Annotated in this window: 50 protein-coding genes (2 of these 50 only partly in view); 16 read left to right on the forward strand and 34 right to left on the reverse strand. The window is 54.2% G+C overall.

The genetic code is table 11. The features are described from left to right. Together M0D42_RS01720 and M0D42_RS01725 are read right to left on the reverse strand one after the other, a co-directional pair. A protein-coding gene (locus M0D42_RS01720; protein WP_265019890.1) for an ATP-binding cassette domain-containing protein crosses the window boundary here: on the reverse strand, positions 1-1,381 show its 5' portion. It extends 695 nt beyond the left edge of the window; 1,381 of the gene's 2,076 nt are visible here — the first part of the coding sequence; its start codon is at positions 1,379-1,381; the stop codon falls past the left edge of the window. A 19-nt stretch (positions 1,382-1,400) separates the two neighbouring features. After that, on the reverse strand, positions 1,401-3,848 hold the full coding sequence (locus tag M0D42_RS01725) for a DUF6923 family protein (RefSeq protein ID WP_265019891.1): 2,448 nt from the start codon (positions 3,846-3,848) through the stop codon (positions 1,401-1,403). 434 nt (positions 3,849-4,282) lie between these two features. Here M0D42_RS01725 and M0D42_RS01730 point away from each other — a divergent pair, with 434 nt between their 5' ends. After that, positions 4,283-7,078, forward strand: a complete 2,796-nt coding sequence (locus M0D42_RS01730; RefSeq protein ID WP_265019892.1) for a bifunctional aconitate hydratase 2/2-methylisocitrate dehydratase — start codon at positions 4,283-4,285, stop codon at positions 7,076-7,078. A 69-nt stretch (positions 7,079-7,147) separates the two neighbouring features. Here the strand turns inward: M0D42_RS01730 and lpdA are convergent, their stop codons facing one another. The 4 genes from lpdA to M0D42_RS01750 are packed head-to-tail and all read right to left on the reverse strand — an operon-like array spanning position 7,148 to position 12,031. Beyond that, the gene (gene lpdA, locus M0D42_RS01735) at positions 7,148-8,506 is read right to left on the reverse strand and encodes a dihydrolipoyl dehydrogenase (RefSeq protein ID WP_265019893.1); all 1,359 of its coding nucleotides are present in this window, start codon (positions 8,504-8,506) and stop codon (positions 7,148-7,150) included. Then, positions 8,507-9,775 carry a dihydrolipoamide acetyltransferase family protein gene (locus tag M0D42_RS01740; protein WP_265019894.1) on the reverse strand — a complete coding sequence of 423 codons (1,269 nt, stop codon included), beginning with the start codon at positions 9,773-9,775 and terminating at the stop codon, positions 8,507-8,509. It lies immediately after the preceding gene. A 3-nt stretch (positions 9,776-9,778) separates the two neighbouring features. Further along, on the reverse strand, positions 9,779-10,792 hold the full coding sequence (locus tag M0D42_RS01745) for an alpha-ketoacid dehydrogenase subunit beta (protein ID WP_265019895.1): 1,014 nt from the start codon (positions 10,790-10,792) through the stop codon (positions 9,779-9,781). A gap of 3 nt (positions 10,793-10,795) precedes the next feature. Next, a complete protein-coding gene (locus M0D42_RS01750) occupies positions 10,796-12,031 on the reverse strand; it encodes a 3-methyl-2-oxobutanoate dehydrogenase (2-methylpropanoyl-transferring) subunit alpha (RefSeq protein WP_265019896.1) in 1,236 nt (411 codons plus the stop codon). 251 nt (positions 12,032-12,282) lie between these two features. Between M0D42_RS01750 and M0D42_RS01755 the strand changes: the two genes are divergently transcribed. Further along, a complete protein-coding gene (locus M0D42_RS01755; RefSeq protein WP_330221193.1) occupies positions 12,283-12,738 on the forward strand; it encodes an Lrp/AsnC family transcriptional regulator in 456 nt (151 codons plus the stop codon). 89 nt (positions 12,739-12,827) lie between these two features. On the opposite strand, the gene xylA is transcribed toward M0D42_RS01755, so the two are convergent. The 4 genes from xylA to xylF all read right to left on the reverse strand — a co-directional run bounded on the left by xylA (position 12,828) and on the right by xylF (position 17,415). After that, positions 12,828-14,129, reverse strand: a complete 1,302-nt coding sequence (gene xylA / locus M0D42_RS01760; RefSeq protein WP_265019898.1) for a xylose isomerase — start codon at positions 14,127-14,129, stop codon at positions 12,828-12,830. Positions 14,130-14,218: 89 nt separating this feature from the next. Further along, positions 14,219-15,004 carry an ATP-binding cassette domain-containing protein gene (locus M0D42_RS01765; protein ID WP_265019899.1) on the reverse strand — a complete coding sequence of 262 codons (786 nt, stop codon included), beginning with the start codon at positions 15,002-15,004 and terminating at the stop codon, positions 14,219-14,221. Next, the gene (locus tag M0D42_RS01770; RefSeq protein WP_265019900.1) at positions 15,004-16,302 is read right to left on the reverse strand and encodes a sugar ABC transporter permease; all 1,299 of its coding nucleotides are present in this window, start codon (positions 16,300-16,302) and stop codon (positions 15,004-15,006) included. Before M0D42_RS01770 ends, M0D42_RS01765 begins: the two co-directional genes overlap by 1 nt. Before the next feature lie 84 nt (positions 16,303-16,386). Then, positions 16,387-17,415, reverse strand: coding sequence for a D-xylose ABC transporter substrate-binding protein (gene xylF / locus M0D42_RS01775; RefSeq protein WP_265019901.1), 1,029 nt, complete (start codon positions 17,413-17,415; stop codon positions 16,387-16,389). A gap of 170 nt (positions 17,416-17,585) precedes the next feature. Here xylF and M0D42_RS01780 point away from each other — a divergent pair, with 170 nt between their 5' ends. Then, positions 17,586-18,794, forward strand: a complete 1,209-nt coding sequence (locus M0D42_RS01780) for an ROK family transcriptional regulator (RefSeq protein ID WP_265019902.1) — start codon at positions 17,586-17,588, stop codon at positions 18,792-18,794. Continuing rightward, a complete protein-coding gene (locus M0D42_RS01785; protein WP_265019903.1) occupies positions 18,784-20,331 on the forward strand; it encodes a CRTAC1 family protein in 1,548 nt (515 codons plus the stop codon). The genes M0D42_RS01780 and M0D42_RS01785 overlap by 11 nt, the downstream gene beginning before the upstream one ends. Here M0D42_RS01785 and M0D42_RS01790 read toward each other — a convergent pair. From M0D42_RS01790 to M0D42_RS01840, 11 genes are all read right to left on the reverse strand, one after another. Then, positions 20,328-21,632, reverse strand: coding sequence for a cytochrome-c peroxidase (locus tag M0D42_RS01790; RefSeq protein WP_265019904.1), 1,305 nt, complete (start codon positions 21,630-21,632; stop codon positions 20,328-20,330). The two genes, M0D42_RS01785 and M0D42_RS01790, sit on opposite strands and share 4 nt — an antisense overlap. Next, positions 21,629-22,615, reverse strand: a complete 987-nt coding sequence (locus M0D42_RS01795; protein ID WP_265019905.1) for an aldose epimerase family protein — start codon at positions 22,613-22,615, stop codon at positions 21,629-21,631. The genes M0D42_RS01790 and M0D42_RS01795 overlap by 4 nt, the downstream gene beginning before the upstream one ends. A 16-nt stretch (positions 22,616-22,631) precedes the next feature. Next, positions 22,632-24,092 (reverse strand): xylulokinase, encoded by a 1,461-nt coding sequence (xylB, locus tag M0D42_RS01800; RefSeq protein ID WP_265019906.1) that lies wholly within the window; start codon positions 24,090-24,092, stop codon positions 22,632-22,634. 72 nt (positions 24,093-24,164) lie between these two features. After that, on the reverse strand, positions 24,165-25,367 hold the full coding sequence (uxuA, locus tag M0D42_RS01805; RefSeq protein WP_265021077.1) for a mannonate dehydratase: 1,203 nt from the start codon (positions 25,365-25,367) through the stop codon (positions 24,165-24,167). Between the two features lie 6 nt (positions 25,368-25,373). Next, positions 25,374-26,462, reverse strand: a complete 1,089-nt coding sequence (locus M0D42_RS01810) for an ABC transporter ATP-binding protein (RefSeq protein WP_265019907.1) — start codon at positions 26,460-26,462, stop codon at positions 25,374-25,376. 10 nt (positions 26,463-26,472) lie between these two features. Then, complete coding sequence (locus M0D42_RS01815) at positions 26,473-27,525, reverse strand: carbohydrate ABC transporter permease (protein WP_265019908.1); 1,053 nt, start codon at positions 27,523-27,525, stop codon at positions 26,473-26,475. Then, on the reverse strand, positions 27,518-28,486 hold the full coding sequence (locus M0D42_RS01820; protein WP_265019909.1) for a carbohydrate ABC transporter permease: 969 nt from the start codon (positions 28,484-28,486) through the stop codon (positions 27,518-27,520). The genes M0D42_RS01815 and M0D42_RS01820 overlap by 8 nt, the downstream gene beginning before the upstream one ends. A gap of 73 nt (positions 28,487-28,559) precedes the next feature. Continuing rightward, positions 28,560-29,834, reverse strand: a complete 1,275-nt coding sequence (locus M0D42_RS01825; RefSeq protein WP_265019910.1) for an ABC transporter substrate-binding protein — start codon at positions 29,832-29,834, stop codon at positions 28,560-28,562. 48 nt (positions 29,835-29,882) lie between these two features. Then, a complete protein-coding gene (locus tag M0D42_RS01830) occupies positions 29,883-30,962 on the reverse strand; it encodes a Gfo/Idh/MocA family protein (protein WP_265019911.1) in 1,080 nt (359 codons plus the stop codon). Between the two features lie 28 nt (positions 30,963-30,990). After that, the gene (locus M0D42_RS01835) at positions 30,991-32,061 is read right to left on the reverse strand and encodes a Gfo/Idh/MocA family protein (RefSeq protein WP_265019912.1); all 1,071 of its coding nucleotides are present in this window, start codon (positions 32,059-32,061) and stop codon (positions 30,991-30,993) included. 402 nt (positions 32,062-32,463) lie between these two features. Further along, positions 32,464-33,477, reverse strand: a complete 1,014-nt coding sequence (locus tag M0D42_RS01840) for a Gfo/Idh/MocA family protein (RefSeq protein ID WP_265019913.1) — start codon at positions 33,475-33,477, stop codon at positions 32,464-32,466. Positions 33,478-33,702: 225 nt separating this feature from the next. On the opposite strand from M0D42_RS01840, the gene M0D42_RS01845 reads away from it, so the two are divergent. The 7 genes from M0D42_RS01845 (at position 33,703) to ilvD (ending at position 43,377) form a co-directional block, all read left to right on the forward strand. Then, a complete protein-coding gene (locus tag M0D42_RS01845) occupies positions 33,703-34,431 on the forward strand; it encodes a GntR family transcriptional regulator (RefSeq protein WP_265019914.1) in 729 nt (242 codons plus the stop codon). 47 nt (positions 34,432-34,478) lie between these two features. After that, entirely contained in the window at positions 34,479-35,855 is a 1,377-nt protein-coding gene (gene uxaC, locus M0D42_RS01850) for a glucuronate isomerase (protein ID WP_265019915.1), read from the forward strand. Positions 35,856-35,858: 3 nt separating this feature from the next. After that, positions 35,859-37,178 carry a mannitol dehydrogenase family protein gene (locus tag M0D42_RS01855; RefSeq protein ID WP_265019916.1) on the forward strand — a complete coding sequence of 440 codons (1,320 nt, stop codon included), beginning with the start codon at positions 35,859-35,861 and terminating at the stop codon, positions 37,176-37,178. Between the two features lie 287 nt (positions 37,179-37,465). Further along, on the forward strand, positions 37,466-38,905 hold the full coding sequence (zwf, locus tag M0D42_RS01860) for a glucose-6-phosphate dehydrogenase (protein WP_265019917.1): 1,440 nt from the start codon (positions 37,466-37,468) through the stop codon (positions 38,903-38,905). A 25-nt stretch (positions 38,906-38,930) separates the two neighbouring features. Further along, a complete protein-coding gene (edd, locus tag M0D42_RS01865; RefSeq protein WP_265019918.1) occupies positions 38,931-40,739 on the forward strand; it encodes a phosphogluconate dehydratase in 1,809 nt (602 codons plus the stop codon). A 4-nt stretch (positions 40,740-40,743) separates the two neighbouring features. Continuing rightward, the gene (eda, locus tag M0D42_RS01870) at positions 40,744-41,391 is read left to right on the forward strand and encodes a bifunctional 4-hydroxy-2-oxoglutarate aldolase/2-dehydro-3-deoxy-phosphogluconate aldolase (RefSeq protein ID WP_265019919.1); all 648 of its coding nucleotides are present in this window, start codon (positions 40,744-40,746) and stop codon (positions 41,389-41,391) included. A gap of 132 nt (positions 41,392-41,523) precedes the next feature. Further along, entirely contained in the window at positions 41,524-43,377 is a 1,854-nt protein-coding gene (ilvD, locus tag M0D42_RS01875) for a dihydroxy-acid dehydratase (RefSeq protein WP_265019920.1), read from the forward strand. A 79-nt stretch (positions 43,378-43,456) separates the two neighbouring features. On the opposite strand, the gene M0D42_RS01880 is transcribed toward ilvD, so the two are convergent. Further along, positions 43,457-43,681 carry a DUF1127 domain-containing protein gene (locus M0D42_RS01880; RefSeq protein ID WP_265019921.1) on the reverse strand — a complete coding sequence of 75 codons (225 nt, stop codon included), beginning with the start codon at positions 43,679-43,681 and terminating at the stop codon, positions 43,457-43,459. 90 nt (positions 43,682-43,771) lie between these two features. Between M0D42_RS01880 and M0D42_RS01885 the strand changes: the two genes are divergently transcribed. Beyond that, positions 43,772-44,392, forward strand: coding sequence for a hypothetical protein (locus M0D42_RS01885; RefSeq protein ID WP_265019922.1), 621 nt, complete (start codon positions 43,772-43,774; stop codon positions 44,390-44,392). 276 nt (positions 44,393-44,668) lie between these two features. Beyond that, the gene (gene rpe, locus M0D42_RS01890) at positions 44,669-45,349 is read left to right on the forward strand and encodes a ribulose-phosphate 3-epimerase (RefSeq protein WP_265019923.1); all 681 of its coding nucleotides are present in this window, start codon (positions 44,669-44,671) and stop codon (positions 45,347-45,349) included. Here the strand turns inward: rpe and M0D42_RS01895 are convergent. Beyond that, the gene (locus tag M0D42_RS01895; RefSeq protein WP_265019924.1) at positions 45,346-45,948 is read right to left on the reverse strand and encodes a TetR/AcrR family transcriptional regulator; all 603 of its coding nucleotides are present in this window, start codon (positions 45,946-45,948) and stop codon (positions 45,346-45,348) included. The two genes, rpe and M0D42_RS01895, sit on opposite strands and share 4 nt — an antisense overlap. A gap of 91 nt (positions 45,949-46,039) precedes the next feature. Between M0D42_RS01895 and M0D42_RS01900 the strand changes: the two genes are divergently transcribed. Further along, positions 46,040-46,570, forward strand: a complete 531-nt coding sequence (locus tag M0D42_RS01900; protein ID WP_265019925.1) for a DUF1772 domain-containing protein — start codon at positions 46,040-46,042, stop codon at positions 46,568-46,570. Here the strand turns inward: M0D42_RS01900 and M0D42_RS01905 are convergent. Beyond that, positions 46,559-47,182, reverse strand: a complete 624-nt coding sequence (locus tag M0D42_RS01905) for a LysE family translocator (RefSeq protein ID WP_265019926.1) — start codon at positions 47,180-47,182, stop codon at positions 46,559-46,561. The two genes, M0D42_RS01900 and M0D42_RS01905, sit on opposite strands and share 12 nt — an antisense overlap. 90 nt (positions 47,183-47,272) lie before the next feature. Further along, positions 47,273-48,259, reverse strand: a complete 987-nt coding sequence (locus M0D42_RS01910) for a 2-hydroxyacid dehydrogenase (protein WP_265019927.1) — start codon at positions 48,257-48,259, stop codon at positions 47,273-47,275. Between the two features lie 100 nt (positions 48,260-48,359). Between M0D42_RS01910 and M0D42_RS01915 the strand changes: the two genes are divergently transcribed. Then, the gene (locus M0D42_RS01915; RefSeq protein WP_419195954.1) at positions 48,360-48,881 is read left to right on the forward strand and encodes an SH3 domain-containing protein; all 522 of its coding nucleotides are present in this window, start codon (positions 48,360-48,362) and stop codon (positions 48,879-48,881) included. Positions 48,882-48,901: 20 nt separating this feature from the next. Here M0D42_RS01915 and M0D42_RS01920 read toward each other — a convergent pair whose 3' ends face one another. From M0D42_RS01920 to panC, 3 genes are read right to left on the reverse strand one after another with little or no spacing between them, the layout of a single operon-like run. After that, on the reverse strand, positions 48,902-49,621 hold the full coding sequence (locus tag M0D42_RS01920; RefSeq protein ID WP_265019928.1) for a hypothetical protein: 720 nt from the start codon (positions 49,619-49,621) through the stop codon (positions 48,902-48,904). Between the two features lie 59 nt (positions 49,622-49,680). Continuing rightward, positions 49,681-50,490 carry a 3-methyl-2-oxobutanoate hydroxymethyltransferase gene (gene panB, locus M0D42_RS01925; protein ID WP_265019929.1) on the reverse strand — a complete coding sequence of 270 codons (810 nt, stop codon included), beginning with the start codon at positions 50,488-50,490 and terminating at the stop codon, positions 49,681-49,683. Continuing rightward, on the reverse strand, positions 50,487-51,326 hold the full coding sequence (panC, locus tag M0D42_RS01930) for a pantoate--beta-alanine ligase (RefSeq protein ID WP_265019930.1): 840 nt from the start codon (positions 51,324-51,326) through the stop codon (positions 50,487-50,489). Before panC ends, panB begins: the two co-directional genes overlap by 4 nt. Before the next feature lie 421 nt (positions 51,327-51,747). Here panC and M0D42_RS01935 point away from each other — a divergent pair, with 421 nt between their 5' ends. Next, a complete protein-coding gene (locus M0D42_RS01935; RefSeq protein ID WP_265019931.1) occupies positions 51,748-52,818 on the forward strand; it encodes a hypothetical protein in 1,071 nt (356 codons plus the stop codon). A gap of 4 nt (positions 52,819-52,822) precedes the next feature. Here M0D42_RS01935 and M0D42_RS01940 read toward each other — a convergent pair whose 3' ends face one another. From M0D42_RS01940 to M0D42_RS01965, 6 genes are all read right to left on the reverse strand, one after another. Continuing rightward, positions 52,823-53,479 (reverse strand): class I SAM-dependent methyltransferase, encoded by a 657-nt coding sequence (locus M0D42_RS01940; protein ID WP_265019932.1) that lies wholly within the window; start codon positions 53,477-53,479, stop codon positions 52,823-52,825. Further along, entirely contained in the window at positions 53,479-54,426 is a 948-nt protein-coding gene (locus M0D42_RS01945) for an aldo/keto reductase (RefSeq protein WP_265019933.1), read from the reverse strand. Before M0D42_RS01945 ends, M0D42_RS01940 begins: the two co-directional genes overlap by 1 nt. Positions 54,427-54,546: 120 nt before the next feature. Then, positions 54,547-55,002, reverse strand: coding sequence for a PaaI family thioesterase (locus M0D42_RS01950; protein WP_265019934.1), 456 nt, complete (start codon positions 55,000-55,002; stop codon positions 54,547-54,549). A gap of 227 nt (positions 55,003-55,229) precedes the next feature. Next, positions 55,230-56,300, reverse strand: a complete 1,071-nt coding sequence (locus M0D42_RS01955; RefSeq protein WP_265019935.1) for a BMP family ABC transporter substrate-binding protein — start codon at positions 56,298-56,300, stop codon at positions 55,230-55,232. A gap of 45 nt (positions 56,301-56,345) precedes the next feature. Next, positions 56,346-57,266: an ABC transporter permease gene (locus tag M0D42_RS01960; RefSeq protein WP_265019936.1), complete on the reverse strand. Its 921-nt coding sequence runs from the start codon at positions 57,264-57,266 to the stop codon at positions 56,346-56,348. Continuing rightward, positions 57,266-57,671 carry the final stretch of an ABC transporter permease gene (locus tag M0D42_RS01965; protein ID WP_265019937.1) on the reverse strand. It continues 677 nt past the right edge of the window, so 406 of the gene's 1,083 nt are visible here — the last part of the coding sequence; its start codon lies off the right edge, out of view; its stop codon occupies positions 57,266-57,268. Before M0D42_RS01965 ends, M0D42_RS01960 begins: the two co-directional genes overlap by 1 nt.

Genomic DNA, 57,671 nt, shown 5'->3' on the forward strand with positions numbered 1-57,671 from the left:
CGCGCGCAAGCGCAATGCGCTGTCTTTGGCCCGACGATAACAAATACATGTCATGCGATAGATCGGTTTCATAAGATTTAGGCAAGGCTGCAATAAGGCCATGTACACCGGCCAACTTGGCAGCTGTTAGAATTTTAGCATCGCCTTGTTCAGTCGCAAATCCACAGATGTTTTGTGCAATTGTCCCAGAAATGAGGGCCGCCTGCTGGGGCAAGTAACCAACAGATTGGTTTAACGCTGCTGGGGGAAGCCCTTTCAATTCGTTATCGTCAAAGAATACCGACCCGATCGGCGGTGGAGCTTCACCTGACATTGCGTTCATGAGTGAGGTTTTTCCAGATCCGGAAGGCCCGACAATTGCAAGGCATTCGCCTTTGGCCAATTGCAATGTGACGCGATCCAATCGTGGCGGTGCCCCGCCACCTCTTGGGATGATGATGCCTTCGATACGCAGGTGTCCATCAAGATCAGGCATGTCTATCGAGGTCGCTATGGTCTCCGTTGACTGCGCGCAGAGGCTTTTGTAATCGCGATAGTTCTGGCGCAGGATTGGGATGTGATTGAGCAAAGCTTCAATCGTTGCAAAGCCCTTTGCCAGGATGATGGATGCGGCGATCATGCCTCCGGGGCTCAATTTATTCAGCGTGACGAGATAGGCACCCAAAGCAAGGGCAAGGATTTGCCCTGAGCTGCGTACCAAAGCAACCGCGCCTGTCCCAAAACCTATTGTTCTCTGACAGGCTTCCAAATGTGTATGGCGCGCTTCTAGCAACGAAAAGAAGCGCTGCCGGAGGTTCTGGAGGGTATTTTGCATACCCAGCTGTCTTTGGACCTGATCGGCGCGCGCCAGCGTCTGTTTCTCCAATGTCCTAACTTTCGATGCAGCATCTTGTTCAGAGGAAGCAAATGAAGCTGCTATCATTTCGATGCCTTTGCTCGTAACCACGAGCAGCATCAGGAGCATCAAAAAGCTAGGGTGAATAAACAGCAACGCTGCACAAATCAATGGAATCCATGGAATATTCAAAGCGACAAGAGCCGCTGATCCACCGATAAAGCCTGCGAAATTTGAAACCTTGTCAATAAGACCCTGAGCATCCCCTTCATTCGGGCGCAGGGCAATATCCGCGCCATAGCGTTCGGACCATCGCGACAGACGACCTAGGCTTATATCGCGCGCGGCTTCGGTGACGGCTTGAAGTGCCAAAGCGGCAATAGCGAGCGCCGCGAGCAGCACAAGGGTAGCAATATTGCCGCTGGGAAGTACGCGGTCCAAGACCTGCATCATAAAGAGCGGGCTGATCAGGACCGACAGGTTGGTGATTAAACTGAACACCAGCAACGGTGCGATCAACCCTCGTAGTTGAGCAAATGCATTCATCAGTCAGACCAAACCGGCGTTAGAGAATGAAGTTGCTTTCGTCGAGATCATCGACATCAACTGATTTGAGGATCAGTTTATCGCCCGTCACCCCGCCGCTGAGCGCACTCAGATCAATTTCAGTGGCCCAGCCTTTGTCTTTCATAACGCCCTGAAGATCGCTGAACTCGACACCATAGGCCGATAGGTCAATTTGGTCGTGATCCACTTCAAAATCGTGGATCATATCCGACCCGTTGCCACCTGCGACAATGAAAGTATCGGCGTCATTGTCTCCACGCCATTGGCCGCCCCACATATGATCATTGCCTGTGCCACCTTCGATGGTGTCTGATCCTGTGCCGCCAACCAATTTATCTCCACCCGCTCCGCCCAGGAGCACATCGTTGCCTGTGCCCCCTGCCAGGTAATCTCGCCCATCGCCGCCAGAAAGCATATCGTTTCCGGCCTCACCCTGGATTTTGTCTTCACCTTCTCCGCCGTGGGCGACGTCATTTCCGGTTCCAGCATTGATGATGTCGCGTCCTTCGTCTCCAGAGAGGGTATCCTGCCCAGAGCCGCCATGCAGCGTGTCATCACCGGCGTTGCCATACATTTCATCGTCGCCTGCACCGCCGCGCAGGTCATCATTGCCTCCGACTTCGGGCGCGAGTTCCGGATTGCGCAAAAGAACAGGGGCCTCTGCGTCGACTTCAGCGAAGGAGTCTGCGGATCGCGGGTCTACTGTGCCATCGTTTGATCCTGTGGATTGCGCCTCTGCCATGAATTCGGAATAGGCCTGACCGCTGTCCCAGTCGACATTCACTTTGAAAATAGCCCCTTGGCTATCGGTTGACGCTTCAAGATCGTGATCACCCCGGTTCAGCCCATAATAAAGGTTGCCATCACCGTCCAAGAACACGGCGCCATAGGCCCCCTTCGCCATACCGCTTTGCATTGTGTCGCCATAAAGCGTGCCTGTGATTGGCACTTCATCAAATTTGGGGGCCCCACCATTTTCGACTTCACTCAGATCAATCTTAACGACTTTACCTGCCGCACCGTTCTTAGCCGGCGAAATAACAGCGTAAAAATTGCCGTCTTCAGAGTTGTAGGCGATGTCATACGTGCGATCTTTAAAGAGATCATTTTCAAGATCGAAATGCGTGATCTGTGGGTCGCCATTGGCATCTCGATTATCAACATCAACCACACTGATGCGATTTAGGCTGGATTGAAACGTCCATAGGTTGCCGTTGTCGTCAAAGTCGCCAACGTAGTCGCCGTAAAACCCATCGCCGACACGATAGGCTGCACCTGAGGCGTCAATCATGACGATGTCAGTGGACTTTACGGCATTGCCAAGCGCATCCACGCCATTTGATTTCGCGATTCCATAAATCAGATCATCTTCGACATTGAAGCCAACTGCGTTGATCTTGAAACCCGGAGAGGGGCCCACATCCACGTATTCCTTTGTCGTGGTATCAAAGCTTTTGAGCTGCCCATCTATGACTTGATATAGCGTGGCTTGGCCCGGAGCGAACGCATCAACCGTGACGTTTTCTCCCGCAAGTTCGATACCCTTCTCGTAAGAAACCACCGGGCCGCTAAAGTCGTACTCTTGCCCGCCCGGAGCCGTTTCAATGGTGCGGAAGCTGAGCGATCCTTCATTACCAGTGCTTTGGACGTCAACTTCGAAGGTTTCATAGATACCGGAAGAGGCTTCGACGACATCCACAACTTCGCCGTTCCAAAGAACTTCGACCTTGGCGCTCGAATGTCCTGCAGAGAGGTTTGCAGCCAGTTCAAATGAGATGGTGTAGGTTTCGCCCGGTTTAGTGTTTGCGGACTGGGAAATAATAGATTGACCATCCACATCGGTCATGGTCCAAGCACCGCTCTCCTCATATTGCTTGAATGACGTCATACCCTCAGAGCCATTCAGGATGTTACCGCTTTGCAAATCTCCATAGACTACGTCGTCGCCGTCGCCTGCATTCACGGTATCGTTGCCAAGACCGCCTTCCGCAAAATCGTTGCCCTCTTCCAGATTAACCAGATCGTCGCCGCTGCCCGCAAAGGCCTTATCGCTGCCTGTTCCGGCGTTGATCGTGTCATCCCCACCCCCAGAGTATAACGTGTCGTGTCCGCCATTCCCCAGAAGTACGTCGTCGCCTTTTCCGGTGCGTATTTCATCGTCAAAGGAACGGACCGAACCTAGATCGCTGATAACCACGGCTTCAGGGTCATAGATCCATTTGCCATCCACAAAGCTCCATTCATCGCCGACCATGTCACCGGCCGCGAGATCGTTGCCTTCCCCTGTGCTGATCGTGTCATCCCCGGCGTGACCATTGGCCTTGTCGACCGCGTCAAGTTGCTCTTGCAGCGTTTTGCCGTCGTCATTTTGATAACCGTCAACAATTTGATCGTCTTCTTTTGAACCGATGAATTGACTGACATCAGGGTTTTTGGACTGCGGCATAGCGGGCTCCTCATGGCAACGATGACTGAGATAAAAGCCATATCCAGAAGGAGTTAATGCTCTGATATGATATGCAGAAATCAGTGCTTCTGGTTAATGTTTACTTACCTCCAGTGCACGTGCAGGTTCCCGCAAGAGCCTGTCTCTTTCTTCTCGGTTTGGCTAAACGAAGTGAAGCTGGTTTTCAGGTTTCACCTCTCCCGCAAAGCCCATTTGCGATATTCACTCAGACTTCGGATGCTGATTTATTCGCTTCCAGCTAGAAAGGCGTTATAAAGCGCTACTTCCAAGGTTCACCAATATGGTTCTTGGATTCGACTTGCATGCCAATAATGTTTGGTATACCACCGCATACAGCTAGCTTGTCCCAGCGCGCAAAAGCATTCTGCGACCCTGAGTTCAAGCGTTTTGGAAACTGATACCCCGGGATCGTCATGAGCTTGTACACTGATTACCTCTCCGAGATTGAAACGCGCAAAGGCGAAGGCCTGAGCCCAAAGCCGATCGATGACGGCGCGCTGACTGCTGAGATCATTGAGCAGATCAAAGACACTGGCAACGAACATCGCGAAGCGTCTCTGAACTTCTTTATCTATAACACACTGCCAGGAACCACGGGTGCAGCAGGTGTGAAAGCGGCTTTCCTGAAGGACATCATTTTGGGCAACGCCGGTGTGGAAGAAATCACACCGACTTACGCGTTTGAGCTGCTGTCCCACATGAAGGGCGGTCCTTCTATCGACGTCCTTCTGGATCTGGCTCTCGGCGACAACGACGCGATTGCCAAAGAGGCAGCGGAAGTTTTGAAGACCCAAGTCTATCTGTACGATGCTGATATGGCACGCCTGAAAGAGGCATTGGACGCTGGCAGCGCCATCGCGAAAGACGTTTTGGAAAGCTACGCGAAAGCGGAGTTCTTCACCAAGCTGCCGAAGGTCGAAGAAGAGATCAAAATCGTGACTTATGTCGCGGGCGAAGGGGATATCTCGACCGATTTGCTATCTCCGGGCAACCAAGCGCACTCACGTGCGGACCGCGAGCTGCACGGCAAATGCATGATGTCAGAGCAAGCGCAAAAAGAAATTGAGGCGCTGAAACTGAAACATCCGGATGCTCGCGTTATGCTGGTGGCAGAAAAAGGCACCATGGGTGTTGGCTCTTCCCGTATGTCCGGCATCAACAACGTGGCGCTGTGGACGGGTAAGCAGGCTTCCAAATACGTTCCATTTGTGAACTACGCTCCAATCGTTGCGGGCACCAATGGCATCTCTCCGATCTTCCTGACAACCGTAGGTGTGACCGGCGGCATCGGCATCGACCTGAAAAACTGGGTCAAGAAAACCGACGAAGACGGCAACCCGATTCTGAACAACGATGGCAATCCAGTCCTGGAAGAGAAATACTCCGTTAAGACTGGCACGGTTCTGAAGATCAACACAAAAGAGAAGAAGCTTTATAACGAAGACGGCGACAAGGAACTTGTCGGTCTGGAAAGCTCCTTCACTCCGCAAAAGCTTGAGTTCATCAAAGCTGGTGGGTCCTACGCGATTGTCTTCGGTAAGAAACTGCAGACATTTGCAGCAGAAGCTCTGGGCGTTGAGCTGAAGTCTGCTTTCGCGCCGTCCAAGGAAATTCACAACGAAGGTCAGGGTCTGACTGCTGTTGAGAAAATCTTCAACCGTAACGCGCTGGGCGTAAAAACCGACAAAGCACTGCACGCAGGTTCTGACGTGCGTGTACGTGTGGACATCGTTGGTTCCCAAGACACCACCGGCCTGATGACCATGCAGGAACTGGAAGCCATGGCGGCGACTGTTGTGTCTCCTGCCGTTGATGGTGCTTACCAGTCTGGCTGTCACACAGCCTCTGTTTGGGACCTGAAAGCGCAAGCCAACACCCCGCGCCTGATGAAGTTTATGAACGACTTCGGTCTGGTCACTGGCCGTGACCCGAAAGGCGTCTATCACCCGATGACCGACGTTATTCACAAGGTGCTGAACGACATCACCGTGGATGACCGCGCGATCATCATCGGTGGCGACAGCCACACTCGTATGTCCAAAGGGGTGGCCTTCGGTGCTGACTCCGGTACCGTGGCGCTGGCACTGGCAACCGGTGAGGCGTCTATGCCGATCCCAGAGTCTGTGAAAGTGACCTTCAGGGGCCAGATGGCGGACCACATGGACTTCCGTGATGTTGTGCACGCCACACAGCTGCAGATGCTTGAGCAAAATGCAGGTGAAAACGTCTTCCAAGGTCGCGTGATCGAAGTGCACATTGGCACTCTGCTGGCAGACCAAGCCTTTACCTTCACTGACTGGACCGCAGAAATGAAGGCGAAAGCCTCTGTCTGTATCTCCAACGATGAAACCCTGATCGGCTCTCTGGAACTGGCGAAGAGCCGCATCCAGATCATGATCGACAAAGGCATGGAGCATGAAAACGGCACGCTGGCATCCCTGATTGCCATTGCTGACAAGCGCATCTCGGAAATCAAATCCGGTGAAGTGCCAGCCCTGACACCAGATGCGGATGCGAAATACTTCGCTGAGGTTGTGGTTGATCTGGACCAGATCGTAGAACCAATGATCGCTGACCCAGACGTGAACAACGCGGACGTGTCCAAGCGGTACACCCACGACACCATCCGTCCGATCTCCTTCTACAAGGCAGAGAAGAAAGTGGATCTGGGCTTTGTTGGCTCCTGCATGGTTCACAAAGGCGACATCAAGATCGTGGCACAAATGCTGCGCAACCTTGAAGCAGCCAACGGCAAAGTTGAGTTTGAAGCACCACTCGTGGTCACTGCTCCGACCTACAACATCATCGATGAGTTGAAGGAAGAGGGCGATTGGGAAGTTCTGCAGAAGTACTCTGGCTTTGAGTTCGACGATGCAGCGCCAAAGCAGGTTGCACGTACCGAGTACGACAACATCCTCTATCTGGAACGTCCTGGCTGTAACCTCTGCATGGGTAACCAAGAAAAGGCAGCCAAAGGCGACACCGTTCTGGCAACCTCCACACGCCTCTTCCAGGGTCGTGTTGTGGCTGACTTGCCTGAGAAAAAAGGCGAATCCCTGCTGGCGTCCACACCAGTTGTTGTTCTCGCGGCAATTCTGGGCCGAACCCCAACTCTGGAAGAGTACAAGGTTGCTGTTGAAGGCATCGACCTGACCAAATTTGCACCTCCAGTGCAGAAGCCGTTTGATACGAAGTCCGTACACTTCTAAGAAGACGTGCTTTAGAAATAGAAAAGGCCGCGACAGTGTCGCGGGCTTTTTTCGTTTATTCTTATTTATTTAGATGTGCAGCACGTGCCCAAGTGCTTTCAGGCAAGCCTCTTGCAGACCCTCTGACTGGGTCGGATGCGCGTGAATGGTCGCCCCGATGTCCTCTAGGCAGGCCCCCATCTCGATCGCGAGGGAGAAGGCCGCCGAAAGCTCCGACATCTGCGCGCCAACCGCTTGAATGCCCATCACCGCGTGATCGCTTTCACGCCAGACGACGCGGATAAAACCATCTTCACGTTCGCAGGTCATCGCCCGGCCATTGGCCATGAAGGGGAATTCGCTGGATTTGGTGCCTTCGATCTCTCCGGGCAGCGCGCCGCAGGTGACGATCTCAGGATCAGTAAAGCAAACCGCCGGTATGGCCTGCTTGTCCCACTCCACCGCATGGCCCGCGATATGTTCTGCGACCATCTCACCCTGCGCCATAGCGCGGTGAGCCAGCATCGGCTCACCCGTCACATCGCCAATCGCGTAGATGCCGCGCATAGAGGTCTGGCAGGTCTTGTCGATGCGAATGAAAGGACCGTCCAATGTCAGAGCCAGTTCTTCGACGCCAATGCCTTGGGTGCGCGGACGGCGGCCGACTGTGACCAGTACTTTTTCGGCCGCAACCGCACCTTGATCGGTCATCAATGTACCGCCTTCAAAGCCTTCTGCTTTGGTTGCGGCCATGACCGTGACGCCAAGCGCATCAAGCCGCTTCTTCACAGGTGTTGTGAGCGGTTTGTCGTAAGTTGGCAGAATGCGATCTTCTGCTTCAACCACGGTGACCTTGCTGCCGAGCTTGGCAAAAGCTGTGCCGAGTTCCAGCCCGATGTAACCGCCACCAACAACCGCCAGAGTTTTTGGCACTTCGGTCAGAGCCAGGGCTTCGGTGGAGGAAAGAATATCGCCGCCAAATGGCAGGAACGGTAGTTCCACCGGTGCCGACCCCGATGCAATCACAATGTGCTCTGCCCGGATTTGAATGTCTTTGCCGTCCTGCGTGACGGCAACTGTTTTGCCGTCCAAGAACCGGGCACAGCCCTCGACAAACCGAGCGCCTGCCTTCTTCATCAGACCCGCTACGCCAGAGTTCAGACGCGCGACGATACCGTCTTTCCAGTCGATGGTTTTGCCCAAATCGATGGTGGCAGGGGCAGCCGAGATACCAAGGGGACCATCGTTCGCAGCCGTAATGCGGTGGAATTCTTCGGCCGCGTGGATCAGCGCCTTGGAGGGGATACAGCCCACATTAAGGCATGTGCCACCCGGTTTGCTTTCATCCACAACGATGGTGTCGATCCCCAACTGACCCGCTCGAATGGCGCAGACATAGCCGCCCGGGCCCGCACCGATAATCAGCAATTTGCATTTCAGATCGGTCATTTAGCCCTCCACGAACAGCATGGCTGGGTTTTCCAGCAGCGTTTTCAGTTTTTGTACAAACACGGCGGCGTCCCAGCCGTCGATGACGCGGTGGTCGAAAGAGCAAGAGATGTTCATCATCTTGCGCGGTTGAAATTGCTGGCCGTCCCAAACCGGGCGCACCTGCATTTTGTTCACACCGACAATCGCCACCTCAGGGTGGTTGATGATCGGGGTTGTCGCCAATGCCCCAAGCGGACCAAGCGATGTGATTGTGATGGTGCCGCCCTGCAGCTCATCCCGTTTGATCGAGCCTTCACGCGCAGCTTCGGCCAAACGGGTCAGCTCTGCTGCATTGTCCCAAAGGCTGCCTGCTTCGGCGTGGTGGATCACCGGCACGTTCAGACCATTTGGCGTCTGCGTGGCGACGCCAACATGCACCCCACCGTGACGGTAGATCACGCCAGCCTCATCGTCATACCGCGCGTTCAGATCAGGTTGTTCGCGCACCGCTTCGACAATGGCGCGCATCAGGAAAGGCAGGATCGTGAGCTTTGGACGTTCACCCTTATGCTTGCCGTTCAACGCAGTGCGCAGGTTGTCGAGCGCCTCCATCTCCACCTCTTCGACGATGGTGATGTGTGGGATCTGGCGTTTCGAGAGCTGCATCTTTTCCGCGATCTTGCGACGCATGCCGATCACGCGGATTTCCTCAACGCCGGTGTTTGCTGAGCGTGTCACACCCCCTTGCTGAATGCCGCCCGAGGCGATCCAGTGATCCAGATCGTTCTGGCTGATGCGACCCGCCGGACCTGATCCCGGTACCTGGCGCAGATCGATGCCTTCTTCACGCGCCCGGGCGCGTACAGAAGGCGACGCCAATGGCTTTGTGCCCTTCGCGCGGTTCACAGGTTTTCCAGCAGGCGCCGTTGGCGCCAGTTTTGCAGTCTCAACCGGCGCGGAAATAGCTGGTTCAGCCTTTGGTGCGGGTTCCGGCTCTGCAACTGGGGCAGGGGCCTCAGCAGCACCTTCAACCTCATTGCCTTCACCTTCCACTTCAATGCGGATCAGGACCGCGCCCACCGCCATCAACTCTCCGATCTCGCCGCCAAGCTCGACCACTTTTCCATCCACCGAAGACGGCACTTCCACCGCGGCCTTGTCGGTCATCACAACAGCCAGAACATCGTCTTCTTTCACGATGTCACCGGGTTTGACGCTCCATTCTGTCAGTTCAGCTTCAGCGATGCCTTCCCCAATGTCGGGCAAACGGATTGCATGAATTCCCATGGCTTAATCCTCCATGACTTTTTTCAACGCCTCGCCAACGCGGGCAGGGCCGGGGAAGTATTCCCATTCTTGAGCGTGCGGATAGGGCGTGTCCCATCCTGTGACGCGGATCATTGGCGCTTCGAGGTGGTAGAAACAGCTTTCCTGCACGAGGCTCATCAGCTCAGCGCCATAGCCACAGGTGCGTGTGGCTTCATGCACGATCACGCAGCGGCCGGTTTTCTTGACGGACTCCGTAATGGTGTCGAGATCAATTGGCAGCAGAGAGCGCAGGTCGATCACTTCTGCATCGACGCCAGATTCTTCAGCCGCGGCTTCTGCCACATAGACCATTGTGCCATAGGTTAGCACGGTCACGTCGGAGCCTTCACGAGTGATCTTGGCTTTTCCAATGGGCACGATCTCGTCACCATCTGGCACGTCGCCAAGGTCATGTTTCTTCCAGGAGGTCAGCGGTTTTTCGTGATGGCCATCAAATGGGCCGTTGTAGAGCCGCTTTGGTTCCAGAAAAATCACGGGATCAGGGTCCGCGATGGATGCGAGCAACAGACCTTTGGCGTCAATCGGGTTGGACGGGATCACAACCTTCAGGCCTGACACATGAGTAAAGATCGCTTCGGGACTTTGGCTGTGGGTTTGGCCGCCAAATATACCACCGCCTGTGGGCATACGGATTACTATTGGACAGGTGAAGTCACCGTTGGAGCGATGCCGCAGTCGCGCCGCCTCGGAGACGATCTGGTCAAAGGCTGGATAAACATAGTCCGCGAACTGGATTTCGATGAGCGGTTTCAACCCGTAGGCCGCCATGCCGATCGCTGTGCCCACAATGCCGCTTTCGTTGATCGGCGCATCGAAGCAGCGGCTTTTGCCATATTTCTGTTGTAGGCCTGCTGTGCAGCGGAAGACCCCGCCGAAGAACCCCACGTCTTCACCAAATACAACCACTTTGTCGTCGGCCTCCATCGCCACATCATGTGCGTCGCGGATGGCTTCAATCATCGTCATTTTTGCCATGGCTTAATACCCCGCTTCCTGGCGCTGCCGGATCAGATGGGACGGCATGGTTTCATAAACGCCTTCAAACATGTCGCGCGGGCTTGGCGCTTTACCATCGCCTAATGTACCAACGGCTTCTGCCTGTTTCTGAACCGAGACCACGTCGTCTAGAATCTCTGCCTCTGCCTGCTTGTGGCGATCTTCGGACCATTCACCGATCTTAATGAGATGCGCCTTGAGGCGTTCGAGCGGGTCACCAAGTGGCCAGGCGGCAGCTTCGCGGCGCGACCTGTATGCAGATGGATCGTCAGAGGTTGAGTGACCGCCTGCGCGGTAGGTCACGTGTTCGATCAGAGTAGGGCCATAACCCCGACGCGCGCGTTCAGCCGCCCATTTGGCTACGGCGTGCACCGCGAGATAGTCGTTGCCGTCAACCCGAATTGAGGCGATGCCAAAGCCGTGTCCGCGAGCAGCAAAGGTGCCAACTCCACCGCGTGCAATTCCTTGGAAGGTCGAAATGGCCCATTGGTTGTTCACGATATTCAGGATGACAGGCGCCTTGTAGGTCGAAGCAAAAACCATAGCCGCGTGGAAATCGCTTTCTGCGGTGGAGCCATCGCCAATCCAGCCTGCAGCCACTTTAGTGTCACCGGCAATGGCAGAGGCCATGGCCCAGCCGACGGATTGCACAAATTGTGTGCCGAGGTTTCCGGAAATGGTGAAGAACCCGTGTTCCTTGGAGGAATATCGGATCGGCAGTTGGCGACCGTGCAGCGGATCGTCTGCGTTGGAGTAGATCTGGTTCATCATTGTCAGCATCGGGTAGTCGTTTGCCAACAGAAGCCCCGCCTGACGATAGGTTGGGAAGTTCATATCACCCGGCTGCAATGCGCGCGCGAAGGCGCAACTCACGGCTTCCTCGCCAAGATGCTGCATATAGAAACTGGTCTTGCCTTGGCGTTGGGCATTCAACATGCGCGCATCAAAGGTGCGCAGCGTCATCATGTGGCGCAAGCCAAGCCTCAGCTCGTCAGCTGAGAGTGCGCCAGCCCAGTCACCAACGGCTTCGCCTTCTTTGTTCAATACGCGCACAATAGAAAACGCCATGTCACGGATGGTATCTGGATCAACATCCACAGGCGGTCGGGTTACCTCCCCCGCACGTGGTATTTCGAAGTCGGAGAAGTCCGGTGTGTCACCGGGGCGGCAGCCCGGCTCCGGCACATTCAGCGATAGTGGTTTGTATTCCTGTGTCATTCGTTCCCCTCAAGACGATAACGGTGTGGTCGGAGCGGAGTTTCACCGACCGGCAGCACAAGGGGCGACATCAAATATCAAAGCCTGCATTTGGCCCAAAGGCCAACTGACAGTCTGCGACCCGAAAGTGCTGCAGTTTTCCTCAGTAGGTCAATTTTACTGTCTTTTTATGAATTGAAAAATTTCAAATACATCCGTAATCTTTTTAATATTAGCGGAATTCACTAAGAAGAGAGATATTTGTAGTGAGTATCACCACAGACCGAGTCGACAGAGAGATTATACGCGCTCTGGAAGAAGATGGACGAATGTCGTTGGTTCAGCTCGCCGACCGTGTTGGTTTGTCCGCGACACCTTGCAAACGCCGGTTGGCGCGATTGGAGGAAAGTGGCCTGATTGCAGGCTACTCTGCACGGATCGACCGAAAGGCAGCAGGGTTTGGGATCACCGCTTTCGTATCTGTCGAACTTGAGCGACAGGATACCGACAAGATCGCGGAGTTTCAGCGCCAGGTGGCGCATTTCGAAGAGGTTGTGACCGGGACTTTGATGACAGGTGCGCAGGATTTCCTCTTGGAGGTGGCTGTTGAAAGTCTCGAAGAGTTTGAAACCTTCCTACAGACCAAATTAATGCGACTGCCAGGATTGCGCGTTGTGCGCTCCCGCTTTGCACTGCGCCGTTTCATTAACCGGACCCGCGTACCCTAGAGACGCCCAGTGCTACCATTTCTCTAAGCCAAATATAAAAGCCACCGCAGCTTTGGCAGCTGCGGTGGCTTCTTCGTTGGGGGGAAGTATCAGACGAAACGATTGACGTAGTTTTCGAGGATCTCCTGTCGGCCTGAGCGCGGAGCAGGGCGGATATCCTCTGAAAGAACACGAGCCGTGATGCTTGCCAGATCGCTGCCAAGCATTTCCTTGGCCTCAGGGGTGTCCCACCCTGCATAGCGTTCTGACAGCGCCTCTTCCAATCCGCCATCTTCCAACATGGCTGCCGCTGCTTCAAAACCGCGTGCGCAGATGTCCATGCCGCCGACATGGGCCGCGATCAGGTCTTCGGCAGTCAGCGACTGGCGTCTCACTTTAGCGTCAAAGTTGGTGCCCCCTGTGGTGAAACCGCCTGACTTGAGTATGTGGTAGTAACAGAGGGCAACCTCAGGCGTGTTGTTGGGGAACTGATCCGTGTCCCAGCCCGATTGGTAGTCGTTGCGGTTCATATCGATGGACCCCAGCATGCCTTCGGCAGTAGCCGTTGCGATCTCATGCTCGAAACTGTGACCCGCTAAAATCGCGTGCCCCTGTTCTAGGTTCAGTTTGACCTCATTTTCCAAGCCATATTTGCGCAGGAAGCCGATGCAGGTCGCGGCATCATAGTCATATTGGTGTTTGGAAGGCTCCTGGGGTTTCGGTTCCACTAATATAGCGCCTTTGAAGCCAATCTTATGTTTGTAGTCGACAACCATATTCAGAAAGCGCCCCATATGGTCGAGTTCCTGGTTCAGATCGGTGTTGAGCAGCGTTTCATAACCCTCGCGTCCACCCCAAAGCACGTAATTCTCGCCACCCAGTTTATGGGTCGCGTCCATGCAGCTTTTGACTGTTGCTGCCGCAAAGGCAAAGACATCTGGGTCAGGATTGGTGGATGCACCTGACATCCAGCGGCGGTCGCTGAACATATTGGCGGTGCCCCACAGAAGCTTTGTCTTGCTCTGCGCCATCTTCTCGCCAACGTAATCGGTGATCTGATCCAGCGTAGACAGATTGCCTGCGAAATTACCCTGATCCGGGCGCAGGTCTAGGTCGTGCCAACAGAAGTAGGGTACATCCAGAACGCGGAAGAAATCAAAGGCCGCGTCCGCTTTCTTGTAAGCGTTCTCCATATTGTCCTGCGGATACCAATCCCGCTGAAAGGTAGACCCGCCAAATGGATCGCCACCTTCCCAAGCGAATGTGTGCCAATAGGCAACGGCGAAACGCAGATGCTCTTCAAGAGTTTTACCCATTACCTCTTTCTTGGCGTCATAGTGATGGAAGGCGAGGGGATTTTCACTGTTCGTGCCTTCAAAGGTCACGGTTTCAAAGGAGTCAAACATCGTCATTTAAGTCTCCGGACTGCCGGGTTTTAGCTTTCCCGATCACCGCCAGTGGCGATGTTTGGGCGTTTCAAATTTGGTGCTGAGAAGCAGCGTTACGCCGCTGCTTCCCCAGGTTTCTTGCCAAGAATGATCATGGACAGAAGGTCATCATCGGTGACGTCGTCGATATCGACGGTGCCCACGAGCTGACCGTTTTTCATGACGCTGGCCCGGTCACAAAGCTCCATAACCGCATGCACATCATGATCGATCAGGAAGATGCCGATGCCCTGCGCTTTCAGCTGTTGGATCAGCTCTGCAACCATCTGAGTTTCATGCGGACCAAGGGCAGCCGTTGGCTCGTCCATGATAAGAATGCGCGCGTTGAAATAGACCGCGCGAGCAATGGCGACCGACTGACGTTGACCACCAGATAGGGCAGAGACCGGCTCTTTGAATTTTTGGAAGTTCGGGTTGAGCTGGGCAAAGATCTTGCGGCACTCGGCTTCCATGGCAGAGTCATCAACCAATCCCAAAGGGGTCACCAATTCACGCCCCAGAAACAGGTTGGAAGCTGCGTCCAGATTGTCTGCCAATGCGAGCGTTTGGTAGATCGTTTCAACATTATGGGCACGCGCATCACGGGGGTTGTTGATCTCGACCGGCTTGCCGTCGATGCGTATTTCGCCGGTTTCTTTCTGATAAGCCCCTGAGAGGATTTTGATCAGGGTCGATTTACCCGCCCCGTTGTGGCCCAGAAGGCCCACAACTTCGCCTGGATAAAGATCTACGCTGACGTGATCCACAGCTTTGATACCACCGAAGGAAATCGAGATGTCCTCGAGTTCGACCAGAGGCGTGGCGCCTTGGGCGCGGAGTTCTTTTGCAGAAGCACTCATTATTTTGCCCCCAAACGTTTGCGATAGATGATGTCGATGAGCACCGCGAGCACTAGTACCGATCCCACAACGATGTTCTGGAACGGTGCGTCTACACCAACCATAGCCATGCCAGATTGCAGCGCCTGCATGATCAAAGCACCCAGAATAGCGCCGTAGATGGTCCCGATACCGCCAGACAAAGCCGTGCCGCCGATAACTGCTGCCGCGATAACACGCAGTTCATCAAGCGTGCCGAGATCATTGGAGTGGTTCGCCAACCGGGCAGAGGCCACAACAGCAGACAGGGCACAAAGGAAACCCATGAGTGCGAAGATTTTCACAGTCAGCATGCGAGTATTGATGCCTGAAAGCTCCGCCGCATCAGGGTTGCCACCGGTTGCAAAGATATAGCGACCAAAGCGGGTCCTGCGTGCGATGATTGTCATGACGACAGCCACTGCAATCAGGATAAAGACCGAGATTGGAATGCCATAGCCGACAACCAGACCTTCTGGCATGACCTCTCCGCGCGCTTCAAACATGCGTGCCAGGCGACGCGTTGGGATATTGTAGGAGTTCAGGGTCCAGACAAACCCCAGGATGGCGCCTGCAATGGCGACGGAGATCAGGATCTCGGCCCACATCGGTTTCACTGGGAAGCCGTGTCCTGCCTTCGCGCGGCGTGCATTCCAAAGCGTTAGAAGAGCTGCCGCAGTGGCGATGAAGCCAATGATCCAGCTCCAAGAGGTGCCGAGCGTGCCGTTTGTGCCACCAAACATCAGGAAGGTGCCATCCAGTGGGCCAATGGTTTGGCCTGAAGTCAGGTACCAAGCCACATTGCGCCATACGAGGAAGCCGCCAAGGGTCACAATGAAGGCCGGGATTGTCAGGTAGCCAACCATCCAGCCGTGAAAGGCGCCGATCAGCGTGCCAACCGCGAGGCCAACAATGATAGTAATCGCCCAGGTGGCCGGGTGGTTCAGCCCCATGCCCAGCATATCAGGCAAAACTTCGGTCTGAACCATCGCCATCACAGCGGAGGTTGTTGCAAGCAGCGCTCCGACGGAGAGGTCGATATGTCGAGTGACGATCACAAAGACCATACCAGTGGCCATAATCGCAACGGAAACCGTTTGGATCGTCAGGTTAAAGATATTGCGCGGCGTCAGAAAACGCCCGTCTGTCAGCACGTTAAACGCGATACAGAGAATGATGAATGCGCCAATCATACCCAGCAAACGAGTGTCCAGTTCCAGCTGTTGGAACAGGCTCCGTTTCTTTGCGCTTGGGATTGGCTGCGTCGTGGTGTCGGTCATGTCCGAAGTCCAGTAGCAAGCAGTTACAGCGCAGAGCGCCCCTCACCTCTATAGCACGAGTAGGGCGCTCTGGCCTATTTTGGTTTAGTTACAAGGCGCTGGGCCGTTGGATACACCTTGGCACAGAGCGTCCTTGGTGATCCAGCCTGCGTCTACAACAACGGAGAGGTTGTCAGCTGTCACTGGAACCGGAGCCAGGAACACAGCGGACATTGTTGTGCCACCCGGAGAGGTCCAGGACTGCGCGCCATCCACGTCTTTGTTCATGGAACCACCCGCCAGAGCGACAGCGATTTCACCTGCTGCTTTGCCCAGCTCACGTGCGTCTTTCCAGACAGACACAGTCTGATGGCCCTTCGCAACGCGGTTCAGCGCAGCGTGGTCACCGTCTTGGCCAGACACTGGCAGGCCTTCCATGCCCTGTGCAGTCAGCGCCGCAACAACACCACCTGCGGTACCGTCGTTAGAGGCAACAACCGCGTCAACGCCGTTGTCTTCTGCGGTCAGGATTTGCTCCATGTTGCGCTGCGCGTTCGCAGGCAGCCAGCCATCTGTGTAGGCTTCACCAACGATGGTGATTGCACCGCTGTCGATCGCTTCCTGCAGGATTTCCTGCTGACCGCCACGTAGGAAGTCTGCGTTTGGATCGGTCGGAGAGCCTTTGATCATAACATAGCGACCTGTCGGCTGTGCTGCGAAAACAGCGCGCGCCTGCATGCGGCCAACTTCAACGTTGTCAAATGTTAGATAGAAAGCACGGTCGTCTTCGATCAGGCGGTCATAGGCAATCACAGGGATTCCTTCGTCCGCTGCAGCTTGTACCGCTGGGCCAATCGCCTGAGCGTCTTGCGCCAGAATGATCAGGGCATCAACACCCTGAGCGATCAGGCTCTCAATGTCGGATAGTTGTTTGGATGATGATGATTGCGCGTCAGCAGAGACATAGGCTGCACCACCTGCATCCAGCGCGCCCACGATGGCTGCTTCGTCGGTTTTCCAGCGTTCTTCCTGAAAGTTTGACCAGCTCACGCCAACAGTGATGTCATCTGCAAAAGCTGCCGAGCCTGTCACCGCGATGACTGCCGCCAGCGAAATTCCTCCAAAGAATTTCATATTCTTCCTCCCATTTAAAATCGCGTCTCGAACTTTTCGTTGTTCGATTGCGCTAACAAGCTAGCATTAATTTAATTTGATCGTCAAATTAAATATCGTATAGTGGTGTTGAGCGGTTGCCGGAGCAAAGAAAATAAACCAATATCCGGCAAATTCCTGGGAGGGATGACGTGCAGAAATTAAAACATGTTGAGGAGCAGCGGGGCGCCGGGCGAGCTCAAATCCTTGAGACGATTCGCAAGGCCGGAAATATTGCGCGCATCGATATTGCGAAGGAAACGCTTGTCAGCCCAGCCACTGTCACCGCCATCACTTCCGAATTGATGGATGCAGGATTGATCGAAGAGATCACGCCTGAAGGGCCGCGCCAGAAGGCCAAACGCGGCCGTCCACGTGTCGCGCTTAAAATCCGCGGAGATGCTTATCCTGTCGCGGGCATCAAGGTCGCGCGTGAAAGTGTATCGGTGCTTATCGTCGATTTTGAAGGCAATGAGCTGGTGGCTTGGGATTCTGATCTAAAAGATCCCATGATGTCTCCTGACGTACTTGCACAAGAGATCTATGAGGCAGTGAAGGGAGCTTGCGATGCGATTGATATGCATCCGTCAGAACTTTCTGCGGTCGGGGTTGGACTGGCGGGGCTCATTGATGCGCCAAGGTCTTTTGTACATTGGTCTCCCTCGCTCAACAGTCGAAACGTCGATATCGGCGCCGCCTTTTCGCAAAAATTTGAATGCCCGGTTTTGGTTGAGAACGATGCGAACCTCGTGGCCAAAGCCGAACAGCTTTTTGGATTGGGTCGTAATGTCTCCAATTTTGTGGTGATAACGATTGAGCACGGCGTTGGTATGGGCATCGTGATTGATGACAAAATATACCGCGGCTCTCGTGGCTGCGGTGCTGAGTTTGGACACGCCAAAGTTCAGCTTGAAGGGGCATTGTGCCAATGTGGTCAGCGCGGGTGTCTTGAGGCCTATATCGGTGACTATGCACTTCTAAGAGAAGCCAATGCCGTTAACATCGGCCACCCAATAGCCGACCTCCCAAGTCTTTGGGAACTCGCGCAAACCGGTAATCCACCAGCGCAATCCATCTTTGACCGAGCGGGCAGGATGTTTGCAATGGGGTTGGCCAATGTGGTGAACATCTTTGATCCAGAAGTCATCATTCTCGCAGGACACAGGGCTGCATTTGACCATCTGAACCTTGTGGGAATCATGGAAGAACTCAAAGGGCACGTGGTCAAAGTGGATGCGCCCCTAACGGAAATCAAAGCCCACCAATGGGGCGATAAGATGTGGGCAAAGGGCGCCGCAGCCTACGCGCTTGATGGGTTTTCAGCGCTGAAGATCAGAGAGATGTCGATCAGTGCTGCGTAGTGCTACCGGAATATGCCTTGCTGCGGTTTTTCCGATAAGCGCAACCGCAGACATTCGCTTCACACCAAGGGAAGTGCCGAAACATGTCTACAGTGGCGGCTGGGAGCATTTCGTAGGCGGTGGCGTCGCTGCGTTTGACTGTAACGAAGATGGATTGCTTGATGCATTCATCGCGGGTGGGGCATCGCCTTCAACGCTTTGGGTCAATACTGCGAATAACGCAGGGGCGGCTCTTTCGTTTGAGGCCCGTGAGCAACCAATTCTGAATGTAACCGGGGTCACGGGGGCTTATCCGATTGATTTGACGGGCGATCAGATCACCGACCTTGTCATTCTAAGAGCAGGGCCCGACCTATTGCTCAAAGGCGAAGGCAATTGTTCCTTCTCCGAATATGGGAGCGAGTTGAACTTCAATTCTGACGACCATTGGACAACCGCTTTTTCAGCAACTTGGGAAACTGGAAATACGCTGCCAACCCTCGCCTTCGGGACCTATGTTGATCGCGGTAATCCAGATGGTCCTTTTCAGGCGTGTGATGATCTGCTGCTCTATCGCCCCAAAGGTGCTCAATATGATGCGCCGACAAAGCTCTCACCAGGATTTTGCTCCCTTTCTATGCTCTTCACCGACTGGAAACGCGCTGGTCGTCAAGACCTGAGAGTCAGCAATGACCGTCACTACTACGTAAAAGGCGGACAGGAGCAGATGTGGGCCATGGAGACGACACCGCGCCTTTATGGAAAAGCCGATGGTTGGAGGCCTTACCAGCTTTGGGGCATGGGTATCGCTTCACGTGATGTGAACGGTGACGGATATTCCGATGTCTATCTAACCTCGATGGGCGATCAAAAGTTCCAGCTTTTTGATCCAGCAACAGACGGCCCCAGCTATCAGAACGTACCTTTTGAAGCGGGTGCCGCAGCGCATCGCCCCTATGAGGGCGGAGATGGTCGCCCCTCGACCGGTTGGCATGCCGCCTTTGGCGATATTCAAAACGATGGATTAGACGATATTTTCGTGGCGAAAGGTAACGTGGATCAAATGCCGGATGCGGCACTGGATGATCCCAACAACTTGCTTATCCAAAATACTGTAGGTCAGTTTGTGGAACAGGGCGGAGAAGCGGGTATTGGCAGCATGCTGCGTAGTCGCGGCGCAGCCTTGGCGGATTTCAATTTGGACGGAAAGCTGGATTTGCTGGTGGTTAACCGGCGCGCTGACGTTCAAGTTTATGAAAACGTTTCTAAGGCCCAGAACTGGGCAGCGCTCGACCTGCAGGTCACCGGTTCAAACCGTGATGGAATTGGATACTTCTTAGAGGTCGAAACGAACTCCGGGCGTTGGGTGCGTGAAGTCACGATTGGCGGTGGACATGCAAGCGGAGTTTTGGGGCCACATCACTTTGGATTGGGTGCCGCTGAAAGCGCAAAAGTGCGGTTAGTACGCCCTGATCAAACGGTATCGGATTGGCAGCAACTTGACGTGAATTCCATCAGCCGCGTGATTGATGATGGCCGGAAGTTGCGGGTCGATTAACGATCAATTGGCAGTCCGCTTGGCACAGATTCAGGAACCCCCAACCCTTCAGAGCGCCAAGAAACATCCGTCAGGGTCTCAAGAAAAGCGATCAGATCGTCTACCTCTTGATCTGTAAAGGGATCGGCGTCCAGTTCGTTGGCCAAAAGTATATCAGGTTTTGAATTAGGGTTTTCGAGCTCAGCCCAGTCATTTACGGCTGAGAAGCTTGGCAGGATAACCTGCTGACGATCGAATGCCGCAAAGGATGAGGCTGCATCACCGTGGTGTCTGATCATCGCTTCAAGCGAGGGGATGGCCCCATTGTGCCCATAGGGCGCGGTCAGGGTGACGTTGCGCAGGCTTGGCGTGCGGAACTTGTGAAAATCTGCCGCTTCTCCCGTGACCCGTCCACGTCCAACATCGTTGTTGTGGTTTTCAAACCGGGCAGCTTTCCCTGGTCCGAATTGTGGAAGACCTATCGCGTGGAACCCATGATCGGTCTGGAAACGCCCACTATGACAACTCGCGCAATTGCGCTCGCTATAGAAAATCACCAGCCCGCGTCGCTCTTTGGGGGAAAGCTCTGCTGAACCTGCTAAAAATTGATCAAAGCGGCTGTCGTCCGCCCGCCATTCAACTGCAATGAAAGAGGCCAGAGCATTCGCGATGTCAGTAAAAGCGATCTGTTTGTCGGCGCCAATCGTTTTTGCAAAGCGCTCCCGATATTCGGGAAAATCTCTGACCCGTTTGGAGATCAGATCCCACGCACCGTCGGGGCCAGACAGCTGACCAAGCCTGACAGCTTGAGAGATTTCATTTTCAGAATAATGCCCTGCCATTTCATCGGCGCTGAGAACAGGAAACATCGCCTGGGCCGATAAAACGGAGTCAAACCCCGAAACCATGTCTTCTCCCAGCGGCGTGCGCATGCCTCCGGGGCGAGAGGCATCGGCCTCTAACCTGCCGTCGTGGAACATCACATCAAACTGGGTTGCGCCAAGATTGAAAAGGGCAGGGGCGTTTCTGGGGATGCGTTGTTCAGGCAGGTTGTTTGGGTCGGCTTTGCGCTCTGGGCCTAGTCCGATTCCACCCTCGCCGAGCGATAGGGCGACGCCGTCTGCGGTATTCAAATTGGGATGATGACAGGTCGCGCAGCTGATATTGCGGTTGCCGGACAGAATGGGATCGTAAAAGAGGAGCCATCCCAGCTCGACGCGGTCATAGTCATGTATCGGGAATACTGGATCAGCGCCAAATTCCATCGCGAAGGAAGGAACAGCGCTCAATGAAAGAGCCAGAATGCCCGCGCGATATCTCATTCCATTCCAACCGCTTCGATGATCAATGTTTGCTGATACGGCTTTTCTGGGGATGCCATCACCGAAGGAAATTCCTTGATATTGACTGCATTTGGATAGCCCTGCGGCTCAAAACAAAGACCCGCCGCCGCGCCATAATTTGCTCCGTCCAAACCGCCAGAAAGGTTGGGCAGCCCATGCGCTGTATAAATTTGCGCCCCATCTTGATCAGAGAATATTTTTATTCCTTTCCCGTCAGAGGCACGGATATCTGCGACCTCCCTAAGGGTCGCATTTCCTAGATCATCAAAGATAAAGTGGCAGTCTAGGCCGCTTTGTTCGAATTGGCGAAAAGTCGGAGAGTTTCTTAGGTCTAATGGGCCTCCAGAGGTATCAATCACTTTACCCGTAGAAACCCCAATGTCGTTCTGTTCCAGTAGGCTGTGAGTTGGGCATTTGATGCGATAGTCCCAAATATCGCGCGTTCCGCCAAAATTGTAATAGTTGTGCTGAGCTAGACTAATTGGCGTTACTGCATCGACGGTGGCCTTCATGTCATATCGAAGCTGGCGCTCGCTCAATGTGACGAGGACCTCGATACGAGCGTTTCCCGGGAACCCCATTTCTCCATCTGGGGAGTGATATTCAAAGCGTGCTTGCGTGTCTGAAACCTGTGACAAATCCCAGATCACAAGGCTCAGTGAGCGAGACCCGCCATGGAGCGTCGTTGCCCCCTCGTTTTTGTCAAGCTCGACCACACCGCCCTCTGTCTGATAGCGGCCGTCGCCAATCCTGTTAGAGACTCGCCCTGCAATCGTGCCAAAGAAGTATTGTGAAGTTAGGTATTCCTTTGGGTCTTCAAACCCAAGGATCATTGGCACCATCTCATCTCCAGAGCTCACACGCCAATCCCGTGTTGTCGCCCCAAAATTCAGTAACGAAAGTTGGGCATTCTGAGTTTTCAGAGTAACAAGCTTAAGGGCATCTGAGGCGTGGTTTTGCATATCTTAATCAAGGCCTTTAGGCGGGTGAGAGGGCCGATGTAACTGCTGGATACAAAGCCCTGAATTGCGCATATCGTTCTTGATAGATCGACACCAAACTGGCGTCAGGTTCAATGGTTTTTGCAATCTCAGGCTTGCTCATCAGGCTATTTATATCGCCGCCAATATCAGCGGCCATCGCCAAACGTGCGGCCCCCAGCGCTGCGCCGAACTCTCCCTTGGCCGGTAAATCCAAAGTAACATCCAGCACGTTAGCGATGGTTTGCAGCCAGAACGGGGATTTGCTGCCCCCGCCTGTTGTTGTCAAAGCGGAGATTTCGGTGCCTGTCGAGCGCAACGCATGAAGGCAATCCGCCAGCGAGAAGGCGACACCTTCCATGACCGCCGCAGTCAGATCAGATTGATCCGATGAGATGTCCATTCCAGCAAAGACACCACATGGTGTCGCTGTGTTGTGAGGTGTTCTTTCGCCTGACAAGTAGGGCAGGAACAGAGCGGAAGTTGGGCCGGAAGGTTTTTCAGGCAATGTCCCGGCCAGCGCGGCGGGTGTGGAACCTGTGACTTTCGCAAGCCAATTCAAACTATCGGTTGCCGCCAGCGTTACGCCCATCTGAAACCAAGTATCTGGCACCGCGTGGCAAAAGCTGTGCACTGCCTTGTCGGGGGCAGGAGCATAGGTATCGCTTGCCGCAAACAGCACACCAGAAGTTCCCAGTGAAACAAAGCCATCGCCCGCAGAAAGGCAGCCAAGACCACAGGCGGCAGCCGCGTTATCTCCGCCTCCACCGGCGACTATGACTGGGCCTGTCATGCCCCATTCAGACCTCAGCTGATCGCGGAGTTCGCCTGCTTGATCGCTGCCTTCAACTAATTGCGGCATCTGGGCTTCAGACAGCTGGCATGTATCCAGCAATTCGCTAGACCAGCTGCGTGTTCCCACATCCATCCAGGACGTGCCGGCACTGTCAGACATATCGCTTAGGCTTTCACCGGTGAGCCAGAATCTAAGATAGTCCTTTGGTAACAAAATCTTATGTATCGCAGCAAAGACGTCAGGCTCGTTCTCTCGGACCCATTCGATTTTGGGGGCTGTGAAGCCGGGAAAGACGATATTCCCTGTCGTATCGCGGAACATGGGCATTGCATCAAAGCGACGTGCCTGCGCGTCGGCGCGGGTGTCATTCCATAGCATACAAGGCCGCAGGACGTCGCCATTCCGATCAATCAGAGTGGCGCCGTGCATATGGCCGCTCAGGCCAATCGCCTGTACTGCAGCAACCTCTTTGGGATGCTGTGAACGCAATTCTGCCATCGCTTTTCGGCAGGCATTTATCCATTCTTCGGGATTTTGTTCGCTCCAGCCAGGTTGGAGATGGGTGACTAAACAGGGGGCAGATGCCTCCCCCACAACACAGCCATCAGCATCAACCAATAGCGCGCGTATACCCGATGTTCCAAGATCGAGGCCTAGGTACATGTCTCCCTCCCTTTATTTATTTTAGTTACTAAAATAAAAAGGAAGAAGTCAATGCTGTGTTGTGATCAAGGCTTAGTTTGAGACTGCTGCCATGACACCGCGAAGCTCTGCCAGCCCACGCATGCGACCGATCAGAGGGTATCCAGGCATGCTTTCCTGCACCTGATCGTGCAGCAAATCTTGGCCGTGATCTGGTCGCATCGGGATTTGCCAATCCGCACGACCCTCTGTTTTGCGCCGAGACTGTTCAGCCATCAGCGCCTTCACTGTGCCAACCATGTCGGTGTCACCAGCCAAGTGTTCTGCTTCATAGAAACTGGTCCGAGAGCCATCCGCAGGGGCAATCCGGCTTGTGTTGCGCAAGTGCGCAAAATGAATGCGATCCCCAAGCCGTTCGACAAAGCCGGGGCCATCAAAGTCTGGGTTCACACCCAACGACCCAGTGCAAAGCGTGATTCCATTGCTGTGGCTATCCACAGCCTGCATCACAGCCGCATAGTCCGCTTCAGACGACATAATGCGCGGCAGACCCAGAAGCGAGAAGGGGGGATCATCAGGATGGCAGCACATCCGTATCCCCAGACGTTCTGCGGTTGGGATAACTTCGCTTAAGAAATCGACGAGGTTCTGTCGCAGGACGTCTCGCGTCATCCGAGCGTAAGTTGCGAGATGATCGCGGATTTCTTCAGCGGTCCATCCGTCATTCGCGCCGGGCAGGCCCGCGACAATATTCTGCTGCAGCGCCAGCTTGGCAGCGTCATCCATCTGCGCAAATCGACGTTCTGCGTCAAAGACGATGTCAGATGAGTAATCCGCCTCGCCCCCCGGACGTTTCAGGATAAAGAGATCAAAGGCAATAAAATCGACCAGATCAAAGAGCATTGCCGATGCGCCTGTTGGCATAGGTGCGCGCAGGTTGGTGCGTGTCCAATCCAGAACCGGCATGAAGTTGTAGCAAATTGTGTAAAGACCTGCAGACGCAAGGTGTTCCAAGCTCGTGCAGTAGTTTTCAATATGGGATTTATAGTCTGAACCTTTGGTCTTGATGACCTCAGACACTGGTAGACTTTCCACCACATCCCATGTCACACCCGAAGCTGCGCCATTTGGCAGGCGCTCGATTTCAAGCTTTCGTTTTTCAATCTCTTCCAGGCTCCAGATGGTCCCGTTTTCGATATGGTGAAGGGCGCTGACAACGCCCTCCACACCAACCTGCGGCAGATCAGAAATGTTGACTGTATCCGCTGGCCCAAACCAGCGCCAAGTTTGACGCATCACGTCTTAGGCCTTTCGCAGAGAGTTTCCGGTCGCAGTGTCAAAGAGGTGAATGTGCTCTCTGTCAATCACAATACCAACTTCTGAGCCGTGACCCACGTTGGTCTGACCGCGCAGGTGCACCGTGATTGGGATATCGCCGCTTTGACCAAAGACAAAGGACTCACCGCCAAGCTGTTCTGCATCGCGCACAGAGACAGTCATGTCTGCGCCAGCCCCTTCAGCAATGGTCAGATGGTTCGGGCGGAACCCAAGGGTGATCCCTGCGCCTTCGGTGACATCAAACGCAGATGCCTCCAATGCCATGGACACGCCAGTTTTGGTTTTGAAGGCCAGAGACCCGCCATCGATCTTTTCAGCGGTACCTTCCACGAAGTTCATTTTCGGGGAGCCAATGAAACCCGCGACAAAGATGTTGTCGGGTTTGTTGTAGATATCCAGGGGTGCTCCGAATTGCTCTACTTCACCCAGACGTAGAACGGCGATCTTATCGGCCATGGTCATCGCTTCCACCTGATCGTGGGTCACGTAGATCATGGTGTTGCCAAGACGGCGGTGCAGATCGGCGATCTCGCCCCGCATATCCACGCGCAGTTCAGCATCCAGGTTCGACAGAGGTTCGTCAAAGAGGAAGATCGATGGTTCACGTACCACGGCGCGGCCAATCGCGACCCGTTGACGTTGACCGCCCGATAGATCCTTTGGCTTTCGGTCCAGCAGCATATCGATTTGCAGCATTTTGGACACCGATGCGATTTTGCTCTCGATCTCTTCTTTGCTGGTTTTGATATTCTCCAAACCAAACGACAGGTTTTGGCGCACGGTCATATGCGGGTAAAGCGCATAAGACTGGAACACCATCGCCAGGCCTCGATCCGCTGCGGCGACGTCGTTCACGACCTCGCCACCAATGGAAATCGTACCGCCGGTAATGCCTTCCAGGCCGGAAATCATCCGTAGTAGGGTGGATTTACCGCAGCCCGATGGGCCAACAAAGACACAGAATTCGCCCTGTTTGATGTCGAGATCGACACCTTTGATGACTTCGACATCGCCATAGGATTTGCGGACGTCTTTTAGAACAAGTTGTGACATGATCTATCCCTTATTTCCCGCCCGTCGACGCAATACCGGTGGCGATATATTTTTGGAGGAATGCGAAAACGCAGGCGATGGGTAGCAGAACCAGCATGGTCATGGCCAAGAGGTTGCTCCATTGCGTTTCCAAGTCCCCTTGGAAGGAGTTCAACGCCAATTGCAGCGTGAAGTTTTCGGTGCTTGAGAGCACGATGAGCGGCCAGAGGAAGTCGTTCCAGCGCCACATGATCGCGAGGATCGCAAGCACGGCAATTGCCGGGGCGGAGAGCGGAATGATGATCCGCCAGAAAATTTTCCATTCGCTGGCTTTATCCATACGGGCCGCGTCCAGAATTTCATCAGGAATGGTCAGCATGTATTGCCGCAGAAGGAACACACCGGTCGGCGTCGCGGCGCCGGGGATAATTACACCCCAAAGGCTGTCCGCCATATTGAGTTCCTTGGTGATCAAGAACAGCGGTACCAAGACCACGGTCTGCGGGATCATCAGCGTACCGATGACCAACGCAAGAACCACCATGCGGCCTTTGAACTGGTATTTAGACAGGGCAAAGGCGGCCATGGAGTTTACGACCAGCATGATGATTGTGGCCGTCGCGGTGATGAAGACCGAGTTCATGAAGAACTTCAGGAAGTTAAACTTCTCAAACAGCTCAACATAGTTATCCGTTGCGAGCGAGAAGCTCTCGATGGGTTTTCGATCTTGGATGTTCACCTTCAGACGGGTCTCTGGATCATCCGGGCGCACCATCTGCGCGACAAGGCCGATGCGGCGAATTTGCGCCAGTGTTTCACCAGCATATTCGCCATCGGTGATTTCAAACAACGCAAGTGGTTCATCATAGCCCGGAACCACGACGGTTTCCGCTTCCATTGGAAGGATCCGAGGAGGGAATCGCGCCAGTTCCGCGTCTGTCTTAAAGGATGACAGGCCTAGCCAGATCACCGGCAGGAACATCAAAAGGACGCCGAGGCCGAGGTAAATATAGCTGACCCAATCGGTCCAATCAGGCTTGCCATGGCCGCGCGTGCGGGTGAGGAAAGAAATCACTTTAGCCATCGACGTTCTTCCTGTTGATCCAGAGTTGAATGATGGTCAGCACAACCAGAACCGCTGCCAACAAGAGCGAAGCCGCTGCAGCTGGTCCAAAGAGGCGCGGTGCACCCGCAAATCCGGTTTCATAGACGTATTGAATGATCAGCGTGGTTGCAGAACCTGGTCCGCCTCCGGTGAAGGCATAGACTTCTTCAAAGGTCTGAACGCCTTTAATGGTCGCCAGTACCAAGACAACCAACATGGTTGGCATCAGAAGGGGCAGGGTGATACGGCGGAACACACGCCACGGAGAGGCACGGTCCATCTTGGCCGCCTCATAGACGTCGCGGGGAATTGCCTGCAGGCCAGCCAGAAGAATAAGCGTGTAGAACCCCATATGGGCCCAGACAGACAGGAAGACGCTCCAGCCAAAGGCCCAGGAGCGATCAAGCAACCAGTTGAAGGTCTCAAGCCCCATGCCATCCAGCCAGGCATTCAGGATGCCTTCACGCTGAAGGATCCATTTCCAGATCAGCGCAACAACAACAGGGGACAGCAATACAGGGAAGAAGAAAACAGCGCGGAAAAAGCCGCGCGCGCGGATCTCACGGTTCAGGATGATCGCTGTGATCAGAGCAAAAGCCACCATCAATGACACTTGAAGCACCACAAACCTCAGTGTGTTCCACACCGCGCGCCAGAAGAGGTCGTCGCGACAGGTGTTTGGATCAGCGAAATTCTCGCAATCCAGCAGGGCTGTGAAGTTTGAGCCCCCCACAAAAGGGCGGTCGCTTAACAAGATAGCATCGGTGCCAGTAACGGCATAGGCGAAGTTCAGGATCACGGGCAGGAAGGCAAATAGGCCAAACAGCACGAGGTTCGGGAAAAGGAAAATCCAAGCGGGGTTTTTCAGTCCCAGTTTGTCCTGAAGAAATTTGATCGGCCATTCGATCACCCGCATGACGGGTTCAAGGATCATCAACATGAGGAGACTCGCTTTGTGCGAAAGTGGGACGCCGCTCGAGAGACCCGAACGGCGTCGTATTTATGGACGAAGATTAGTTAGCTTCGGCAAGCGCCTGTGCCAGATCTTCTTTCGCACGCATCATCGCGTCTTCAACAGACAGTTCGCCAACGATCGCCTGTGTCACACGCTGTACAGTGATGTTGAACATTGCGCGGTTGTTTTTGTAGCCTTGGTACATGAAGGCAGGGCCTTCCAGCTTACCAACCTGCGCGCCCCAAGCGTTCAGAGCTGCCGCTGCGCCTGCGGATGCACCTGCATAGTCAACGCCTTTCGCAGCAACAGCTGCGTGTGCCGGGATGTTTTTAGTTTTCGCAGTCATCTCAGCGTAGTTTTCTTCCTGCGCCAGATAGTCGATCGCTTTTGCGACCAGCTCTGGGTGCTCAGTGTCAGAGAAACCTACGATACCCGCGCCACCTGGCATGCCGGTACAACCGCCCGCACCACATGGGGAACCCACAACAACCCAGTCAAACAGGTCACCTACGTCGCGGTCCATGCGGCCAACCTGCCAAGAACCGGAATAGTAGTAAACCAACTGGCCATTGATGAATTCTTGCGCCGCATCTTGGTAGCTAGAGCCACCTTGGCCCGCCCAAACGTCACGCGCCATGGTGCCGTCTTCGTGCCAGTCTACGAACTTCTGAACGTAGGCTGTGAAGCCGTCATCCACGAGGATTGCATCGCCGTTGTCGTCAAACAGTTTCGCACCGTAAGAGATTGCTGGACCTGCAATACGGTGGCCGGAACGGTCCATCGCCATTGGGAAATCAGTGCCGGTTTTCTCTGCAACCATGCGAGACGCCGCTGCCCAGTCATCCCAAGTCGCATCCGCGCCAGGAACCGCTACACCCGCCTGATCGAACAGGGTTTTGTTGATGTAAGCACCTGTGATGGTCAGCTGAGAGTGCAGGCCGTAGATGCCTTTGTCGTCCGCAGATGCACGGTACCAATCCAGCGTGCCGCCGAAGTTTTCTTCCCAAGCTGCTGTATCAACGTATGGGGACAGGTCCAGATAGAATTTGTTCAGACCGCCAAGGTCAGTGACCTTCGCCATGTCAGGACCTGTGCCTGCCGCCAGCTGAACTGGAAGGCTTTCCAGGATCGCTTTGTATGGCACTTCGTCAATTTTGACGGTCACGCCTGGGTTTTCCGCTTCAAAACGGTCAAAAATTTCGCGCGCTGTGGAACACTCTGTCCCGTCGCTTGAGCACATATATGTGATTTCTTGCGCACTCACTGCACCGGCACCCGCCGTTAGGCCTGCAGCCGCAACGCTGACCGCCAGTGCTTTTTTCAATGTAGACATCTTGTATCCTCCCTAAATGTCTTATTCTCTTTTTATATCAAGCCATTATCATTCGGACGGCAACCAGCTTTCATACAGGTCGCAATCCTTCGTCAATGGCAGCTCGATAATCCTCTGAGTACGTGAAGACAGGTAAATCGCCGTCACCAATTCCAGTGACCGGCGTCCATCTTCTAAAGTGACGGCGTTGTTTCCACCGTTTTGTATTTTGTTCCACATGGCTTCGAAGAATCCCACGAAACCGGGTTTTGCGTCAGGCACTTCGGCCAATATTGCATCCACTTGGGCTTGGGTTACATTTGCGCCTCGCGCCCCAAAAGTCCATTCACCTTCCGAAGGTTGGTAGGGCAGGGTGCCGCTTTCTGCTGTGAGATTCTCAAAGCAGAACCGGAAACGCGTGATGTCATTATGTGACCCTAGCGTAACGGATGAGGTTGCCAGAGCACCGTTTTTCATTTTCATCGAAATTGATGCGCAATCTTCGACTTCGATGTCATTGACGCGCGTAGCCGTGAAGGCATGAACCTCACCAATTGGACCAAAAACCGCGCAAAGAAGGTCGTGGTTGTGGATCGCATGGCCCAAAACAGCTCCGCCTTGCTCCCCTTTCCATGTCCCGCGCCAGGGGTTGGCATAGTATTCGGGCAGGCGGTTCCACTGCGTGTCCACGCTTGCCAACAAAGGCTTGCCCGCAAGGCCCGCGTCCATCAACGCTTTCAGCTTCGCAAACCCAGGTCCGTAACGGTACTGAAACACAGGTGTCAGAAGTCGATTGTTCGCCTCTGCGATCTCAGCAAGCCGATCCGCATCAGCAAGCGAACTCACCAGCGGCTTTTCACAAACCACATGTTTGCCCGCCTCAAGCGCCGCCTTGGACATATCAAAATGCAAATGCGGGGGCAGGCATATGTCGACAACGTCAATTGCGTCGTCACCAATGATTTTCTGAAAATCTGGTTCGATAAGTACGTCGCCGGCATTGGCTTCGGCAATGATCTCTTCGGCACGTGCCTCGTCGATATCGCAGATATGCGTGACGGCATACTGCTCTGGCAGCGCAAGATAGCCCGCAAGGTGCTCGCGGCCGATCCCGGCTCCGACGATTGCAACTTTTAACTGCGTTCCCATTTACCTATGTCCCAGACCAATTTGAGGGTTAAGCCAGCGCGATCGCGCGTTTTTCTTTTGATGAGGCCACAATGGCCTCGATCAGTTGATGCACTTGCAGGGCGGTGCGCCCCGGCACCAGAGGCGGTCGACCCTCCTTGAGGCCTTTTGCAAAATCCAAGATGATATCTTGGTGCCATTCATGTGTAAAAGCCATCGGATCCGCACCACCGCCGGTAGACGCTGTTTCCCCGAACACCTCTTCGCGCCCATCGCGCCAAGAGACTTTCAGCACGCCACTCTGCAGATGTGCGACACCGTTTTCAAAGTGCAGCGATATGGACTCGGCATCACCAGGATAGTGGGCAGTAGAGGCCATGAGTGAGCCAACCGCTCCATTTTCAAAGCGTAAGGACGCCGTCACGTAATCCTCGGACTCCATGGCGTGGAGAGGCGTGGTGTGTGCCATTGCCATGACCTCGGAAACCGGTCCCGTCAGACTTAGCAGCAAGTCCATTGTGTGAATGGCTTGCGAAATTAAAACGCCGCCACCGTCACGCGCGTAGGTGCCACGGCCAGGTTCATCATAATAAGACTGATCGCGCCACCAAGGAACCGCCGCTTCTGCCAATACCAGATTTCCTAAAGCCCCTTCAGAGATCAGCGTTGATAACTTCTTAGAGGCGGCGCGGACGCGGTGCTGAAATACGATGCCAAGCGGCACATCTGCGTCTTCACAGATTTGGACAATTTTCTCAGCCGAAGCGACAGTACGCTCGACGGGCTTCTCCATGAGGATCCCTTTGCCCGCTTCTGCGAGCTTTTGAGTGATCTCAAGCCGCGCATTGGGTGGGGTCAAAACGATGGCGAAATCAACATCAGGATCTGCACAAAGATCATCGAGCGATGCATAGGAAGTGAAACCGCCGCCGCAGATATTTTCAGCATCCGTAGCCAATGAAGCTCGGCTTTCTTCTGAGCGCGAGAAAACACCCTGCAAGGACAGAACATCAGACGAGTCCGCAATGGCAAGGAGGTGGGTTTTTGACACCATTCCCCCTCCGATCACAGCGACCGAAATTTTTTTCGCTTCGTCCAAATGTCCCCCGTCATTCAGCATGAGTTCAAAATAACCTGCGGGCAATGATGCAGTATACCGGTATTCATGCAAGAAAAATGTGAGATTTAGGCTCAGCTTTTTGACGGTGAGTTAATCAATTTGCACCGTCACCAAGGGCGTGTCAGCTTGATCAAGCCACCTCGTCCAGTCCATTTGGAGTGAACTGAGGGGGCGTAGCCCTATTTTATTGCTGCGCGCAGAGGCAACGTCTGTAGTTGTCCGCAACTCGGTAAAAGTATCATGGATGCATATGGTGCAGCAATGGTGTATCAATTTGCGAATGGGTATCAGGTTTTCTCGCCAATGGGCGGGACTGAAACGCACTGAATTCACTTGCATGAGTAAAGATAGATTCGCGTGGCTGTAATTTTATTACCCACGCGAACCTTGAGGAAAAAAGGGCTATTTGCTTTGTTCAGCCAGCATCTGTGCCTTTATGCTCAATTCCATTGTCTTGAAGGTATGGGCCTGTGTGGCCGCTGTTTCAGTCCGATCTCGAAGATCATTCGCAAGACGTTGGAAGTAGGGCAGTCCTGCGTCAGAACAATCGATCTTCTCACACCGATCCCCGTTCACCAAAAAGAGGTGGTCAATGCCATCAGAGCCCGCGACATCAACATATTTTCGCAACTCGATATAGCCTTCGGTTCCCAGGATTGTCAGGCGTCCATCACCCCAGGTCGGGAGTGCATCAGGGGTATACCAATCAACCCGAATATATCCGTGCCCATTATCGCTTTTCAGTGCCAATTCTCCGTAATCCTGAAGCCCAGGTGAGGAGGGATTCGCATAGTTTGCAACATTTGCCATTGTGATTTCGGCATCCGTTGAGCCGGTAAAGAATAGGAACTGGTCAATCTGATGCGAAGCAATGTCAGTCAGGATGCCGCCATAGGATTCCCGGTCAAAGAACCACTCTGGTCGAGTGTCTTTATTCAGCCGGTGGGGGCCCATTCCGATCGTTTGGATAACGCGTCCAATGGCTCCTTCGGCTACCAGCTCTGCCGCTTTGGTCACGCTGGCAACTTCGAAGCGTTCTGAGAAGTCTACCGTCCAGATTTTCCCTGTCCGTGCCACGCAGTCCTGTAAAGATTGCAGTTGCTCCAACGTCGTACAGCCAGGTTTGTCCGCCATGACGTCTTTGCCAGCTTCCATGGCTTCAATAGCCAATTGTGCTCGATCTGATGACTTTGCGGCGACCAAGATAAGGTCGATGTCTGGGTTGTTCAGTATGTCTGTTTTATCAGTGAATTCCGGCACATCTGGGAAGCGTTTTTCAAACGAGGCGCGCAACGCAGGGTCGCGGTCATTCCACCAGCCAACAAACTCTGCCCCCACATCAATCATGTTTTGGGCCATGCCAAAGATGTGACGGTGCTCTAAGCCTAGTGCGGCGATTTTAAGGGGAGTGCTCATGTGCGCATCCTATGATTTTGATCCCTGTTCAGCTTCTGTTGCTGATTTCAGAGGAGGGAAATGTTGTGGTGCCGATCTTCGTTCGAGATTTGCTGCTTCCGGAAGCATACGGACTCTCCTCCCGTTGGTGCAGCGCCAGAATATTTGGAGCGGTAGCACACCGGTATACAGCTTGTAAATATTGTTGCGTACCGGTATACAGCCTAAGCGAGTTTGGGGGATAATATGTCGGCTGAGCCAGTTTCCAAAAACCCTTCCGGGTCGATTTCTGAATTGCCTGCCTCAAGGATCGATGCCAAACGGCCCGCCGGTGACCAGATTTATCGCCTACTGCAGCGCGCCATCTTAGACATGTCATTACCGCCCAGCAGCGCGGTGTCCGAGGCTGAGGTCGGAGCGCGTTTGGGGGCCAGTCGCACTCCGGTTCGCGAAGCATTGATCAGGCTGCGCGAAGCCGGTTTGATCGATACCTTTCCAAGTCGCGGTAATTTTGTATCCAAGCTCAGCGCGACCCGCATTCTGGAAGCGCAATTCCTCCGGGAGGGTTTGGAACTTGCCAATATTCGTTATTTGGCCACCGGGGGATTGACCTCGGAGTCAAAAATCGCGCTTCAAACCAACCTCGCCTTGCAGGCTGAGGCGGTTGGTGCGTCTGATGATACAGTGTTTTTTAAGCTCGACGATGAATTCCATCTGCTGATGGCCAATGCCACAGGCCACAGGCGCGCCGCTGAGGTGTTGGAGCGCGAGAAGCTGCAACTTGATCGCCTGCGCGGTTTGTCCCTCAGAACCAAAGGCCACCACGCACAGCTGTATGCTGAGCATAAAGATATCTTTGAGGCTATCGTGGCTCAGGACGAAGCGGGTGCGACTGAGAAAGCGCAACTGCATTTTCGGACCATTCTGGATGTTTTGGCAGACCTCATGCTGCGCCACAAAGAGTATTTTGACTAAACCACGGACGGATTCCCATACCTTCCAAGCCGACAGGATTGTTGCCGATGTCAGGTCGCCCCGAACTGCCCAAGATCGCCGCCACGCTCTACGAAGAGATCAAGGATATCGCCATTGTCTCTCCGCACGGGCATTGCGATCCCTCTTGGTTCAGTGAGAATGCCCCATTCCCCGACCCAGCAACACTGTTGGTGACACCAGATCATTACGTTTTCCGCATGCTGTATAGTCAGGGAGTCGCACTAGAAGATTTGGGGATCGGTGTGCCTGAGGACAAACGTGATCCACGCGAGATTTTCCGATTGTTTGCATCACATTGGCATTTGTTCCTTGGCACGCCAAGTCGCGCTTGGATCGAATATACGCTCCGCAAAACGCTTGGAATCAAAGAGGTTCTCTCCGCCGAAACAACGGACCTTGTCTATGATCAGATCGCCGCGAAGCTCACAGAAAAAGTGTTCCGCCCGCGAGAGGCCATGGAGGCTTTGAATATCGAAGTTCTGGCGACAACTGACGGTGCCTTAGATAGTTTAGACGCCCACGCTGCAATGCGTTCCTCGGGCTGGCAGGGCAGTGTGATCCCAACGTTCCGCCCGGATGACATTCTAAACCCGCTGCGCCCGGGGCACGCCGATAACATCGTGCGTCTCGGAGATATGACGGGTGAGGACACGGCGACCTTCGCTGGCTTCCTAACTGCCATCGAAAAGCGTCGTGCTTTCTTCAGAAGCCTCGGAGCGACGGCCACAGATCATGATGTTCCCTTTCTTATGACGGGGTGGTTGGCCCGTGCAGAAATTGAAACATTGCATGGAAAGGCGATTGAAGGAGCACTCTCAGAAGATGAGGCACTGCAATATTACGGTCACATGCTGATCGAGATGGCGCAGATGTCTGCCGATGACGGCATGGTAATGCAAGTTCACGCCGGGTCTATGCGCTCTACAAATCATGAAGTGCTCGCTAAGTTCGGCCCCGATAAGGGCGCTGATATTCCCATCGCAATCGATTGGGTGCGTGGATTGGATGCGCTCCTGAACCGAGTTGGAAATCATCCTAATTTCCGGTTGCTGGCCTTCACGCTGGATGAAAGCACTTATGCTCGCGAATTGGCTCCAATGGCGGGGCATTGGCCGTGCATGCGCCTTGGCCCCCCGTGGTGGTTCCATGACAGCGCCAATGGAATTCGGCGCTACTTTGATAATGTTGTCGAGACAGCCGGTTACTGGAACCTCGCAGGTTTCAACGACGATACGCGCGCCTTCCTGTCTATCCCCGCCCGCCATGACCTCTGGAGACGCGGTGTGAGCTTGCACTTGAACGATCAAGTGGAGCGGGGAGTCTTCGGTCTGAACGATGCCCGCCGTCTGGCACCTTTGCTCACACGCGATCTGGCAATTGATGCCTACCGGTTGGAGGACTAAAACATGCCACGCATCGTGCATTTGGGATTTGGTAATTTTCACCGTGCGCATCAGGCATGGTACACGCAGCTTAGCAATGACCTAGGTGGCACGCAGTGGGCGATCACCGGCGTGTCCATGAGCCGCCCGGACCTGAGAGACGCACTAAGTCCAGACGGATTTAGTTATTCTCTTGGTCTGCGCGGAGTGGACGGGCTCCGGGTTCAAGCCATCACAGTGCATGACCGGCTGCTGGTGGCTCGCGAAGACCCCCAGTCCGTCATTCGCGAGATTGCCGAACCAGAAACTAAAATCCTGTCATTGACCGTTACTGAAAAAGGTTATGGGCTCAATGCAGATGGGCGGCTTAAATTGGATGATCCTGTCATTCAGACGGATCTCAATTCGGATAGTCCCAAAAGCAGCGTTGGTATCCTTGCTCACGGATTGAAATTACGGTCGAAAATCAATGAGCCGATAACGGTCATGAGCTGCGATAATTTATCGGGCAATGGGCAGCTTTTACGCCAAGCCGTGATGGATTTTGCCCAGGCTGCAGGGTGGAACATGTCTGAATATCTGGAAAGCAGGGTCACTTTCCCTGACACAATGGTTGATCGGATCACACCAGCAACCACCGACATGACGCGTGAGGAAATCGCAGATGTCACTGGTCGGAGAGAACCCGTGCCGGTCATAACCGAAACCTTCTCAGAGTGGGTTATCGAAGATCACTTCGCAGCAGGCCGACCTGATTGGGATGCGGTTGGCGCTGTTTTCTCAAAGGAGGTAGCCCCCTTTGAGGCGCGAAAACTGCGGCTTTTGAACGCCTCTCACAGCCTACTCGCCTACGGAGGCGTCTTGCGCGGGCATGATTTTGTGCATGAGGCGATCAGTGATCCAGTTCTCCGAGATCATGTTGAATCACTTTGGGCCGAGGCCATAGAAACCTTGCCCGTTTCCATTCAGGAAAGTTGTAAAGCCTATTGTGACGCGCTTGTGGCCCGCTTTGAAGTTCCTGCAATTCGCCACGAGTTACGACAGATTGCAGCCGATGGAACTTTGAAACTTCCGGTACGGATTTTTGGAACGGCGACTGATCGTAAATCTGCTGGTTCAGAAAGCTCCGCACTCAGCCTCGCGGTGGGCAGTTGGCTGGCGTTTTGCCACAAAAATGCAATTACTGCTGACCCCAGAGCCAATGAAATCAACGCGCTTCTTTTCAAGAGAGAGCCCGAACAGGGCCTTTACAGAAAGGTTTTGAGGGACATGAATTGGGTAGGCACCTGTCCGTTTGAAGCTCAGGAGTTGGTAGAAAGCGCTCAATCCTGGCTTCACGCTTAAGAGTGTTGGCTGAGTAGAACTTAACCCATTCTTATTGTCTCATTGGTCCACTAAGGCGGATCAAACGCTGCGCACTTCAGATATTTTTCGGATGCAAAATAAAACTTGCATAGATTATGTCTCAATTTATGTTAGCGCTATCATTCATGAGTCGTTTTTCGAGCTCTGAGATGATAAACTTGGGTATATCCCAAACCGAAGATGACCAAAGTGGCCGCGAGGCTAAGGCTAGATATGCCATGTGATACGTCCCGAGCAAAAACTTTGGGATCGTTAGAGGAAAGAAAATGGTTTCACGCGTTATTCCTGTGAACGCTTTTGACTTGGTTCTATTCGGAGCCACGGGCGATCTCGCGCGCCGGAAAATATGGCCGGGTCTGTTCCATCGTTTCGTGGCCGGGCAGTTTGACGAGAATAGCCGTATTCTTGGAGTCTCCCGTTCAGACCATGAGACAGAAAAATTCCGCGACATTGTGCGCAAAGCCATCAAAGATCCTGAGATTGATGACGCACAGCTCGATGCGTTTCTCACCCGGGTCGAGTATATTTCTTTGGATGCCAAAGGGGAGCGAGGCTGGCAGGTGCTGGCGGATGTAGTGCGCTCTGATACGGTCCGCGCTTTCTATCTGTCGGTTGCCCCCAGCTTCTTCGGAGCGATCGCCAGGCGTTTGGAACAGTTTGGCATTGCCACGCCTGACAGCCGGATCGTGGTTGAAAAGCCATTCGGTCATGACCTTGACTCAGCCAAAGCACTAAACGCTGAATTACGGGAGTGTTTTCAAGAGCATCAAATCTACCGCATCGACCACTATTTGGGCAAAGAAACTGTGCAAAACCTGATGGCTTTGCGCTTTGCCAATTCGTTGTTTGAGCCGCTTTGGAACTCCTCCCAGATTGACCATGTACAAATCACAGTAGCAGAAAGCCTCTCTGTAGAGGGGCCGGGCGAGTATTACGATCAATCTGGCGCCATGCGTGATATGGTTCAGAACCACCTGATGCAGCTGCTGTGTCTGACGGCGATGGAGCCCCCATCCAAATTCACACCCAATGCCGTTCGCAACGAAAAGCTGAAGATCATCGAAGCTTTGGAACCGGTGCCTGTCGAAAATATCGCACGAGGACAATATCGCGCCGCAGGAGAGCAGGGCAGCTATAAAGAGCACGCCGGTGATCCCAATTCGACAACCGAAAGCTTCATCGCGATGAAGGTCGAGGTTGCCAACTGGCGCTGGGCGGGAACGCCGTTTTACCTGCGCACGGGCAAGTGTCTGCGGGAACGTGTCTCTGAAATCGCTGTCTTCTTCCGCAATCCGCCGCACATGATCTTTCCGGGGACAGAAACCCCGCAAGGCAATGTGCTGGTCATCCGACTACAGCCCGATGAGGGCATGACGCTCCACACGACCATCAAGGACCCTGGGCCGGGTGGCATGCGCCTGACCGAGGCATCGCTCGATATGACCTTTGCTGACAGCCTCAAGGATTCCGCCAAGCCACAAGACGCATATGAGCGGTTGATTATGGATGTGATCCGAGGCGATCAAACGCTCTTTATGCGCGGCGATGAAGTCGAAAGCGCATGGGCTTGGGCTGATCCAATTATCGCAAGTTGGACTGACCGCAATATGAAACCGCAGCAATATGACGTGGGCAGCGCTGGCCCAGAGGATGCGCTGCTTTTGATGCACAAAGACGGGCGCCGCTGGCGCTCAATTGGCGCTTAACGCGCGTTAGATAGGAAGCTCGACAATGACGTTGAATGCCACCCTAAAAGCCGTCACCGACCGGATTATCGCCCGCAGCGAAGCGACGCGACGCCCGTATCTGGACCGCATGGCTGCGGCCCAATCCAAAGGCCCAAGCCGGGCGCATCTGTCCTGTTCAGGTCAGGCACATGCCTATGCCGGAGCAGGGGTTGACCAAGATGCTCTAGCGACGAAAACCGCAGGCAATCTGGGTATCGTGACGGCCTACAATGATATGCTCTCAGCCCACCAGCCGTTTGAGCGCTACCCAACCCTGATCCGCGACGCCGTACGCGCTTCTGGTGGGACCGCGCAGGTCGCGGGCGGCGTGCCTGCCATGTGTGATGGTGTTACGCAGGGTGAGGCAGGTATGGAACTGAGCCTCTTTTCACGCGATGTGATCGCCATGGCGACAGGCGTCGCGCTCAGCCACAATGTCTATGATGCAGCGGTCTACCTGGGTGTTTGCGATAAGATCGTGCCGGGTCTGGTGATCGGCGCGCAGGCCTTTGGCCACTTGCCAGCGGTTTTTGTTCCAGCCGGTCCAATGACCAGCGGCATCACTAATGACGACAAGGCGAAAGTCCGTCAGGAGTTTGCCAAAGGCGAATGTGGCCGCGACAAGTTGATGGCCTCTGAGATGGCCGCATACCATGGTCCGGGCACCTGTACCTTCTACGGAACAGCCAATACCAACCAAATGCTGATGGAATTCATGGGCCTGCACCTGCCAGGCTCGTCCTTTGTAACCCCAAACACCGAGTTGCGTGATGAGCTGACGAAAGAGGGTGCGTTACGTGCGTTGTCGTTGTCTGCACTTGGTAACAACTACACCCCAACCTGCGATATCCTTGATGAGAAGGCTTTCGTGAATGGTATCGTTGGCCTGATGGTGACTGGCGGCTCCACAAACCTGCTGATCCACCTGCTCGCGATGGCGCGCGCCGGCGGTATCATTCTGGACTGGCAGGATTTTGCGGATATTTCCGAAACAGTACCTCTACTTGCACGGGTCTACCCAAACGGCCTTGCGGATGTGAATCACTTCCACGCTGCGGGCGGCCTCGGCTATCTGATCGGCGAACTCCTGAACGGCGGCATGCTGCATCCAGACACCAAAACCGTCGCGGGTGAGGGGCTGGAGAATTACACCTCAGAGCCATTCCTTGGTGACGATGGCCTGACTTGGCGTCCGGGCACCAAAGTCTCTCTGAACGAAAAAATCGTGCGGCCCTTGAGTGATCCATTCCAAGAAAACGGCGGCCTCTCGCATCTGACGGGCAATCTTGGCACCGGTGTCATGAAAATCTCGGCCGTTGCCCCAGAACATCGTGTCGTCGAGGCACCCGTGCGAGTGTTCCACGACCAGGAGGAAGCCAAAACGGCGTTCAAAGCAGGCGAGCTGACCGAGGACGTCATCATCGTTGTGCGTTTCCAAGGTCCAAAGGCCAATGGCATGCCTGAATTGCACAGCCTAACGCCATTCCTGCAAATCATGCAGGGCCGCGGCCAGAAGGTGGCGATGGTCACCGACGGGCGCATGTCTGGCGCATCAGGTAAAGTGCCCTCTGCGATCCATGTCTGCCCCGAAGCGCTCGATGGTGGTCCGATTGCATATCTGCAGGATGGAGATATTGTGCGCGTGGACGCCCTGAAAGGTGCGCTCGAGATTTTAACAAGTGGTGTTTTAGATCGTAAACCAGCCACAGCGGACCTCAGCGGCAATGAAGCCGGTGTTGGTCGCGAATTGTTCCAAGCCTTCCGCGCTTCCGTCGGTTCAGCCGACAGCGGCGCATCAGTTTTCGGAGTCTGAAGAGATGACCATCACCCCAGCACAGGCCAGCGCTGCTGCCCGTGAAATCTGCGAACTTGCCCCAATTGTCCCAGTTCTAGTGGTTCATGACGTGGCACACGCCCGCCCTCTGGCAGAAGCCTTGGTCGCCGGTGGTCTGCCTGCGCTTGAGGTCACCCTACGCACCCCTGCCGCCTTGGATGTGATCCGCGAAATGGCAAAGGTTGAAGGTGGTGTTGTAGGTGCGGGCACTTTGCTCACACCAGCCGATGTGAAAGCTGCCAAAGACGCAGGTGCGAAATTTGGCGTCTCACCGGGTGCGACAGACAGATTGCTGGATGCATGTGAAGCCGAAGATCTGCCAACGCTGCCGGGGGTCGCGACCTCTTCTGAAGCAATGAAGATGCTGGAACGTGGCTATACTATGTTGAAGTTCTTCCCCGCTGAAGCAAACGGTGGCGCTCCTGCGCTGAAAGCCATCGGTGCACCTCTTCCACAGATTTCATTCTGCCCAACCGGTGGCGTCAGCCCCGGCAATGCGGATAGCTACCTGTCTTTAACAAATGTTGTCTGCGCTGGCGGAAGCTGGGTTGCGCCTTCTGACCTGGTTCAGAAAGGCGATTGGAAAGCGATCGAAGAGCTGGCGCGCGAAGCAAGCCAGCTGCCACGCTAAGTCCTTTCCAAAAAACATTTCAAAAATGGGGTAGGATTCGCAAGATTCCACCCCATTTCACTTGCAAATCCTTCATTTGGGTGGCACCCGATGGAGCCAGACCTGATCAGCTAAGTTTCAGAGGATAGCGACATGCCAGATCTTCGTTCCAAAACATCTACCTTCGGCCGCCGCATGGCCGCCGCTCGTGCCCTATGGCGCGCGACTGGGATGAAAACCGAGGACTTTGGAAAGCCGATTGTCGCTGTCGTCAACTCCTTCACCGAATTCGTGCCGGGTCACGTGCACCTAAAAGATATGGGCCAGCTGGTCGCGCGCGAAATCGAAAAGGCGGGTGGTGTTGCGAAAGAGATGAACACCATTGCTGTGGACGACGGTATCGCCATGGGCCACGACGGGATGCTCTATTCCCTGCCGTCCCGCGAAGTCATCGCTGACTCTGTAGAATACATGGCAAATGCCCATTGCGCTGACGCGCTGGTATGTATTTCGAACTGTGACAAGATCACCCCGGGCATGCTGATGGCCGCGATGCGCCTCAATATCCCAGCGGTGTTTGTATCCGGTGGCCCTATGGAAGCGGGCAAGGTGATCCTGAAGGACGGCGAGCAAAAGGCCGACCTCGTAACCGCTATCGTGGGTGCGACCGATGAAGATCGCAGCGAAGAAGAAGTTGAGAAGCTGGAACGCTCCGCTTGCCCAACCTGTGGCTCTTGCTCCGGTATGTTCACAGCGAACTCCATGAACTGCCTCGCGGAAGCGCTGGGTCTGGCGCTGCCGGGCAACGGCTCTTTGCTGGCGACACACTCCAAGCGCGAAGGCCTGTTCAAAGAAGCGGGTCACAAGATCATCGAACTTTGTGACCGTTGGTACAAGGAAGGCGATGAGACTGCGTTGCCACGTGGCATTGCAAACTTCAAAGCCTTCGAGAATGCCATGGCGCTCGACATTGCGATGGGTGGCTCCACCAACACGGTTCTCCACCTGTTGGCGATTGCCCATGAGGGCGAAGTTGACTTCACCATGGCCGACATGGACCGTCTAAGCCGTGAAATCCCGCACCTGTGTAAAGTCGCGCCGTCCACGCCGAAGTACCACATGGAAGATGTGCACCGCGCAGGCGGCATTGCGCGTATTCTGGGTGAGCTTGACCGCGAGGGTAAAATCCACCGTGAAGTGGCCACAGTGCACGAACGCACCATGGGCGAGTTCATCGACAAATGGGACGTGCGTCGCGAAAGCGCGGGCAATGAAGCGCATGACCTGTTCATTGCGGCTCCGGGTGGTGTGCGCACCACGCAGGCCTTCAGCCAATCCCGTATGTATACAGAGCTTGATCTGGATATCGAAGACGGCTGCGTGCGCGACTTCAAAAACGCCTATTCCGAAGAGGGCGGCCTGTGCGTCTTGTTCGGCAACATCGCCGAACAGGGCTGTATCCTGAAAACCGCAGGGGTCATCAAAGAGATGTATGAATTCGAAGGCACCGCGAAAGTCTTTGAATCCATGGAAGACGCCATGCACGGCATCTTGCAGAACGAAGTGAAACCCTATTCCGTCGTTGTTATCCGCTACGAAGGCCCAAAAGGCGGGCCGGGTATGCAAGAAATGCTCTACCCAACAGCGTATCTGAAATCCAAAAAGCTCGACACAACCTGTGCGCTTCTCACAGATGGCCGCTTCTCTGGCGGCACAGCAGGTCTGTCGATTGGCCACGCCTCCCCTGAGGCGGCAGAGAAAGGCGTGATCGGATTGGTAGAAGACGGCGATAAGATTAAGATTTCCGTACCAAACCGTACGATCCACCTAGATGTGAGCGAAGAAGAGCTAGCCCAGCGTCGTGCAAACCACCCGCAGGCCGATAAGAAATTCTGGAAAGCCGAAGGCCGTCCTCGCGCGGTTTCCAAAGCACTGAAAGTCTATGCGGCGCACGTTGCGAACGCTTCACTTGGTGCGGTGCGCATGATCGATGAAGAAGACGAATAAGTCTTCTTCTCTAAGGCATAACAAAAGGGCGCTTCGGAGACATCCAAAGCGCCCTTTTTTGTAATTAGGAAATTTGTTCTTACAGACCCATGTGATCTGCAAAGATGTGGCGAACGATGTCTTCGCGCTTGAGGCCCTTTTTCGCCAGTTGCTCGTCAGTCATCTCGTTCAGCGCTTGAACGCGTTGCATGCGGTCGCTGGATTCAGCGAGAACCACCATGAAGTGGCCGATAGCAGCGAAGGGTTTCATGAGAAGGCGAAGAACAGAAAAGCCTACGCCGGATTGCAGTGCTACAGTTGCCATGGGACAGTCTCCATAACTGGTTTGTCCCTCCCTGACACCAACTTACTCCCTGAGTTCGGGAGGAGGAAGGTCTCCTCCCGAATAGCCGTTATGCGCCGGATGCAATTCGTAACGGCCTATTTTTTAGGCGTTTCAGGCATCGCTGGCGGTGTGGACGGTTGGCGTGTTCTGCGGCGCGCGGTCGCTTCAGCCTCCTTTGATTTTGGTGTCGGTTTCGGGGACGCTGCTTTGGCAACAGGGGGCTTTGGAGCTACCGTTTTTGCTGGTTCTACGGCTTTTGAGGCTGGTTTCACCTCGACCGGTTTCGGTGCTTTTTCTTTCTTTGGTGTCACGGCCGGTTTTGGTGCGGCAGCGGTTTCGGCGGCCTTGGGCTTGGCTGCGGTTTTGGGTTTAGGAGCTGGTGCAGGTTTTACAGCATCCTTAACAATTGCGACTTTGGGCTTCGCCGCTGTTTTGCGCGCTGCCCGCTTAGGTTTCGAGGCGTTGCCTGCAACACGTTGGCTTGTGAAATCAGGAGCAGACTTTGGTGCGGGCGACTTAGCCACAGTTGGCGTTGCAATGAAAGGCGCCCATAGCGCTTGGTTGAGTACCATCCCCACGCGCAGTTGCTGTTCGACTGTTTTTCCAAAAAATTGCCATCCAGCGACGGTGGCGCTGACGGGATCAACAAGCAAATTCATCTGGATCGTCCTTTACTTTCTGTGGGCATAGGCCCGTTTGGGAATTCTACTTCGTTTAAATTTCGCGCGGCCTCTATGGCAGGTTTTTCCAAGGCAAACTTTCGTGTCATGGCTCAATCAACCTTGATTTGCAGCAAGCTTAGTGGCCAAACATGACAGATTGAGTAAATTCCCTGCTGGAAAATGCTGCAATGCGGCAATTTGCTCTTAAATGCTCAATTAAGCGTCAATTAATTCGGTTTCATTGCAACTGGGTAGGTTTCAGCGCATTTTCCCGCCAACGAATCAAAGGCCCGAGGATCCCGCCATGAGTTTCGACCGTTCCGTCAAAATCGCCCCGTCCATACTATCCGCAGACTTTGCCAACTTCGGTAAAGAGATCGAAGCCGTTGAGGCGCAGGGTGCAGATTGGATTCACGTGGACGTCATGGATGGCCATTTCGTGCCAAACCTGACCTTCGGCCCACCGCTCTGTGCTGCGATCCGCAAGCACATCAACACTGTGATGGATGTGCACCTGATGATCTCTCCGGTTGATCCCTACATCCAAGCCTTTGCAGACGCGGGTGCAGATGTGATGACAGCACACCTTGAAGCCGGCCCACACATTCACCGCACGCTGCAGGCCATTCGCGGGGCAGGGTGCAAGGCTGGTCTGGCGCTGAACCCGGGCACAGGTATCGAAGACATCGAATACCTGCTGGATATGGTGGATCTGATTTGTGTGATGACAGTGAACCCAGGCTTTGGCGGCCAAAAGTTCATCCACAGCCAAGTCGACAAGGTCAAAAAGCTGCGTGCGATGATCGGTGATCGCCCGATCCATATCGAAATCGACGGTGGCATCACACCAGAGACCGCGCCATTGATGGCTGCAGCGGGTGCAGACGTGCTTGTCGCTGGCTCTGCGGTGTTCAAAGGTGGCAGCGTTGATAACCCTGCGCCTTACGGTGAGAACATTCGTGCGATCAAAGCTTCTGTGCTTTAAGCACTGGACTGCGCTTCTAGCACGATCTCAAATTGCTCCAGGGCCAAGGCGCACTGCGCCTTGACCTCATCAGATCTCGGTGGAGGCATCACGCCAATCACGCGTTTGATTTGGTGATCCCCAATCAACAGATGCACAAATGTTCGGGTCATAGCGCCCAGCTGTTCTTCTGATACTTTTCCAGTGGCTTGGATAAGGCCAAGGAAGAGCGGTTGAATCACATCACGCCCGCCTTTGGATATCGCTTCTCCGAGGATACCCGTAGGGTCAGAGGCCGCTGCCCGATTAAGCAGAATCGCACGCTCCCCAAGCAGCATTTCCAAGAATATGGGCGATATTTTTTGCAGGGCTTGCAGGGGATTTTCATCACCTTTGAGCGCCGCGCGGAGCAAAACCTCTGTTTCAGATGCGTTATCGCGCACCATAGCCTCAAAGAGCCCGGTCTTGTCCCCATACCAGCGATAAAGTGTTTCATTTGAAGCCTTTGCAGCTTTTGCGATGTTCAGCATCGACGCACCTGCATAGCCCTTCTCCGATAAGAGCGCGTAGGCCGCTTCGACAATCGCCGCGTGCCGTTCCTGTTTCTTTTGTTTTCTCATCGTACCCCAAAATTCTTGTTGCAATATCCGTACACATCGATACGGATATTGGCAAGGCGTATACTTCTGTACGGAAAATGGAGATTTGATCATGAGATATTTGACGAAAGTAACCATCGGCATCGCGCTGCTGTTGAGCGCGGCGATATTTGGGTTTTTCTATGCCTGGGTGTGTTCAACGATGTGGGGGTTGGATGGTACCGATCCGCGCGTCGCGATAAAGGCCATGCAGGCCATGAACGGCTCTGTGCGGAACGCTGTCTTCGCACCAGCATTTTTTGGGACACCCTTTGCGCTTTGGGTCGCAGCAACACTCGTTTGGAGACAGGAATCTCAACGCAGCGCGTTGCTATTTGCAGCGGCAGGATGCGTTTACTTTTTCTTAGGGCTGGTGCTGACCATGCGCGTGAATGTTCCCATGAATGAAACGTTAGCGCTGGTTGAGGTGCCAGAGAGCATAGAAGAAGCGAAAGCCATCTGGGAGGCCTACTCCAGCAAATGGCAGGTGTGGAACATCACGCGGACCATCACATCCGGCCTGGCGTTCGTTTTGGCACTGGCCGGAGTCTTTGCCTACTCATCAAGGGAGAAGGGCGCTTCGCGCTTGTCTCTAGCGGGCTGAAACGCTGGCCATTCGAATGCCTGCAAAGATCAGAGCGGCACCTGCGGATTTGTTGATCAACCCAACAACCCACTTTCGTAACCCACCGGCGGCAATGCGGTCGCCGAGAAAGCCATAAGCAGTGTATGACATAAGATCGATCGCCAGCGTTGTGACACCCATGATCAAGATCTGCGGCAGGATCGGCATCTCTGGGTTCAAGAACTGGGGTAGGATCGCCGCGAAATACATCAGTGCTTTGGGGTTCGCAAATTCAATGACAAACCCTTGAACATAAAGCTTTTTCGTCGATTTTGATGTGCGACTTGGAGACACTTTGATCGGTCCATTCGCGCTGAATATCGCAGTGACACCTAGCCAAAGCAGATAGGCAACGCCCACCCATTTGATGATTTGAAACAAGAGGTTGGAGGCGACAATAAGAGAGGCGATGCCGGTGCCTGAAAGTATGAAATAAATGACATTCGCGCTCGCAATTCCAACTACCCCAGCGAAGGCTTTTCGCCCTCCATTTGCCGCACCTTGAGAGGCCACAGTGATCGCAGCAGCACCGGGGGTGAAACACACCACTGCTGTTGTAATCAGGAATACGAGATAGGTTTCAATTGTCATTGCACACCTCGGTGAGTATTGAAGTGCTCAGACTATGCCGTATGTGGACCTGTGTCGCGACCCAATTCTTGCGCAATTGGGCAGACCAATTTAGGCCATTTCAGGCAGTACAAGATCCGGTGGGCGATGGCCGTCTTCAAATGTCTTGATGTTCAAGATGACTTTCTCACCCATCTCGATCCGACATTCCAAAGTCGCAGAGCCCATATGAGGCAACATCACCACATTGCCGAGACTGCGCAGCTCAGCGGCCATCTCTTCGCCGCCTTCATAAACGTCGAGACCTGCGCCACCAATGTCGCCCGATTTGAGCGCACGCGTGAGTGCAACTTCATCGACCACTTCGCCGCGGGACGTGTTCACAATGACAGCGCCCGGTTTCATGAGTTTAAGGCGGCGTGCGTTCACAAGGTGGTAGGTTGCAGGTGTATGCGGGCAGTTGATCGACAAAACGTCCATCCGTGCCAGCATTTGATCGAGGCTTTCCCAATAAGTCGCCTCAAATTGCTCTTCGATCCCTGGGTGCAGGCGGCGCCGGTTGTGATAGTGCACTTCCATACCAAAGGCGCGGGCACGTTGTGCAACTGCGCGTCCAATGCGACCCATGCCGAGAATGCCGAGTTTGCGCCCGCCAACGCGTCCACCAAGCATTGCACTCGGAGACCACCCCGCCCACTTGCCGCGTTCCATCTGAGCAAGGCCTTCTGGAATGCGTCGGGTGACCGCAAGGATCAGAGCCATGGCCATATCGGCCGTATCTTCTGTCATAACCCCTGGCGTGTTGGTGACAGTGATACCTTTGGCACGCGCTTCTTCAACTTCGATATGGTCCACGCCTGCACCGTAGTTGGCGATCAATTTCAGCTGAGGGCCAGCTCTGGCGATGACCTCTTGATCAATGCGATCATTCAAATTGCTGATCAGGACATTTGCCTTGCCAACCGTATCAAGCAGCTCTTCGCGCGACATCTGGGTTTCGTCTTCGCGCAGCGTGACATCAAACAGCTCTGCAAGGCGTGCTTCGACCGGGGCCGGCAACCGTCGCGTAACGACAACACTCAGACGCTGCTTTGCCATATGGTACCTCGGGGTTCTTTCCAAATCAGAGCGTTGCTGGCACAGTGCCTCACAGAATGACGGGGCACAAGAACCCCCGCGCAATTTTATGAGCAGACAAATGGTTTCGGGGAAGAGCAGGCGTTCGATTTCTGGCGTATTGGCGGCGGCGATTGCGGTTTTCGCAATGGCGGGTGCGGCAATGGCAGAGACCAAGCGCGGCCCGGTAACCAATCTTCCTATGCCGCGATATGTCAGTCTGAAAGCAGCGAAAGCTAATGTGCGTCGCGGACCGTCTTTGACACACCGCATCGATTGGATCTTCAAACGACGGGATATGCCTTTGGTCGTGACTGCTGAACATGGTCACTGGCGTCGGGTGCAGGACCGAGATGGTGCTGGCGGCTGGGTGCATTATTCACTGTTGTCGGGCAATCGCACCGTGATCGTGCAGGCAGATATGCTGCCATTGAATATGCGTCCAGAGCCGAATACGCCTATGGTGGCGCAGTTAGAGCTGGGCGTTGTCGCCCACCTTGGGAAATGCGACCCTGAGTGGTGCCGCATTTCTGCAGGTGGGTACAAAGGTTGGGCCCGCAAATCTGATATTTGGGGTGTGGGCCCAAAAGAAATTCGCAAGTGACTCGCCTTCCGAAGAAGGGATCAGAAGCGTTTCTTCACTCTTAGATATTCGTGTTCGTAGTTTTCCGCACATTGTTCCGGTGTAAGACGTGCAAAAAACGTGGAATCGTCATACCGAACTTCGTAGACCGCAGTCCAAAGTCCTTGTTCAAAAACAGGCTTCAACTCGTCGCAATATTGGTTGTCCTTGGTGAGCATTGTCCAGAGTTTGCTCTCTGCTATCGGCGCACCGGCATCACCCAGTCTGCCCTTAGCGTTTACTTCAAAAACCAAATCGCGCTTATCCAATACCGCGCTTTCAATCGCCATGGTTTTGGAGAGCTTCCGCGGAAGGCTTGATTGAACCGTGTCTACCTCTGCAAGCAGTTCCTCGGACGGAGGGATGCTTGAAATGCCATTCAGCACCATATGCTTGTAGTGCCAGGGGTCATAGGCGAAGTGGCCAACGACAGGGATCAAGAGGCCTGTGATTGCCATCGCAAGGTAGCTCCAAAGCGACGGATGCCGATTATAGGATGCTGCTGCGCGGATGCCTTCAAGCAGTTGGTAGAGATAAACGACCAACAAACCAGCCAAGACGATACGTGCGGTCTGCGCATACATTCGGGTTTTTGCGATGTCGGTGGTGTCGGCGATTATTAGAAGATAACCCATCAGTGCCGATATTAGTAGCACAACTATAACGACATAAAGCCAGAAAATGCGCCAGACCGGTACGGTGCGCAGGAAATAACTTAGCATAAAATAACCTTAGCAAAGAAAAGGGCCCGAGTTGGCGGGCCCCTGTGATTATGCTTCTGTTATTTATAGACTTCTTTTTCGGTTGGGAAGGCCCGAGTTTTCACGTCTTCTGCATATTCTGACACAGCGCGTTCAATCGCTGGGCCAAGATCGCCGTAGACCTTAACGAACTTCGGTGTCCATTCGTTCAACCCTAGCATGTCTTCCAGAACGAGGATTTGGCCATCGCATTGTGCTGATGCGCCGATGCCGATTGTCGGGATCGGACAGGTCTCAGTGATTTTATTGGCGAGCTCTTCGACGACGCCTTCAACCACAACTGAAAAGGCACCTGCCTCAGCAACGGCCTTTGCGTCTTCGATGATTGCGTCCCAGCCGTCTTTATCGCGGCCCTGGGTTTTGAAACCACCCATCACGTGAGAGCTTTGCGGTGTTAGTCCAATATGCGCCATGACAGGTATGCCGCGCTCCACCAAGAAGTGGATGGTCTCGGCCATGCGTTTGCCACCTTCGAGTTTCACCGCGCCACAGCTGGTTTCTTTCATGATTTTGGCCGCGTTTCTGAAGGCCACAGCTGGGCTTTCTTCATAGGTGCCAAAGGGCATATCCACAACGATCAGCGCTTTTTCGGTACCTCGGACAACGGCTTTGCCGTGCATGATCATTAGATCAAGCGGTACACCTACAGTGCTTTCCATGCCGTGCATGACCATGCCAAGGCTGTCACCCACCAAAATGAAATCCGCGTATTTGTCGACGATGGCCGCTGTATGCGCGTGGTAGCTTGTCAGCGACACAATCGGCTCGCCGCCTTTACGGGCAGCGATTTCTGGCACGGTTGTGCGGCGGATTTTGACTTGCTTGCTCATGGTGTAATGACCCTTTGATCTAGCAGAAGGACACCGCCGAATTCCGCAGAAAGCATAATGGCGGCGGGGGAGGTCAGAGGGCCGCTGAGTTCAGCCAGCGATTCTGCCTCTACGATGTCGAGACCGCGCAAAGTGGCGCGAGGCTCGGCGTTGATTGTGTTGGATATTGTTTTGCGAAGAGCCTCGACGCTTTTATCATCCAGCGCCTCCACTGCATCCAGAGACCGCGAGAGCACCAGTGCAGCTTTTCGGTCCTCAGCACCAAGGCGAACATTGCGGGAGGACATGGCAAGACCATCTGCTTCGCGGACGATCGGAACGCCAATGATGTCGATTGGAAAGGCCAGATCGCGCGTCATGCGCTTGATGATCTGGAGCTGTTGATAGTCTTTTTCACCGAAGGCCGCGAAGTCAGGCTGCACAAAGTTGAAGAGCCGCGCCACGACGGTGGTCACACCCCGGAAGTGACCGGGGCGCACTTCGCCATGCAAAATGTTGGCCATGCGCGTTGTTTCCACGATGGTCTCATCACCATCTGGATAAACGTCGATGACCTCAGGGATCAGCACCAGGTCAACGCCAGCTTCTCGTAACATGGCCAAATCGCGCGCTTCGTCGCGGGGATAGCTGTCTAGATCTGCAGCTTCTCCAAATTGGGTAGGGTTTACGAAAATCGTCACCGCGACCCGGTCAGCGCGGGCCTTGGCAGCTGCCACCAATTCCATATGGCCAGCGTGCAAGAAGCCCATGGTGGGGACCAAGCCCAGAGTTTCTCCGGCTTTACGATAGGATTTCACGGCGCTGCGACAGTCAGCGATCGTACGGACAACCTGCATTGATAGGCTCCCTGAAGTCATTTGCTGAGGTGTAACAAAATATTCTGCGCTGCGGCAAGGCTTGCCACAAATTGTGTCGTCACGTGATTTGTCATGATTTCGGCAAAATTCCCTCAGAATTCCGGCAATTTGTTTTGCAATGCTTTAAAAGTCTAAAGGAGTTTGCCTAGTATGCGCCGCGTTTTACCCATGATGTTCGCTTGTCTGTCTTTAGTCGGCTACGCCGTCTTCAATGCACATAGCGACAAGGGTGAGGATCTTGCATACTTAGTGCCCGAAGCTGCACCCGTATTGGTAGACACGTTGACACAGTAATTGGTCAACCCCCTCAAATAGGCGCAATGATGCCTCGTTTGTTTCCTATTACTGCCTAATCGATCACATAGCTCTTGATGGAACCGATTTGTTTTGGAGCCGTCTTATGTTGAAGTACCTTCCTGCTGCCTTCGCTGTTATTGCCGTTGGGGTTTTCACTGCGCTTGACTACATGGGATACCGCAATCGTTCGGTTGAAATCGCCAGCCTGCAAGAGGCAGCGACCAAAATCGACGCGGATTTTGAGGTCGCAGAGGTCTCTTACACAGATCATCTTCTTAGTATGATTGGCATGGCGGATGGCTTGCCAGATCCGACGCTCGAGTCCGCTCGGATTGAGCGGAAAGTTCTGCGTGCAGCGCCATTGAATAGTTATTTCCCTACGCCTTCGGAAGATGTCTTGGCGGGATGGGAACGGATTGAGTGGCAGAATGATTTTCACACAGGATTTGGCTGGCCGGATGGAATGACGGCCGAGGAGACTGCAAGTTATGCGCCTGATCTTGAGCGAGATGTTGCAATTTTCTTGAACGGTCGCAGCTCGATCTACCTGCGTGCTGAATTTTCTGAACCTACCAACGCATTGGCAACACGTTTGAAGCAGGCATATTGGGTTGTTGAAAGCGGTCGCTCTCTGGATCGCCTGCGTGAGGGCCGTCCGCGCGCCAGTTATTTCTGGACCAATGTAAAAGAGACAAGCCGCGGAGCGAGTGTGTATGACGCGAAGGATCACAAGCACTTTCACCAAGTTGCCGGGGTGCATTGGCTGACAGCCAAGTCCAAAACCGCGCGCCGAGATGAAAAGATGCGCTATATGTTTGCCTCATTGGGTGGCGGCGTTGTTTTGAAGTTGCGCGCTCATGCGCCCGAAGATGTGATCAAGCAATTGATGGATCAACTTGATTATCAGTCACTCAATCAAATGCAGACACTTCCAAGCCCGCTTATCGCGGATGGCCTGGATGAACATCTGATCGATACTCCTGAAAATTGGCTGGAACAGCACGGTAGTGAAACACCTGTCGCGAGCCATGGAACTGGGCTTGGCCAGAACAAAATAAAGGCGAAGTCCGAACAAAAAGAAGCTAAGTCTCTTCCAACGGTTCATAAAGGTGGCTTCAGCGGAAAGAACTGTACAGGTGAAAAAGGAAAGACCTGCAAGGTCACAACGCAGTAGCAGGCTATCCTGAGGTTTTTCTGAATTCCAAGGCAAGGTTATTGGCAGGCATCTGATGGGTCATGATGGTCGCGAGGCCATGACCTGCCGCCCATGTGATGATCTCACCTTCGTCTTTGTACCCGATCTCAGGGTCCTCAGTTACGAGGCTCTGATGGAAGGCGCGATCACCCGGACTGGTCAATTCTCCGTCGCGCATAAATGGTCCATAGATCAAGGCCGTGCCTCCCTTCGCCAGCGCCTTTGCGCTTTCAGCAATTAGGGTTTGGGCTTCTGTCTGTGATACCAGATGTAACAGATTAGCGAGAAATACCATTTGAATGCCCTGCATCTCAGCGGCCCACCCAGAGGTGGTGGCATCGAGAATACGGGCGGGGGCAATGTTTGGCGCTTTGCTTTCAGTAGCATAGGCATCGATACTGGCAATGCGATCTGCTGTGACATCAGTTGGTTGCCATTGAAGCGCCGGACACCGCGCCGCGAAGGCTACGACGTGTTGTCCCGTTCCACTTGCGATTTCCAACGCCGTTCCTGTTGTCGGAGCCACTTTTGCGATCAAGTCCGCGATCACATCGCAATTGCGTGCGGCTGAGGGTGCAAAGAGGCGTGCGCCGCTGCCTGCTGTGGCGATACTGGCTGATTTCGGTGGCTTACGAACCATCAAACCTCTTCCAAACGATCCGTGGCGGGGGCAGGCGTTGGGCTAAGTGCGGTGATTTCCTGATACATCTCATCAGATAGGGTGTAATTGATTGCCTCAAGTGACGGGACAAGTTGCTCTGCTGAACGTGCTGACAAAATGGGGCTCACTTTGTTTGGATGTGCTGCGACCCATGCCACAGCAAGCGTCGCAGCGGAAACGCCTTCTCGTTTTGCGACCTCCGATAGCGCATTAGCCGCTGTCCACATCCAAGCCTGTCCGTAACGCGCATGATAACGGCTGTCTTCAGCAAGGCGCCCAACCGTCGATTTGTCATCTATCCCACCATATTTCCCGGTCAGCAGACCACCTCCCAATGGCGAGTAAGGAGCAACCAATATGCCCTGATCCTTTGCCATTGGCAGTAATTCGACCTCTGCCTGACGTTTTACCAAATTGTACATGGGTTGCAGGATATCGATCGTGAGACCGCATTCTGCCGCGACCGCGACCGATTTCATAACCTGCCATGCGGCGTGGTTACTCACCCCGATATGGCGGATTTTACTTTGCTGCTTAAGTTCAGCCAGCGTGTCGTAGGTCTCTTCAAGCGGTGTCTCAGGATCAAAGCGATGCAGATACAGGATATCGACGCTGTCCATGTCCAATCTTTGTCGGGAGGTGTCAAAGGCCTGCAGAATGTTCTTACGCCCGGAGCCGCCTTTATATGCAGCCTTGGTCGCGATCACGAGGCGATCGCGTAGCGGTGCTGCGAATTCCCCAAGCAAAGTCTCTGATGCACCATCAGTGTAAACATAGGCCGTATCAAAATGATTAATCCCGGCCTCAAGACAGGCGTCAAACATCTCACGGCTGGCCTTGGCGTCAGCGCGCCCGCCAAATTGCATAGTGCCAAATGTGAAGCGACTGATCGGGGTGCCGTCCGGAGAGGAAATGGGGGTGCGCATGAGGAGCCTTCCATGTCATGAATTCACCTTGCCTTGGAGACCCGCAGCAAAGTGGGCATCACCTAAGGAACAAATGTGAAGTTATCGTGAAGGTCAATGCCGTTGAAGGCAAGCTATTCGCTATTCCTTCACATCCGGCCTGTCCTGCACCGACATCAGTGTGGCCGTCATAGTGGCAATCAGCTTTTCGGTGCCACCGGTCACTGCATAGGCACTGGCCTCTGCCACCGAGATGGTGCGCCCAGATTTTACAACGTGCGCTTTAAACAAAAAACGCTCCCCTTTGGCAGGGGATAGGAAGTTGCTTTTGAACTCAACTGATAAGACCGAGGCATGTTCTTCCATCAAAGAATGCGCCGCATATCCGCAGGCGCTGTCCATTGCGGTGGTCACGATGCCCGCGTGTAAAAAACCGTGTTGCTGCGCGAAATCTACGTTGAATGGCATAGAAAGGGTCATGCGGCCGGGTGCGATTTCGGAGATTTCAATCCCAATGCTTTTCATCGCATTCTGTCGAGCAAAACTTTCTCGGACTTTGGTTTCCCAATCAGGGAAACGGGGCGCGTGTTCAGTCATCTACTTTGGCTCTTTGACGTTCTGCCGGATGGCAGTTGGTGAGGGGCAAGATGCACGCCATAAACCTGGGCCTTCTGCATCGCTGACCTCCCAATCTGCTGTGCGCATTCAGGATGCCAGAGCCCAAACGGATTGAAAATGCAGAAGGGTAGAAACGCGGCGTCACACCGCAAACAAAAAAGCCCCACCAAAAGGCGGGGCTTTCAATCTTAGCTGTGATGAAAAGATCAGTTAGGAACTTCGCCTTCGATACCTTCGATGTAGAAGTTCATACCCGCAAGTGTACCATCGTCGGCTGTCTCGCCATCAGCCAGCCATGCAGAACCGTCTTGTTTGTTAATCGGGCCAGTGAAGGCGTGGTATTCACCGGACGCCAGTTTCTCGACCATAGCCAGTGCTTCGGCTTTCACGTCCGCTGGTACGCGGTCAGAGATTTCACCGATGCCAACCATGCCTGCACCGATACCGTCCCAAGTGTTCGCAGTTTCCCATGTGCCGTCCATAACGGCTTTGGTGCGTGCGATGTAGTAAGGTGCCCAGTCATCAATGATGGAAGACACACGTGGGAATGGCGCGTATTCGGACATGTCAGAGGCCTGACCGAAGGTCACAACGTTGCCAGCTGCCTGTGCCGCCGCCTGTGGCGCAGTGGAGTCGGTGTGCTGCAGGATCACATCCGCGCCTTGCTCGATCAGAGCTTTAGCCGCGTCTGCTTCCTTCGCAGGGTCAAACCATGTGTAGGCCCAGATAATTTTGAATTGCACGTCTGGGTTCACACGTTTGGCGTGGATGTATGCAGAGTTGATGCCACGGATCACTTCCGGGATTGGGAAAGAGGCGATGTAGCCGATGATGTTGCTTTCGGTCATCTTGCCTGCGATGTGGCCCTGAACTGCGCGGCCTTCGTAAAAGCGTGCAGAGTAGACGGACACGTTATCGGCGGTTTTATAACCGGTTGCGTGCTCGAACTTCACGTTCGGGAACTTCTTCGCGACGTTGACGGTTGGGTCCATGTAGCCGAAGGATGTGGTGAAGATCAGGTCTGCACCCTGCAGCGCCATTTGCGTGATCGCGCGTTCAGCATCGGCTCCTTCAGGGACGCTCTCTTGGTAGACGGTTTCAACCTGATCACCAAAGGCTTCTGCAACCGCTTTACGGCCTTGGTCGTGTTCATAGGTCCAGCCGCCATCACCGACTGGGCCAACGTAGATAAAGCCGACTTTGGTTTTTTCGGCCATTGCGCTGGTCGCAAGGCCCATGGCGACTGCAGCCGTCGCCAGAAGTTTCGTAAGTTTCATTTCGGGTACCCCCTGTTTAGATTTTATATTGGCCTCACAAGCAGACTAGTGCGAGGCGTGGAAAGGTCGGCCAAGCGAGGCGGGCGCCGCGCTTTTGTCAGCCGAGAGAATAACAAGCACCAAGATGGTGATCAGATAGGGTGACATTGCCAAGTATTCGACCGGAATGGCAATGCCTGCTGCCTGTAGGTTGAGCTGTAAAACATTGATACCGCCAAACAAATAGGCACCCAGCAGAACACGCCATGGTTTCCAGCTGGCAAAGACCACCAACGCAAGTGCGATCCATCCAATGCCAGCGGTCATCCCTTCGGTCCATTGCGGCACGCGGATGAGGCTGATGTAGGCGCCGCCTAGGCCTGCGCAAGCCCCGCCAAACAAGATCGCCAGAATCCGGACACGCACAACGTGATACCCCAAAGCATGCGCGGCCTCGTGGTTTTCACCAACGGCGCGCAGGATCAAGCCCACTCGGGTGTATTTGAGCGTGGCCCAGACGGCTGCAGTCAGGCCTAGTCCGATGTAGAGCACGAGATCATGACCGAAGAGAATAGGGCCAACGAAAGGAAGGTCTGAAAGAACGGGAATGTTCAGCGTGCCCATCGCGGGGGGTTTAACACCCACATAGCCTTGCCCCATGAGTGCTGAGAGCCCCAAGCCAAAGAGGGTAAGCGCAAGACCGGAGGCCACTTGGTTAGCTAAGGCAAATTGGGTCAGGAATGCAAAGAGCATTGATAGGATCGCACCACCTGCCATGGCAGCCAGAATACCCAGATAGGGTGAGCCGGTCTCCACAGAAACAGCAAAGCCGCAGATCGCGCCGACAATCATCATGCCTTCGACGCCAAGGTTCAACACACCGGCTTTTTCAACGACAAGCTCTCCGATGGCGGCCAACAAAAGCGGGGTCGCCGCCACCATAAGTGAGGCAATCAGAAGGGTGGGGCTGATGGCTGAGAGGTCCATTATGCGGCTCCCTTCGCGGCAAATCGGATGCGGAAGTTGGATAGCAGGTCAAGCGCCAGCAAGAAGAACAAGAGCATGCCTTGGAAGACCTGAATGGCAGCTGCAGGGAGGCCAAGGTTGGCCTGTGCAATTTCACCACCGATGTAAGTGAGCGCCATCAAGAGGCCTGCGAGTAGAATGCCAATTGGGTGCAGGCGTCCGAGGAACGCGACGATGATCGCTGTGAAGCCATATCCGACGTTGAAGTCGATGCTGATCTGGCCAGACGGTCCGGACACTTCGAAAAGGCCCGCAAGCCCCGCAAGAGCGCCGGAAATGCCCATGCAAAGAATGGTCAGCCGGGTTGGATTCACCCCACCAAAGCGGGCCGCACGCGGTGCTTCACCGGTAAGGCGGATATTGAAC

Source organism: Cognatishimia activa (genome assembly GCF_026016445.1).
Lineage (GTDB): Bacteria > Pseudomonadota > Alphaproteobacteria > Rhodobacterales > Rhodobacteraceae > Cognatishimia > Cognatishimia activa_B.

Bases quoted from the DNA above. Each gene is read 5' to 3' on its own strand.
- M0D42_RS01725 (WP_265019891.1), bottom strand. From the start codon at position 3,848: ATGCCGCAGTCCAAAAACCCTGATGTCAGTCAATTCATCGGTTCAAAA.
- M0D42_RS01730 (WP_265019892.1), top strand. From the start codon at position 4,283: ATGAGCTTGTACACTGATTACCTCTCCGAGATTGAAACGCGCAAAGGC.
- lpdA (WP_265019893.1), bottom strand. From the start codon at position 8,506: ATGACCGATCTGAAATGCAAATTGCTGATTATCGGTGCGGGCCCGGGC.
- M0D42_RS01740 (WP_265019894.1), bottom strand. From the start codon at position 9,775: ATGGGAATTCATGCAATCCGTTTGCCCGACATTGGGGAAGGCATCGCT.
- M0D42_RS01745 (WP_265019895.1), bottom strand. From the start codon at position 10,792: ATGGCAAAAATGACGATGATTGAAGCCATCCGCGACGCACATGATGTG.
- M0D42_RS01750 (WP_265019896.1), bottom strand. From the start codon at position 12,031: ATGACACAGGAATACAAACCACTATCGCTGAATGTGCCGGAGCCGGGC.
- xylA (WP_265019898.1), bottom strand. From the start codon at position 14,129: ATGACGATGTTTGACTCCTTTGAAACCGTGACCTTTGAAGGCACGAAC.
- M0D42_RS01765 (WP_265019899.1), bottom strand. From the start codon at position 15,004: ATGAGTGCTTCTGCAAAAGAACTCCGCGCCCAAGGCGCCACGCCTCTG.
- M0D42_RS01770 (WP_265019900.1), bottom strand. From the start codon at position 16,302: ATGACCGACACCACGACGCAGCCAATCCCAAGCGCAAAGAAACGGAGC.
- xylF (WP_265019901.1), bottom strand. From the start codon at position 17,415: ATGAAATTCTTTGGAGGAATTTCGCTGGCGGCAGTCATCGCGGTGACA.
- M0D42_RS01790 (WP_265019904.1), bottom strand. From the start codon at position 21,632: ATGAGATATCGCGCGGGCATTCTGGCTCTTTCATTGAGCGCTGTTCCT.
- M0D42_RS01795 (WP_265019905.1), bottom strand. From the start codon at position 22,615: ATGCAAAACCACGCCTCAGATGCCCTTAAGCTTGTTACTCTGAAAACT.
- xylB (WP_265019906.1), bottom strand. From the start codon at position 24,092: ATGTACCTAGGCCTCGATCTTGGAACATCGGGTATACGCGCGCTATTG.
- uxuA (WP_265021077.1), bottom strand. From the start codon at position 25,367: ATGCGTCAAACTTGGCGCTGGTTTGGGCCAGCGGATACAGTCAACATT.
- M0D42_RS01810 (WP_265019907.1), bottom strand. From the start codon at position 26,462: ATGTCACAACTTGTTCTAAAAGACGTCCGCAAATCCTATGGCGATGTC.
- M0D42_RS01815 (WP_265019908.1), bottom strand. From the start codon at position 27,525: ATGGCTAAAGTGATTTCTTTCCTCACCCGCACGCGCGGCCATGGCAAG.
- M0D42_RS01820 (WP_265019909.1), bottom strand. From the start codon at position 28,486: ATGTTGATGATCCTTGAACCCGTCATGCGGGTGATCGAATGGCCGATC.
- M0D42_RS01825 (WP_265019910.1), bottom strand. From the start codon at position 29,834: ATGTCTACATTGAAAAAAGCACTGGCGGTCAGCGTTGCGGCTGCAGGC.
- M0D42_RS01830 (WP_265019911.1), bottom strand. From the start codon at position 30,962: ATGGGAACGCAGTTAAAAGTTGCAATCGTCGGAGCCGGGATCGGCCGC.
- M0D42_RS01835 (WP_265019912.1), bottom strand. From the start codon at position 32,061: ATGCTGAATGACGGGGGACATTTGGACGAAGCGAAAAAAATTTCGGTC.
- M0D42_RS01840 (WP_265019913.1), bottom strand. From the start codon at position 33,477: ATGAGCACTCCCCTTAAAATCGCCGCACTAGGCTTAGAGCACCGTCAC.
- M0D42_RS01845 (WP_265019914.1), top strand. From the start codon at position 33,703: ATGTCGGCTGAGCCAGTTTCCAAAAACCCTTCCGGGTCGATTTCTGAA.
- uxaC (WP_265019915.1), top strand. From the start codon at position 34,479: ATGTCAGGTCGCCCCGAACTGCCCAAGATCGCCGCCACGCTCTACGAA.
- M0D42_RS01855 (WP_265019916.1), top strand. From the start codon at position 35,859: ATGCCACGCATCGTGCATTTGGGATTTGGTAATTTTCACCGTGCGCAT.
- zwf (WP_265019917.1), top strand. From the start codon at position 37,466: ATGGTTTCACGCGTTATTCCTGTGAACGCTTTTGACTTGGTTCTATTC.
- edd (WP_265019918.1), top strand. From the start codon at position 38,931: ATGACGTTGAATGCCACCCTAAAAGCCGTCACCGACCGGATTATCGCC.
- eda (WP_265019919.1), top strand. From the start codon at position 40,744: ATGACCATCACCCCAGCACAGGCCAGCGCTGCTGCCCGTGAAATCTGC.
- ilvD (WP_265019920.1), top strand. From the start codon at position 41,524: ATGCCAGATCTTCGTTCCAAAACATCTACCTTCGGCCGCCGCATGGCC.
- M0D42_RS01880 (WP_265019921.1), bottom strand. From the start codon at position 43,681: ATGGCAACTGTAGCACTGCAATCCGGCGTAGGCTTTTCTGTTCTTCGC.
- M0D42_RS01885 (WP_265019922.1), top strand. From the start codon at position 43,772: ATGCGCCGGATGCAATTCGTAACGGCCTATTTTTTAGGCGTTTCAGGC.
- rpe (WP_265019923.1), top strand. From the start codon at position 44,669: ATGAGTTTCGACCGTTCCGTCAAAATCGCCCCGTCCATACTATCCGCA.
- M0D42_RS01895 (WP_265019924.1), bottom strand. From the start codon at position 45,948: ATGAGAAAACAAAAGAAACAGGAACGGCACGCGGCGATTGTCGAAGCG.
- M0D42_RS01900 (WP_265019925.1), top strand. From the start codon at position 46,040: ATGAGATATTTGACGAAAGTAACCATCGGCATCGCGCTGCTGTTGAGC.
- M0D42_RS01905 (WP_265019926.1), bottom strand. From the start codon at position 47,182: ATGACAATTGAAACCTATCTCGTATTCCTGATTACAACAGCAGTGGTG.
- M0D42_RS01910 (WP_265019927.1), bottom strand. From the start codon at position 48,259: ATGGCAAAGCAGCGTCTGAGTGTTGTCGTTACGCGACGGTTGCCGGCC.
- M0D42_RS01915 (WP_419195954.1), top strand. From the start codon at position 48,360: ATGGTTTCGGGGAAGAGCAGGCGTTCGATTTCTGGCGTATTGGCGGCG.
- M0D42_RS01920 (WP_265019928.1), bottom strand. From the start codon at position 49,621: ATGCTAAGTTATTTCCTGCGCACCGTACCGGTCTGGCGCATTTTCTGG.
- panB (WP_265019929.1), bottom strand. From the start codon at position 50,490: ATGAGCAAGCAAGTCAAAATCCGCCGCACAACCGTGCCAGAAATCGCT.
- panC (WP_265019930.1), bottom strand. From the start codon at position 51,326: ATGCAGGTTGTCCGTACGATCGCTGACTGTCGCAGCGCCGTGAAATCC.
- M0D42_RS01935 (WP_265019931.1), top strand. From the start codon at position 51,748: ATGTTGAAGTACCTTCCTGCTGCCTTCGCTGTTATTGCCGTTGGGGTT.
- M0D42_RS01940 (WP_265019932.1), bottom strand. From the start codon at position 53,479: ATGGTTCGTAAGCCACCGAAATCAGCCAGTATCGCCACAGCAGGCAGC.
- M0D42_RS01945 (WP_265019933.1), bottom strand. From the start codon at position 54,426: ATGCGCACCCCCATTTCCTCTCCGGACGGCACCCCGATCAGTCGCTTC.
- M0D42_RS01950 (WP_265019934.1), bottom strand. From the start codon at position 55,002: ATGACTGAACACGCGCCCCGTTTCCCTGATTGGGAAACCAAAGTCCGA.
- M0D42_RS01955 (WP_265019935.1), bottom strand. From the start codon at position 56,300: ATGAAACTTACGAAACTTCTGGCGACGGCTGCAGTCGCCATGGGCCTT.
- M0D42_RS01960 (WP_265019936.1), bottom strand. From the start codon at position 57,266: ATGGACCTCTCAGCCATCAGCCCCACCCTTCTGATTGCCTCACTTATG.